At 60.2% G+C, this 57,149-nt stretch carries 53 protein-coding genes (1 of these 53 running past the window's edge); 24 read left to right on the top strand and 29 right to left on the bottom strand.

The features are described 5' to 3' along the window. Positions 1–108 carry the 5' end (the start) of a DUF6515 family protein gene (locus M9827_RS25140; protein WP_250607808.1) on the bottom strand. It extends 909 nt beyond the left edge of the window, so the window shows 108 of its 1,017 coding nt (coding positions 1–108); its start codon is at positions 106–108; the stop codon falls past the left edge of the window. Positions 109–561: 453 nt separating this feature from the next. Here M9827_RS25140 and M9827_RS25135 point away from each other — a divergent pair, with 453 nt between their 5' ends. Then, complete coding sequence (locus M9827_RS25135) at positions 562–1,041, top strand: Lrp/AsnC family transcriptional regulator (protein ID WP_008081091.1); 480 nt, start codon at positions 562–564, stop codon at positions 1,039–1,041. A gap of 279 nt (positions 1,042–1,320) precedes the next feature. After that, positions 1,321–1,530: a DUF2788 domain-containing protein gene (locus M9827_RS25130; protein ID WP_003228500.1), complete on the top strand. Its 210-nt coding sequence runs from the start codon at positions 1,321–1,323 to the stop codon at positions 1,528–1,530. On the opposite strand, the gene M9827_RS25125 is transcribed toward M9827_RS25130, so the two are convergent. The 4 genes from M9827_RS25125 to M9827_RS25110 all read right to left on the bottom strand — a co-directional run bounded on the left by M9827_RS25125 (position 1,525) and on the right by M9827_RS25110 (position 8,026). Further along, on the bottom strand, positions 1,525–2,160 hold the full coding sequence (locus M9827_RS25125) for a pseudouridine synthase (RefSeq protein ID WP_250607805.1): 636 nt from the start codon (positions 2,158–2,160) through the stop codon (positions 1,525–1,527). The two genes, M9827_RS25130 and M9827_RS25125, sit on opposite strands and share 6 nt — an antisense overlap. Before the next feature lie 72 nt (positions 2,161–2,232). Then, on the bottom strand, positions 2,233–3,732 hold the full coding sequence (amn, locus tag M9827_RS25120; protein WP_250607803.1) for an AMP nucleosidase: 1,500 nt from the start codon (positions 3,730–3,732) through the stop codon (positions 2,233–2,235). Between the two features lie 194 nt (positions 3,733–3,926). Continuing rightward, a complete protein-coding gene (locus M9827_RS25115; protein WP_250607801.1) occupies positions 3,927–5,576 on the bottom strand; it encodes an acyl-CoA dehydrogenase family protein in 1,650 nt (549 codons plus the stop codon). 95 nt (positions 5,577–5,671) lie between these two features. Next, positions 5,672–8,026: a hybrid sensor histidine kinase/response regulator gene (locus M9827_RS25110; protein ID WP_250607799.1), complete on the bottom strand. Its 2,355-nt coding sequence runs from the start codon at positions 8,024–8,026 to the stop codon at positions 5,672–5,674. 347 nt (positions 8,027–8,373) lie between these two features. On the opposite strand from M9827_RS25110, the gene M9827_RS25105 reads away from it, so the two are divergent. From M9827_RS25105 to M9827_RS25090, 4 genes are all read left to right on the top strand, one after another. After that, a complete protein-coding gene (locus tag M9827_RS25105; RefSeq protein WP_007909650.1) occupies positions 8,374–9,171 on the top strand; it encodes a hydroxymethylpyrimidine/phosphomethylpyrimidine kinase in 798 nt (265 codons plus the stop codon). 18 nt (positions 9,172–9,189) lie between these two features. Beyond that, positions 9,190–9,813 carry a thiamine phosphate synthase gene (gene thiE / locus M9827_RS25100; RefSeq protein WP_250607797.1) on the top strand — a complete coding sequence of 208 codons (624 nt, stop codon included), beginning with the start codon at positions 9,190–9,192 and terminating at the stop codon, positions 9,811–9,813. A gap of 15 nt (positions 9,814–9,828) precedes the next feature. Beyond that, the gene (gene hemL, locus M9827_RS25095) at positions 9,829–11,112 is read left to right on the top strand and encodes a glutamate-1-semialdehyde 2,1-aminomutase (RefSeq protein WP_250607795.1); all 1,284 of its coding nucleotides are present in this window, start codon (positions 9,829–9,831) and stop codon (positions 11,110–11,112) included. Positions 11,113–11,337: 225 nt separating this feature from the next. Continuing rightward, the gene (locus M9827_RS25090) at positions 11,338–11,892 is read left to right on the top strand and encodes a tetratricopeptide repeat protein (RefSeq protein ID WP_250607793.1); all 555 of its coding nucleotides are present in this window, start codon (positions 11,338–11,340) and stop codon (positions 11,890–11,892) included. 54 nt (positions 11,893–11,946) lie between these two features. Here the strand turns inward: M9827_RS25090 and M9827_RS25085 are convergent, their stop codons facing one another. Beyond that, positions 11,947–12,276 (bottom strand): DUF1820 family protein, encoded by a 330-nt coding sequence (locus tag M9827_RS25085; protein ID WP_003185742.1) that lies wholly within the window; start codon positions 12,274–12,276, stop codon positions 11,947–11,949. Positions 12,277–12,409: 133 nt separating this feature from the next. Here M9827_RS25085 and miaB point away from each other — a divergent pair, with 133 nt between their 5' ends. From miaB to lnt, 5 genes are all read left to right on the top strand, one after another. After that, the gene (gene miaB / locus M9827_RS25080) at positions 12,410–13,738 is read left to right on the top strand and encodes a tRNA (N6-isopentenyl adenosine(37)-C2)-methylthiotransferase MiaB (protein WP_064589373.1); all 1,329 of its coding nucleotides are present in this window, start codon (positions 12,410–12,412) and stop codon (positions 13,736–13,738) included. 177 nt (positions 13,739–13,915) lie between these two features. Beyond that, positions 13,916–14,914, top strand: a complete 999-nt coding sequence (locus M9827_RS25075) for a PhoH family protein (RefSeq protein WP_250607791.1) — start codon at positions 13,916–13,918, stop codon at positions 14,912–14,914. Beyond that, the gene (ybeY, locus tag M9827_RS25070; protein WP_250607789.1) at positions 14,907–15,401 is read left to right on the top strand and encodes an rRNA maturation RNase YbeY; all 495 of its coding nucleotides are present in this window, start codon (positions 14,907–14,909) and stop codon (positions 15,399–15,401) included. The genes M9827_RS25075 and ybeY overlap by 8 nt, the downstream gene beginning before the upstream one ends. Before the next feature lie 5 nt (positions 15,402–15,406). Continuing rightward, entirely contained in the window at positions 15,407–16,246 is an 840-nt protein-coding gene (locus M9827_RS25065) for a CorC family transporter (protein ID WP_007909641.1), read from the top strand. 14 nt (positions 16,247–16,260) lie between these two features. Next, the gene (lnt, locus tag M9827_RS25060; protein WP_250607787.1) at positions 16,261–17,784 is read left to right on the top strand and encodes an apolipoprotein N-acyltransferase; all 1,524 of its coding nucleotides are present in this window, start codon (positions 16,261–16,263) and stop codon (positions 17,782–17,784) included. An 86-nt stretch (positions 17,785–17,870) separates the two neighbouring features. Here the strand turns inward: lnt and M9827_RS25055 are convergent, their stop codons facing one another. Then, the gene (locus M9827_RS25055) at positions 17,871–18,632 is read right to left on the bottom strand and encodes a YdcF family protein (protein WP_250607784.1); all 762 of its coding nucleotides are present in this window, start codon (positions 18,630–18,632) and stop codon (positions 17,871–17,873) included. 104 nt (positions 18,633–18,736) lie between these two features. Then, complete coding sequence (locus M9827_RS25050) at positions 18,737–19,060, bottom strand: hypothetical protein (protein ID WP_250607781.1); 324 nt, start codon at positions 19,058–19,060, stop codon at positions 18,737–18,739. Between the two features lie 255 nt (positions 19,061–19,315). Here M9827_RS25050 and leuS point away from each other — a divergent pair, with 255 nt between their 5' ends. The 5 genes from leuS (at position 19,316) to M9827_RS25025 (ending at position 25,414) form a co-directional block, all read left to right on the top strand. Beyond that, positions 19,316–21,922: a leucine--tRNA ligase gene (gene leuS, locus M9827_RS25045; RefSeq protein ID WP_250607778.1), complete on the top strand. Its 2,607-nt coding sequence runs from the start codon at positions 19,316–19,318 to the stop codon at positions 21,920–21,922. 87 nt (positions 21,923–22,009) lie between these two features. Continuing rightward, positions 22,010–22,615 carry an LPS-assembly lipoprotein LptE gene (locus M9827_RS25040; RefSeq protein ID WP_250607776.1) on the top strand — a complete coding sequence of 202 codons (606 nt, stop codon included), beginning with the start codon at positions 22,010–22,012 and terminating at the stop codon, positions 22,613–22,615. Positions 22,616–22,654: 39 nt separating this feature from the next. Continuing rightward, the gene (gene holA / locus M9827_RS25035) at positions 22,655–23,692 is read left to right on the top strand and encodes a DNA polymerase III subunit delta (RefSeq protein WP_250607774.1); all 1,038 of its coding nucleotides are present in this window, start codon (positions 22,655–22,657) and stop codon (positions 23,690–23,692) included. A gap of 174 nt (positions 23,693–23,866) precedes the next feature. Further along, positions 23,867–24,031: an alternative ribosome rescue factor ArfA gene (gene arfA, locus M9827_RS25030; RefSeq protein ID WP_053124158.1), complete on the top strand. Its 165-nt coding sequence runs from the start codon at positions 23,867–23,869 to the stop codon at positions 24,029–24,031. A 60-nt stretch (positions 24,032–24,091) separates the two neighbouring features. Then, positions 24,092–25,414: a lytic murein transglycosylase gene (locus M9827_RS25025; RefSeq protein ID WP_250607773.1), complete on the top strand. Its 1,323-nt coding sequence runs from the start codon at positions 24,092–24,094 to the stop codon at positions 25,412–25,414. Between the two features lie 103 nt (positions 25,415–25,517). Here the strand turns inward: M9827_RS25025 and M9827_RS25020 are convergent, their stop codons facing one another. From M9827_RS25020 to M9827_RS24960, 13 genes are all read right to left on the bottom strand, one after another. After that, positions 25,518–26,465, bottom strand: a complete 948-nt coding sequence (locus tag M9827_RS25020; RefSeq protein WP_250607772.1) for a S66 peptidase family protein — start codon at positions 26,463–26,465, stop codon at positions 25,518–25,520. A 172-nt stretch (positions 26,466–26,637) separates the two neighbouring features. Then, positions 26,638–27,636 carry a lipoyl synthase gene (lipA, locus tag M9827_RS25015; RefSeq protein WP_160768663.1) on the bottom strand — a complete coding sequence of 333 codons (999 nt, stop codon included), beginning with the start codon at positions 27,634–27,636 and terminating at the stop codon, positions 26,638–26,640. A gap of 25 nt (positions 27,637–27,661) precedes the next feature. Beyond that, positions 27,662–28,309 (bottom strand): lipoyl(octanoyl) transferase LipB, encoded by a 648-nt coding sequence (lipB, locus tag M9827_RS25010; protein WP_250607771.1) that lies wholly within the window; start codon positions 28,307–28,309, stop codon positions 27,662–27,664. Continuing rightward, positions 28,309–28,584, bottom strand: coding sequence for a DUF493 domain-containing protein (locus M9827_RS25005; RefSeq protein WP_027612895.1), 276 nt, complete (start codon positions 28,582–28,584; stop codon positions 28,309–28,311). The genes lipB and M9827_RS25005 overlap by 1 nt, the downstream gene beginning before the upstream one ends. 85 nt (positions 28,585–28,669) lie before the next feature. Next, complete coding sequence (locus M9827_RS25000) at positions 28,670–29,827, bottom strand: D-alanyl-D-alanine carboxypeptidase family protein (protein ID WP_250607770.1); 1,158 nt, start codon at positions 29,825–29,827, stop codon at positions 28,670–28,672. Between the two features lie 187 nt (positions 29,828–30,014). After that, the gene (locus tag M9827_RS24995) at positions 30,015–31,025 is read right to left on the bottom strand and encodes a septal ring lytic transglycosylase RlpA family protein (protein ID WP_250607768.1); all 1,011 of its coding nucleotides are present in this window, start codon (positions 31,023–31,025) and stop codon (positions 30,015–30,017) included. Then, positions 31,025–32,035 (bottom strand): lytic murein transglycosylase B, encoded by a 1,011-nt coding sequence (mltB, locus tag M9827_RS24990; RefSeq protein WP_250607766.1) that lies wholly within the window; start codon positions 32,033–32,035, stop codon positions 31,025–31,027. Before mltB ends, M9827_RS24995 begins: the two co-directional genes overlap by 1 nt. Positions 32,036–32,052: 17 nt before the next feature. Further along, positions 32,053–33,156 carry a rod shape-determining protein RodA gene (rodA, locus tag M9827_RS24985; protein ID WP_095048844.1) on the bottom strand — a complete coding sequence of 368 codons (1,104 nt, stop codon included), beginning with the start codon at positions 33,154–33,156 and terminating at the stop codon, positions 32,053–32,055. A 31-nt stretch (positions 33,157–33,187) separates the two neighbouring features. Further along, entirely contained in the window at positions 33,188–35,083 is a 1,896-nt protein-coding gene (mrdA, locus tag M9827_RS24980; protein ID WP_250607763.1) for a penicillin-binding protein 2, read from the bottom strand. 10 nt (positions 35,084–35,093) lie between these two features. Beyond that, complete coding sequence (gene rlmH, locus M9827_RS24975; RefSeq protein WP_003185785.1) at positions 35,094–35,561, bottom strand: 23S rRNA (pseudouridine(1915)-N(3))-methyltransferase RlmH; 468 nt, start codon at positions 35,559–35,561, stop codon at positions 35,094–35,096. 9 nt (positions 35,562–35,570) lie between these two features. Further along, the gene (gene rsfS, locus M9827_RS24970) at positions 35,571–36,065 is read right to left on the bottom strand and encodes a ribosome silencing factor (RefSeq protein WP_250607760.1); all 495 of its coding nucleotides are present in this window, start codon (positions 36,063–36,065) and stop codon (positions 35,571–35,573) included. A gap of 72 nt (positions 36,066–36,137) precedes the next feature. Beyond that, entirely contained in the window at positions 36,138–36,812 is a 675-nt protein-coding gene (gene nadD, locus M9827_RS24965) for a nicotinate-nucleotide adenylyltransferase (protein WP_250607874.1), read from the bottom strand. A 16-nt stretch (positions 36,813–36,828) separates the two neighbouring features. Beyond that, on the bottom strand, positions 36,829–38,100 hold the full coding sequence (locus M9827_RS24960; RefSeq protein ID WP_250607758.1) for a glutamate-5-semialdehyde dehydrogenase: 1,272 nt from the start codon (positions 38,098–38,100) through the stop codon (positions 36,829–36,831). 177 nt (positions 38,101–38,277) lie between these two features. Here M9827_RS24960 and M9827_RS24955 point away from each other — a divergent pair, with 177 nt between their 5' ends. The 5 genes from M9827_RS24955 (at position 38,278) to M9827_RS24935 (ending at position 48,354) form a co-directional block, all read left to right on the top strand. Continuing rightward, on the top strand, positions 38,278–38,973 hold the full coding sequence (locus tag M9827_RS24955; RefSeq protein ID WP_250607756.1) for a DNA-3-methyladenine glycosylase: 696 nt from the start codon (positions 38,278–38,280) through the stop codon (positions 38,971–38,973). 67 nt (positions 38,974–39,040) lie between these two features. Continuing rightward, the gene (locus M9827_RS24950; protein WP_250607755.1) at positions 39,041–40,357 is read left to right on the top strand and encodes a bifunctional DedA family/phosphatase PAP2 family protein; all 1,317 of its coding nucleotides are present in this window, start codon (positions 39,041–39,043) and stop codon (positions 40,355–40,357) included. Between the two features lie 533 nt (positions 40,358–40,890). Continuing rightward, complete coding sequence (locus M9827_RS24945) at positions 40,891–42,753, top strand: hypothetical protein (protein ID WP_250607753.1); 1,863 nt, start codon at positions 40,891–40,893, stop codon at positions 42,751–42,753. A gap of 49 nt (positions 42,754–42,802) precedes the next feature. Beyond that, on the top strand, positions 42,803–46,279 hold the full coding sequence (locus tag M9827_RS24940; protein ID WP_250607751.1) for a calcium-binding protein: 3,477 nt from the start codon (positions 42,803–42,805) through the stop codon (positions 46,277–46,279). Between the two features lie 353 nt (positions 46,280–46,632). Beyond that, entirely contained in the window at positions 46,633–48,354 is a 1,722-nt protein-coding gene (locus M9827_RS24935) for a hypothetical protein (RefSeq protein WP_250607749.1), read from the top strand. Between the two features lie 59 nt (positions 48,355–48,413). Here the strand turns inward: M9827_RS24935 and M9827_RS24930 are convergent, their stop codons facing one another. The 5 genes from M9827_RS24930 to M9827_RS24910 form a co-directional block, all read right to left on the bottom strand. Next, positions 48,414–48,974, bottom strand: a complete 561-nt coding sequence (locus M9827_RS24930; RefSeq protein ID WP_250607747.1) for a hypothetical protein — start codon at positions 48,972–48,974, stop codon at positions 48,414–48,416. A 71-nt stretch (positions 48,975–49,045) separates the two neighbouring features. Beyond that, the gene (locus tag M9827_RS24925; RefSeq protein ID WP_250607745.1) at positions 49,046–49,273 is read right to left on the bottom strand and encodes a hypothetical protein; all 228 of its coding nucleotides are present in this window, start codon (positions 49,271–49,273) and stop codon (positions 49,046–49,048) included. 114 nt (positions 49,274–49,387) lie between these two features. Then, positions 49,388–49,978, bottom strand: a complete 591-nt coding sequence (locus tag M9827_RS24920; RefSeq protein ID WP_250607743.1) for an LON peptidase substrate-binding domain-containing protein — start codon at positions 49,976–49,978, stop codon at positions 49,388–49,390. Between the two features lie 10 nt (positions 49,979–49,988). Next, a complete protein-coding gene (locus M9827_RS24915) occupies positions 49,989–50,705 on the bottom strand; it encodes an LrgB family protein (RefSeq protein ID WP_250607741.1) in 717 nt (238 codons plus the stop codon). Then, the gene (locus M9827_RS24910) at positions 50,705–51,067 is read right to left on the bottom strand and encodes a CidA/LrgA family protein (RefSeq protein ID WP_250607739.1); all 363 of its coding nucleotides are present in this window, start codon (positions 51,065–51,067) and stop codon (positions 50,705–50,707) included. Before M9827_RS24910 ends, M9827_RS24915 begins: the two co-directional genes overlap by 1 nt. A 193-nt stretch (positions 51,068–51,260) precedes the next feature. Between M9827_RS24910 and M9827_RS24905 the strand changes: the two genes are divergently transcribed. The 3 genes from M9827_RS24905 (at position 51,261) to M9827_RS24895 (ending at position 54,225) form a co-directional block, all read left to right on the top strand. Then, a complete protein-coding gene (locus M9827_RS24905) occupies positions 51,261–51,716 on the top strand; it encodes a MaoC family dehydratase (protein WP_250607737.1) in 456 nt (151 codons plus the stop codon). Positions 51,717–51,828: 112 nt separating this feature from the next. Then, positions 51,829–53,556, top strand: a complete 1,728-nt coding sequence (locus tag M9827_RS24900; protein WP_250607735.1) for a C13 family peptidase — start codon at positions 51,829–51,831, stop codon at positions 53,554–53,556. Positions 53,557–53,583: 27 nt separating this feature from the next. Beyond that, positions 53,584–54,225: an oxidoreductase gene (locus M9827_RS24895; protein WP_250607733.1), complete on the top strand. Its 642-nt coding sequence runs from the start codon at positions 53,584–53,586 to the stop codon at positions 54,223–54,225. 84 nt (positions 54,226–54,309) lie between these two features. Here the strand turns inward: M9827_RS24895 and M9827_RS24890 are convergent, their stop codons facing one another. Genes M9827_RS24890 through mpl form a run of 3 tightly spaced genes read right to left on the bottom strand, consistent with a single transcriptional unit; the run spans position 54,310 to position 56,580 of the window. Further along, positions 54,310–54,594: a YceK/YidQ family lipoprotein gene (locus M9827_RS24890; RefSeq protein ID WP_122599822.1), complete on the bottom strand. Its 285-nt coding sequence runs from the start codon at positions 54,592–54,594 to the stop codon at positions 54,310–54,312. Continuing rightward, positions 54,587–55,234, bottom strand: a complete 648-nt coding sequence (ubiX, locus tag M9827_RS24885; protein WP_128613637.1) for a flavin prenyltransferase UbiX — start codon at positions 55,232–55,234, stop codon at positions 54,587–54,589. Before ubiX ends, M9827_RS24890 begins: the two co-directional genes overlap by 8 nt. Next, the gene (mpl, locus tag M9827_RS24880; protein WP_250607731.1) at positions 55,231–56,580 is read right to left on the bottom strand and encodes a UDP-N-acetylmuramate:L-alanyl-gamma-D-glutamyl-meso-diaminopimelate ligase; all 1,350 of its coding nucleotides are present in this window, start codon (positions 56,578–56,580) and stop codon (positions 55,231–55,233) included. Before mpl ends, ubiX begins: the two co-directional genes overlap by 4 nt. Between the last annotated feature and the right edge of the window lie 569 nt (positions 56,581–57,149).

The following is a 57,149-nucleotide window of genomic DNA, read 5'->3' as shown; positions in this document are numbered from 1 at the left end:
GCCACCGCCATCCGGTCCACGATTCTGCGGTTCATCGGCAAGTGTCTGCACACTGACACTGACACACAACAAACCAACACCGGCCAGACGCCAGATGTGCGAATTCATGCTCTTCCTCACTGCGGGGGCCTGTAAATGCAAGACAACTTGTAACTAAGACTGGGAAGATCCACCTCCAGTTCTGCAACAGGTTATCAGTCACGCAACTTATTTATTGAGCGTCCGGCATGAAATCGCAGGCAAGAAAAAAGGGAGACCCGTCGGCCTCCCTTCTAGAGAACTTCGTCCTGGCTCGACGCTTTTGACGTCGGCTCACCTCACGCCGTCTTCTGGACAGTGTGCAGCTCGGGGGCCGGCACAACCCCGGTGGGGGTGGCGACCGCGGCTGGCCTGATAGGGCGGGCCGCTGTGGACTGTGTTACCGAGCAGTGATTCTGGTGATAAGAATAGGCCTGAGGCCGCGACAGATGATTGCGAAGATTGCTGAAATAAACACCACTTGCGCAATTTTTAACCCTGGATAGATAATCTGCCGCAATAGTTACAACCAAGGACAGATTGATGAGCAAACTCGACCGTTACGACCTGAGTATTTTGGCGGAATTGCAGCGCGACGCCCGCATCTCCAACCAGGAGCTGGCCGAGCGCATCGGTCTGTCGCCCTCCCCTTGCTCGCGCCGGGTCAAGCAACTGGAAGACGACGGGTATATTTCGCGTCAGGTGGCATTGCTCGATCGCAAAATGCTTGGGTTGAGCCTGACGGCTTATGTGCTGATCGGCATGGACCGGCATACACCGGAGCGTTTCGAGAACTTCGAGGCAGCGATTCGCACGTTGCCGCAGGTGTTGGAGTGCAGTCTGGTGACCGGTGTGGATGCGGATTACCAGTTGAAGGTGGTGGTGCCGGATATGGATCACTATCAGAAGCTGTTGCTGGGGCATTTGACCCGGATTGAAGGCGTGACCAGTGTGCGCTCAAGCTTCGTACTGAATCAGGTGCTCAACAGCACTGAACTGCCCTTGACCCACCTGCGCAACTGATCAAAAGCCCCTCACCCCAGCCCTCTCCCGGAGGGAGAGGGGGCCGACCGCAGGGTCTGACGCTATACATCGACCTGAAAGATCGAGTCGATTATGGATTCACACCCGCTGAAACAGGTCGGCGTAGTTCATCAGCATCCCCGGATCGGTCCCCTCTCCCTCTGGGAGAGGGTTAGGGTGAGGGCCAGTCGTCAGATCAGACCCAGATCAATGCCACCCCACACACCTTGGCGTATACTCGCCGCGCCCTTTTAGCCGCGCCCGTGCCGGAGAGTCCCAATGGATCCAGCAGTATTCGAAGAGTGGATGATGACTGGCCTGGTCAGCATCCTGATCATTTTCATGGGTTTCATCGTCTGGGATCTGGCGAAGAAGTCCAAGGCCGGGCGCTTTGGCTCGTTCATTCTGTTCTTCGTGCTGGGCCTGGGCGTGGCCGCGTTCATCATCAAGAGTGTGGTGATCGGCCTGATCGAATCCGGCGCTTTATAAGCGCGCAGGCACTTCCTTCCACTGGCCCTGATCGAGCCCTTCAAGCGTCCAGTCGCCAATCCTGACCCGCACCAGGCGCAACGTCGGCAACCCGACCGCCGCGGTCATGCGCCGCACCTGACGGTTGCGCCCTTCGCGAATCACCAATTCCAGCCATGAAGTCGGAATGGTCGCGCGAAAGCGCACCGGCGGGTTTCGCGGCCACAATTCCGGCTCATCCAATTGCCGCGCTTCGGCGGGCAAAGTCATGCCGTCATTCAAATCGACGCCATCACGCAGACGTTGCAACTGCTCGGCCGTCGGCACGCCTTCGACCTGCACCCAATAGGTCTTCGCCAGTTTGTGTTTCGGATCGGCGATACGCGCCTGCAACTGGCCGTCGTTGGTCAGCAACAACAAACCTTCACTGTCGCGATCCAGGCGTCCGGCCGGATAGATGCCCGGCACATCGATGAAATCCTTGAGCGTCGCCCGCCCTTCTCCGTCGCTGAATTGCGTCAGCACATCGAACGGTTTGTTGAACAGGATCAGCTTCGGCTCGGCCGGTGGTGCCTTGGCAACACGGCGTGGGGAAGAAGACTGCGGCTTCACGCCTGGGCGGCGGGAAGGGGGACGCGGGGGACGGGACATGGCGAAAAGAACATCTAACGGTCGGGGCTGACAATGCTAGTGCCCCGACCGCCAAATGACCACGACTAAGCGTTAACGGAACGGCGGTTCGTCGAAACTGCGCAGTTTGCGCGAGTGCAGCGAGTTGAGTTCGGTGCGCAGCAGATCCACCGCTTCGATGCCGATCTTCAAGTGCTGGCTGACCGCCCGCTCATAGAAGGCATTGGCCGAACCCGGCAGTTTGATTTCGCTGTGCAGCGGTTTATCCGAAACGCAAAGCAACGTGCCGTACGGCACCCGCAGACGATAACCCTGTGCGGCAATCGTGCCGCTTTCCATGTCTACCGCGACAGCACGGGACAGGTTGATCAACGGCCGCTCCTGCGCCCAACGCAATTCCCAGTTACGGTCGTCGTAGGTCAGTACGGTGCCGGTGCGCAGGCGTTTTTTCAGGTCATCGCCCTTCTCGCCGGTGACATTCGCCGCGGCTTGCTGCAACGCCATTTGCACTTCGGCCAGGGCCGGGATCGGAATGTTTGGCGGCACCACGCGATCGAGAATGCCGTCGCGACGCATGTAAGCGTGAGCCAGCACGTAGTCGCCGATGGTCTGCGACTGACGCAGGCCGCCGCAGTGGCCGATCATCAGCCAGCAATGCGGGCGCAGCACCGCCAAGTGGTCGGTGATGTTCTTGGCATTGGACGGGCCGACGCCGATGTTGACCAGCGTCACGCCGTGGCCATCGCTGGCGATCAGGTGATAGGCCGGCATCTGGTAGCGGTGCCAGACCACACCGGCAGCAATCGCCGAGGCTTCGCCATGATCCATGCCCTTCTCGATGATCACGTTGCCCGGCAAGACCATGCGCACGAAACGCGGGTCTTTGCGCAACTGCTCCAGGCCATGGACGATGAACTGGTCGACGTAGCGGTGATAGTTGGTCAGCAGAATCCACGGCTGCACATGGCGCCAGTCGCTGCCGGTGTAATGCACCAGACGGCGCAGCGAGAAATCCACGCGCGCCGCATCGAACAGCGCCAGCGGCAGCGGATCGGTGTTTTCCCAGTCGTAGAGGCCGTCGGCGATGCCATCGGTTGCGGCGGACAGATCGGTACTCGGGAACACCCGCGCCAGCACGGCAGCGGTGACACCGGAACCGGCCAGTTCATCGCCCTGCTCGACCACATACGGATACGGAATGTTTTGCTGGCTGACGCCGACTTCCACGGTCACGGTGAAGTCGTGCATCAACGGCGTCAGTTGTTCGAGCAGGTATTTGCGGAACGCCGCCGGGTGGGTGACGGTGACGCTGTACGTGCCCGGCAGTTGCACCTTGGCGTAAGCGCGGGTGGTCTGCGGGACTTCGCCCTGGCAGTGATAGGTCAGACGCAGTTCGGGATAACGAAACAGAGCACGCTGCGCAGCGTCGGGTTCGACGCGATCCTTGAGGTAACGCTTGAGCGCCGAGTTCAGCGCAGTGGTGGCCCGCTCATGCAGCTCGGCCAGACGGTCCACGGCTTGTTCGGCGGTTTGAACGACAATAAACGCTTCGGTCACGATCAGCTTCCTGTGTTCTGACTTGCAGAGCTTCATCTTGCCTGCATCGTGGCGTCACGGGAACAGTGGCGTTGTAGCTACAGCCAAATCTTTCAGACAACTCGAATCCCTGTGGGAGCTGGCTTGCCAGCGATGAGGCCGTCACATTCAACATCGATGTTGAATGACTGACCGCCATCGCTGGCAAGCCAGCTCCCACAGGGTTTTGTGGCGTTGGGGATTTTGTGTGATTAGAAGCCTTGTGGGGTCGAGCGGGCGACGAGGGCTTCGACGTCCAGCCCACGCGGCAATGCTCCGTAGACTCGGCCGCCACCGCTCAGACGGCTGGCAATGAACGCATCACTGACCGCTGAATTCCCCGCCTCCAGCAACAGTTTGGCCTGCAAACCAAGCGCAATGTCTTCGGTCAGTTGCCGCGCCCGATACTGAATATCACTGGTGTCCTTGAATTGCGCCTGCAACTGCTGAATATGAGCGGTCAGCCGTTGGTCGCCATGCCCGTCACCGAGTTCGCTGAACAACACGTCCAGCACGCCCGGCTCTTTCGACAACGCCCGCAGCACGTCGAGGCACTGCACATTCCCCGAACCTTCCCACGTCGAATTCACCGGTGCCTCGCGATACAAGCGCGGCAGAATGCTGTCCTCGACATATCCGGCGCCGCCCATGCATTCCGCCGCTTCGTTGATCATCCCCGGCGCACGCTTGCAGATCCAGTATTTGCCCACCGCCGTCACCAACCGCGCAAATTGCGCTTCGTGGCGATCATCCAGATGATCCAGCGCCTTGCCCATGCGCAAACTCAGCGCCAGCGCGGCTTCGCTTTCCAGGGCCAGATCGGCCAGTACGTTTTGCATCAGCGGCTGCTCGCCGAGCAGTTTGCCGCCGACCTTACGGTGTGCGCAGTGGTGACTGGCCTGGGTCAGCGCCTGACGCATCAGCGCACTGGAGCCGACCATGCAATCAAAACGGGTCATCGCCACCATCTCGATAATGGTCGGCACGCCTCGCCCTTCTTCACCGACCATCCACGCCAGCGCACCACGGAACTCCACTTCGCTGGAGGCGTTGGATTGGTTGCCGAGTTTGTTTTTCAGGCGCTGGATGTAGAACTGATTGCGCGTGTCATCCGGGCGATGGCGTGGCAGCAGGAAGCAGCTCAAGCCCTTGTCGGTCTGCGCCAGCGTAAGGAAGGCATCGCACATCGGTGCCGAGCAGAACCACTTGTGCCCGACCAGTTCATACGCCTCGCCCGGGCCACTGGCGCCGACCGGGTAAGCCTTGGTGGTGTTGGCGCGCACGTCGGTGCCACCCTGTTTTTCGGTCATGGCCATACCGATGGTCACGCCGGCCTTGTGCGCCATGCCGACATTGCGCGGGTCGTATTCGCTGGCGAGGACTTTCGGTAGCCATTGCTCAGCGATATTCGCCTGCAAACGCAGAGCCGGCACACTGGCGAAGGTCATGGTCAACGGACAACCGCTGCCGGCTTCGGCCTGGCTGTGCAGATAGCTCATCGAGGCTCGCGCGACATGCGCGCCGTCCTGTGGATGAGTCCACGGCATCGACGTCAGACCATGCTCGATCGCCGTGCGCATCAACTGGTGATACGCCGGGTGAAACTCCACCAGATCAATGCGATGGCCGTAGCGATCGTGGCTGGCAAACACCGGTTTGTTTTGATTGGCGAGGAACCCGGCTTCCATCAACGGCCCCCCAGCGAGTGCACCGTAGGCATCGATCCGCGACTCCGCCCACCCGGCACCAAAGCGCCGCGACCACTCCTGCAACGGCAGGTCGATGCGGTACAGGTTGGTGCCGTCCAGCGACGGTGGCTGGTTAGTGACTTCGTGGGTTTCGGCGAACTGATGCAGGTTCATGACGGTACTCCTTGGTCATCCAGAAGGTCAGTTAAGCACCGCCCCAGGATCGATCAAAGTGTCATATCCGCCGAACTGGCGGCGCTTTTACCCTATCAGCAGCACAGCACCCGCCGCTCCAGCGCGGACTGCAACTCTTCGAATTTCACCGGTTTGTTCAAGTAATCGACAGGCGCGCCAGGTGTGCAAAGTTCCCGCTCAGCGGTCAGCGCGAGCATAAACACCGGCAGATTCGCGCAGCCCGGCAATGCATGAATCTGGCAGCACAGCGCTGCGCCCTCCTGAGCAGGTAGCTGGCAATCGATGAGCACTGCATCGAAGGTTTCACGCTGCAAACAATCCAGTGCCGCCACGCCGCTGTCGGCGGTGCGCACGCGAAAGCCGAGCTTGAGCAACATCCCGCGCATCACCAGTTGGTTGACGCTGTTGTCGTCCACCAGCAGCACTGTGCAGTCCTGCGCCGCACGTACCCAATCGTTCGAAGGCGCGGCGATCGGTGCAGATTCAACCGCCGGCAGTTCAAACTCGACGTCCAGTTGAAAACGGCTGCCACGCCCGGGTTCGGAGCGATGAGTAAGCTTGCCACCAAGCAGCTCGACCAACTGTCGGCAGATCGCCAGCCCCACGCCCAGGCCGCCGTATTCGCGGGTCATCGAACCGTCGAGCTGGAAGAAGCGCTGGTACATCGTCGCCTCGCCCAGATCGGTAAAACCGATGCCGGTGTCGATCACCGCAAATGACAACGCCAGACGATTGTCCGTCGATGGTTTGCCTGTCACGCGCAGCGCCAGCCCACCGACGCGAGTGAACTTGATCGCGTTGTCCAGCAGGCATTCCAGGCATTGCGCCAGTTTGGCGCTGTCGCCGTGCAGGCGATCCGGCAGGGTCGGCAGCACCTCGACCTTGAAGTCCAGCGACTTGCTCGCCGCGTTGCCGTCGAACTGCACTCGCAACGCCTCGACCACCGCACGCAGGCTGAAGCTGCCCGGCGAGGCCTTGAGCTTGCCGGCCTGCAATTCGGTGAGGGTGAGGATGCCGTTGACCATGCGCATCATGTCCCGCGCGGAACCGGCGGCGGTCTGCTGGTATTGCTCGAGTTCCGGATCCAGCTCGACGGTCTGCATCAGTTCCAGCGAACCGATCACACCGTTCATCGGCGTGCGCAGTTCGTGGGTCAGGGTCGCGAGGAATTCATCCTTGAGCTTGTTGCTGTGCGCCAGTTGCTGGTTGAGCACTTCGAGTTTCTGCCCGGCGTCGTACAAGGTCTGCGCCTGTTGCTCGCGCATTGCATTGATGCGGTCGGCCAGTGCCAGCGACAGCAGCGCGACTTCGATGGCCGAGCCGATCTGGCTGGCGTACATGGTCAGGAACACGTTCGGCAGCAGGCCGAGCACCATCAGCGTGTTGACGATGCCGCCGAGCAGAAATGCCGACCAGGCAATGATGAAATAACGCGCCACCCGCAAGCCGCGCCACCAGGCCAGAATCCCGGCGGCGAAAATCACTACGGTGAAGGTCAGCGCCAGTATCGTCGCCAGGCGCAGCGACAACGCGTAACTGGTCATCAGCGACAAGCCAACCACCAGCGCGCCGAACGCGATCAGTGCAATCAGCAAGCGATCGAGCCAGCGGCTGTGGTGTTTGGTCTGCAGGAAGCTACGAGCGAACTGACTGCCGAACAAGCCCGCGCAACCGATGAAGAACGGCGTGGCCGCGTTGGCCCACCACGGATTGTCCGGCCAGAAATACTCCACCGCCGCGCCATTCACCGACAACTGATAAAGGCCGAACGAAGCGATATAGAAGATGTAATAGAGGTAACTGGTGTCACGCACGCTCAGGTAGATGAACAGGTTGTAGACCAGCATCCCGAGCAGCACGCCATAAATGATGCCGAGCACATACAGGCGCACCGGCTGATCTTCGAGGTACGCCGTGCTCGACCACAACGTTACCGGTGCCTGAATCGAGCCTTCGCTGGCCAGTCGCAGGTACACGGTTTGCTGTTGATCGGGTTTGAATGAAAGGTCGAACAAATAGTTGTTCTGGCGGATCTCGCGACTGGCGAACGGCAAGGCATCGCCGGTCTGCCGGACGAGACGGTAGTCGCCACTGGCGTCAGGCAGATAGAGGTCGAGATGATCGAGCGGTGGATACGCCAGCTCCAGCAGCCAGGTGCGCTGGGCGGCGGAATTGCTCGGACGGTAATGCAGGTCGATCTTCAGCCAGAACGCCGAGCGCGAGTAACCGGCATTGAGCGTGGCTTTATCGTGGGCTTTGAAATGACCGGCAGCGGCCTGCGCGCGAACATCGGCAATGCTCGCCTGACCGCTCGGGTCTTCGAACACTTGCAGCGACCGGCCCAGAGGGAGGCTCTGGGTAAATTCGTCGAATTCGACGGCGCTCGCCATGAGGGGCAAGCAGAACAACAACATCAGCAAATAGCGCATTGAAGCCCCAGCGTGGCTCGTCCGGTTGTGTCAGGAAGCCCCCCCATTCCCTTTGAGTAGACGTAAAACCGGTATTACCTGTTATTGGTTTGGATCCAGACTAGCATAGCCGTTGATGGCCATTGAGCACCATCGAAATTTTTCCTACAAAGGCTCTAGAACGGGCGTTTCAGAGCAAAGCAGCGGGCTAGAGCTGTTGAGTTGGTCAAGAAGATCAAAAGATCGCAGCCTGCGGCAGCTCCTACATGGAAACGCGATCCTTGCAGAAGCTGGCGCAGGCTGCGATCTTTTGATCTTGCGCTACCGCCCACACCCGAAAATCAGCTTTGGTGGTAAGCTCGCGCACCATGAATATCTACAGCTCCCGCCCCGTTGTCCTCTGTCTCTCCGGCCACGACCCCAGTGGTGGCGCCGGCCTGCAGGCAGATATCGAAGCCTTGCTCGCGCAGGGTTGCCATGCGGCTCCGGCCGTCACCGCCCTGACCGTGCAAGACACCGTCAACGTCACTGACTTCCGCGTCCTCGACCGTGAGTGGGTACTGGCCCAGGCCAATGCCGTGCTCAACGACTCCGAAGTCGCGGCGGTCAAACTGGGCATGCTCGGTTCGCTGGAAATGGTCGACACCGTTGTCGAACTGCTTTCGGCGCACCCGCACTTGCCGGTGGTCTGCGACCCGGTGCTGCGCGCCGGTGGCGGCGGACGCCTGGGCAAGGACGAGGTCGGCTATGCGATGCGCGAGCGCCTGCTGCCGCTGTCGATCATTGCCACCCCCAACCTTCCCGAAGCGCGCATCCTCGCCGAACTGCCGGAAGGCACCGCCGACGAGTGCGCTGAAAAACTCCTGCCGTTCGTCAAGAACCTGCTGATCACCGGCGGCCACGGCGACGAAACTGAAATCCATAATCGCGTGTACAGCCGCGATGGTCTGCGTGAAACCTTTATCTGCCAGCGTCTGCCGGGCAGCTATCACGGCTCCGGCTGCACATTGGCCAGCGCTTTGGCCGGTCGTCTGGCTCAGGGCGAACATCTGGCCAGCGCTGTACGCAGTGCACTGGATTACACTTGGCGAACCCTGCGCGATGCCGAACAACTGGGCAAAGGCCAGTTCGTCCCGCGTCGTCTGCCGCTGGATTTTTGCTCGTAACGTCGTGAGGTCTGCCTGATGAAACTACGTGGCCTGTATGCCATTACCGACAGCACACTGCTGGCGGGCAAGTTTCTGTCGTACGTGGAGGCGGCGCTGGAAGGCGGCGTCACCCTGCTGCAATACCGCGACAAGAGCAGTGACGAGGCCCGTCGTCTGCGCGAGGCCGAAGCGTTGCGCAACTTGTGCGAGCGCTACAAGACGCAGCTGATCATCAACGATGATGCCGAACTGGCCGCGCGCCTCAACGTCGGCGTGCACTTGGGCCAGACCGACGGCCCACTATCGCCGACCCGCGCGCTGCTCGGTTCCAAAGCCATCATCGGTTCGACCTGCCACGCGCAAATCGCGCTGGCCGAACAAGCGGCCAAAGAGGGCGCGAGCTATGTCGCCTTCGGTCGCTTCTTCAACTCCAACACCAAGCCTGGCGCGCCGACCTGCAGCCTCGACCTGCTCGACGAGGCCAAACGTACGCTGCACCTGCCGATCTGCGCGATTGGCGGCATCACCCTCGACAACGCCGCGCCGCTGGTGGCCCGTGGGGTCGACCTGCTCGCTGTGGTTCACGGCCTGTTCGGCGCCGAAAACACCGCTGAAGTGACCCGCCGCGCCCGCGCGTTCAACGAATTACTGAAAATCTGATTTGAGAGCCCGATCATGTCTCGTTCCGAAACGCTGTTTGCCAATGCCCAGAAACACATTCCCGGAGGCGTGAACTCGCCGGTTCGCGCGTTCAAGAGCGTGGGCGGCACGCCGCTGTTCTTCAAGCACGCCGAAGGCGCTTACGTCACTGACGAAGACGACAAGCGTTATGTCGATTACGTCGGCTCGTGGGGGCCGATGATCCTCGGCCACAGCCACCCGGACGTGCTCGACGCCGTGCGCAATCAGCTGCAACACGGCCTGTCGTACGGCGCGCCGACCGCGATGGAAACCGAGATGGCCGATCTGGTCTGCTCGCTGGTGCCGTCGATGGACATGGTGCGCATGGTCAGCTCCGGCACCGAAGCAACCATGAGCGCGATCCGTCTGGCCCGTGGTTACACCGGCCGCGACAGCATCATCAAATTCGAAGGCTGCTACCACGGTCACTCCGACAGCCTGCTGGTCAAGGCCGGCTCCGGCGCATTGACCCAAGGCGTGCCAAGCTCGGCCGGTGTGCCGGCAGCGTTCGCCAAACACACCCTGACCCTGCCGTTCAACGACATCGACGCTGTGGAAAAGATGCTCGCTGAAGTCGGCCAGGAAGTGGCCTGCATCATCGTTGAGCCGGTGGCCGGCAACATGAACTGCGTACCTCCGGCGCCGGGCTTCCTCGAAGGTTTGCGTTCGCTGTGCGACAAGCATGGTGTGGTGCTGATTTTCGACGAAGTGATGACCGGTTTCCGCGTCGCCCTCGGCGGTGCTCAGGCGTACTACGGGGTCAATCCTGACCTGACCACGTTCGGCAAGATCATCGGCGGCGGCATGCCGGTCGGCTGCTTCGGCGGCAAGCGTGAAATCATGCAGCGCATCGCGCCGCTGGGCCCGGTGTATCAGGCCGGCACGCTGTCGGGTAACCCATTGGCCATGGCCGCCGGTTTGACCACCCTGCGTCTGATCAGCCGTCCGGGTTTCCACGCCGAGCTGACCGACTACACCACGCGTCTGCTCGACGGTCTGCAACAGCGCGCTGATGCAGCTGGCATTCCGTTCGTGACCACTCAGGCAGGCGGCATGTTCGGTCTGTACTTCAGCGGCGCCGATGACATCGTCACCTTTGAAGACGTGATGGCCAGCGACGCCGCGCTGTTCGGTCGTTTCTTCCACTTGATGCTGGAAGGTGGCGTGTACCTGGCACCAAGCGCCTTCGAAGCCGGTTTCACTTCGATTGCCCACGGTGAAGCCGAGTTGCAACTGACCCTGGACGCTGCCGAGCGCGCCTTCGCCGCATTGAAATAATCGTCGCACCGCTGACGTTGGCTATCGCCAGCGTCAGCTTTCACCTACACCCACGCCGTTTTTCCCACCCTCCTGCTAAAAATCTCCCCTAAAGCGGGCGATATATTCCCCGCGCAGCAGAAAAACGAGTAAAGACTTTGTAAGGTTGGCCCTGCTTATTTCATAATGCGCGCTTATTGGATCCCTCGATGGGTCCGCGTGCCCTTCAGAGGTAAGTCGATTCCCATGAACCGCACCGGCCGCACCCTTGCCTTGGGCTGCCTGTTGCTCCTTCAGCCCCTGCTCGCGCATGCACAAGCAGGCGGCAACTCGTTGTTGATCCCGGCGATGGGTCGTTGCACCCTCAATACTCAGCCGCAAGACGTCACGCAGGCACTGGCCGCCTGCCAGAAAGCGGCGGACGAAGGGGATGCACAAGCGCAATACGAGTTGGGTGAGTTCTACTACGACGGCAAGAACGCGCCGCGCGACCTCAATCAAGCCCTGAGCTATTTCGAAAAAGCCTCGCTGCAAGGCCACGCTCAGGCGCAATTCAAACTCGGCACCATGTTCTTCCACGGTGAAGGCGTGCAGGCCAACAATATCCAGGCGTATATCGTGCTGAAGATGGCTGCGGTCAACGGTGCCGAAGATGCACTGGACACGGCCGACGAAGTCGCCGAAAAAATGTCCCGCGAAGATCTCGAAACCGCGACCCAGGTGCTCGGGCAAATTTTCCGTAAATACCTGATGGAACTGCAGAGCGCCGATGGGCGTACGCCGTTCTCGCCTCTTCCCTGATCAGCGATCGTTCCCACGCTCTGCGTGGGAATGATCAGCATCCAGAATCTGCTGTTACTTCTCAGGCATCGGCATCGGAAACGGCATCACATTGCCGACCGCGCCGCGGGCTTCGCTGATTTTCGGCGTGCCCAGACGTTCCACCTCGTCGATGCGCACGATCGAATGCATCGGCACAAAGCTGCGCACCACGCCTTCGAACTGCGCCTTGAGCTTTTCTTCGCTCGGGTCGACGACCACTTGCGTGCGCTCGCCAAAGACGAACTCTTCCACTTCCAGAAAACCCCACAGATCACTTTGATAGATCTGCTTGGCGTACATTTCGAACACCTGGCCCTGGTTGAGGAAAATCACCTTATAGATTGGAGCTTCGCGTTTGGTCATGGCGGGGGGATAACATCGGGGATAAAAATGAGGGCGCAAACTATAGCATAGCCACCGGACGCGCAGCGGTAGGAACCTGAGGGCTTGTTCCCTATAATGCGCGGTTCTTTGAATCACGTGATGACCCTAATCCATGGCCAAGAAGCTTTACATCGAAACCCACGGTTGCCAGATGAACGAGTACGACAGCTCGCGCATGGTCGATCTGCTGGGTGAACATCAGGCCCTGGAAGTCACCGCGCGCGCGGAAGACGCCGACGTGATTCTGCTCAACACCTGCTCGATCCGCGAGCGCGCTCAGGACCGGGTGTACTCGCAACTGGGTCGCTGGCGCGAACTGAAACTGGCCAACCCGGACATGGTGATCGCCGTCGGCGGTTGCGTGGCCAGCCAGGAAGGCGCGGCGATCCGTGATCGCGCACCGTACGTCGACGTGGTCTTCGGTCCGCAGACCCTGCACCGTCTGCCGGAAATGATCGACGCCGCGCGCAGCAGCAAGCTGCCGCAAGTCGACGTGTCGTTCCCGGAAATCGAAAAATTCGACCATTTGCCCGAGCCACGCATCGACGGCCCGAGTGCTTATGTATCGGTAATGGAAGGTTGCAGCAAGTACTGCACGTTCTGCGTGGTGCCTTACACCCGTGGCGAAGAAGTCAGCCGGCCGTTCGACGACGTGATCGCCGAGATCATCCACCTCGCCGAAAACGGCGTGCGTGAAGTGACCCTGCTGGGGCAGAACGTCAACGGCTATCGCGGCACCACCCACGATGGTCGCTTGGCCGATCTGGCGGAGCTGATCCGCGTTGTCGCTGCCGTCGATGGTATCGACCGCATCCGCTACACCACTTCGCACCCGCTGGAGTTCTCCGACAGCCTGATCCAGGCCCATGCCGAAGTGCCGGAGCTGGTGAAACACCTGCACTTGCCGGTGCAATCGGGTTCGGACCGGATTCTGGCGGCGATGAAGCGCAACCACACCGCGCTGGAATACAAGTCCAAGCTGCGCAAACTGCGCGCCGCTGTACCGGGCATCTGCATCAGCTCTGACTTCATCGTCGGCTTCCCCGGCGAGACCGAGAAAGACTTCGAACAGACCATGAAGCTGATTGCCGATGTCGGTTTCGACTTCTCCTATTCCTTCGTTTACAGCCAGCGCCCGGGCACGCCGGCGGCCGATCTGGCCGACGACACCCCGGAAGAGCTGAAGAAAGAACGCCTGAATGCCTTGCAACATCGCCTGAACCAGCAAGGTTTCGAGATCAGCCGACAAATGGTCGGTTCGATCCAGCGCATTCTGGTCACCGATTACTCGAAGAAAGACCCGGGCGAACTGCAAGGGCGCACCGAGAATAATCGTATCGTCAATTTCCGCTGCGATAATCCGACCCTGATTGGCCAGTTCGCCGACGTGCACATCGACGCGGCGCAACCGCACTCGCTGCGCGGCTCGCTGATCCAATAAATGCAAAAGATCGCAGCCTTCGGCAGCTCCTGCATGGATTACATTCCCCTGTAGGAGCTGCCGAAGGCTGCGATATTGACGGTCTCGACGCCAAGAATATTTAAGAGCTTTCGCACCCAAGCCTCTGGCGTTATCCTTGATTTCATCTCAATTGCCCCAGGGCGGCTAAATACGACCTTGAACGCTCCCATAGAACCACATCGTTTTATTCTCGAGCCCTTTGAGGCTCATCGCTTCGCCAATCTGTGCGGGCAATTCGACGAGCATTTGCGCTTGATCGAACAGCGCCTGAGCATCGAGATCCGCAACCGCGGAAACCAGTTCGAGCTGATCGGCGACTCCAAGCACACCACGTCTGCGGAAAATCTGATTCGCCGCCTGTACCGCGAAACCAAGGGTACGGAGTTGTCGCCAGATATGGTTCACCTGTTTCTGCAGGAATCAGCCGTCGTCGAGCTGGACAACCACGCTCCCGCGGAAGCCTCCGTCGCCCTGCGCACCAAAAAAGGCATGATTCGCCCTCGCGGCTTGAATCAGTTGCGCTACGTGAAGGAAATACTCGGTAACGACATCAATTTCGGCATAGGCCCGGCCGGTACCGGCAAGACCTATCTGGCCGTGGCCTGCGCGGTCGATGCACTGGAGCGCGAGCAGATCCGCCGCATCCTGCTGGTGCGCCCGGCGGTTGAGGCGGGTGAAAAGCTCGGTTTCCTGCCCGGCGATCTGTCGCAGAAGATCGACCCGTACCTGCGCCCGCTCTATGACGCACTCTACGAAATGCTCGGCTTCGAATACGTGGCCAAGCTGATCGAACGTCAAGTGATCGAAGTTGCGCCGCTGGCCTACATGCGCGGTCGTACGCTGAACAACAGCTTCATCATTCTCGACGAAAGCCAGAACACCACCGTCGAACAGATGAAAATGTTCCTGACCCGGATCGGCTTCGGTTCCACTGCAGTCATTACCGGCGACATCACCCAGGTCGACCTGCCGCGTGGCACCAAGTCGGGCCTGCACCATGTGATCGAAGTCCTCAAAGACGTGCCGGGCATCAGCTTCACGCACTTCCAGCCTAAAGACGTCGTGCGCCATCCTCTGGTACAGCGGATCGTCGAAGCCTACGAGCGCTTCGAAAACCGTGACGAAGCACCCAAGGAAACCTCGCGCGATGCTTGAGCTGGATCTGCAAATCGCGACCGAAGCGTCTGCGCCGAGTGAAGCCGACTTCCGCCTGTGGTGCGAACTGGCTCTGCGCCAGCGCACCGCTGACTCGGAAATGACCATTCGTCTGGTCGACGAGGAAGAAGGCCGTGAGCTCAATCACACCTGGCGCCAGAAGGATTACGCGACCAATGTCCTGTCGTTCCCGGCTGACGTGCCCGACGAGTTTCTCGATATCCCGCTGCTCGGCGATCTGGTGATCTGCGTGGCCGTGGTTGAGCGCGAAGCCGCCGAACAAGGCAAGGAACTAAAGGCCCACTGGGCACATCTGGTCATTCACGGCTGCTTGCATCTGCTTGGTTACGACCATATAGATGACGAAGAAGCCGAAGAAATGGAAGCACTGGAACGCGAGTTGCTTGGCGAATTGGGTTATCCCGATCCGTACGCGGACGACGAACCCGAAACATCCCCTATCGTTACAACAAAGGATTCAGAGTAATCGCTATGAGCGAAGATCGATCGAGCAACGGGCAAAAGTCATGGCTGGGTAAACTGACCCAGGCTTTTGCCCACGAGCCGAAGAACCGCCAGGAGCTGCTTGAGCTGCTGCGTGATGCACATCAGAACAAACTGCTGGACAGTGAAGCGCTGGCCATCGTCGAAGGCGCCATTCAGGTGGCTGACCTGCAAGTTCGCGACATCATGGTGCCGCGTTCGCAGATGATCAGCATCAAGGCGACCCAGACTCCCCGTGAATTCCTCCCGGCCGTGGTCGACTCGGCCCACTCGCGCTATCCGGTCATCGGCGAAAGTCATGACGACGTGATGGGTGTGCTGCTGGCCAAGGATCTGCTGCCGCTGATCCTCAAAGAGAACGGCGACAGCTTCAACATCAAGGATCTGCTGCGCCCGGCTACCTTCGTGCCGGAGTCCAAGCGTCTGAACGTGTTGCTGCGCGAGTTCCGCGCCAACCACAACCACATGGCCATCGTCATTGACGAATACGGCGGCGTGGCCGGTCTGGTGACCATCGAAGACGTGCTGGAACAGATCGTCGGCGATATCGAAGACGAGCACGACGTCGAAGAAGACAGCTACATCAAGCCGCTGCCCAGCGGTGACTTCCTGATCAAGGCCCTGACGCCGATCGAGAACTTCAACGAGTTCTTCGACAGCGAATTCTCCGACGACGAGTTCGACACGGTCGGCGGCCTGGTGATGAGCGCGTTCGGGCACTTGCCAAAACGCAACGAAATCACTGAAATCGGCGCCTATCGTTTCCGCATTCTGAACGCCGACAGCCGTCGGATTCATTTGCTGCGACTGACGCCAATTGCTCGTTAATTCTAAGGACTGAAATGCGCTGGACAACCCGCCCCGGCTGGCCCGGTAATCTGCTGGCCGTGGCGGCCGGTGCAATCACCACCTTCGCTCTCGCGCCGTTCAACATCTGGCCGCTGGCTCTGCTGGCGGTCGGCTTGTTCTATGCCGGTTTGCGCGAGCTGAGCCCGCGTCAGGCGCTGGGCCGTGGCTGGTGCTTCGGTTTCGGCCTGTTCGGTGCCGGCACCAGCTGGATCTATTACAGCATCCACCATTTCGGTGGTGCCTCGGTGCTGTTGGCCGGTTTCCTGATGTTGTTGTTTACCGCAGCGATCGCGTTTTTCTTCGCCCTGCCCGGGTGGGTCTGGGCGCGCTGGTTGCGCCGCAACGAGGCTCCGCTGGCCGACGCGCTGGCGTTTGCCGCGTTGTGGGTCGGTCAGGAAGCGTTTCGCGGCTGGTTCCTCACTGGCTTTCCGTGGTTGTACTCGGGCTACAGCCAGCTCGACGGCCCGTTGGCCGGGCTCGCGCCAGTCGGTGGCATGTGGCTGGTGTCGTTCGTGCTGGCATTGACCGCAGCACTGATCTACAACGCGCCACGCCTGCTGCAAACCGGCCGCAAAGGTTTTGTCGCTGCCGGTCTGGTGCTGTTGGTGGGGCCATGGCTGGCTGGCATTGTGCTCAAGGGCCACGCCTGGACCAGCCCGTCCGGCGCACCACTGAGCGTTGCCGCGATTCAAGGCAACGTCGCGCAAAGCATGAAATGGGACCCGGCCGAACTCAATGCGCAACTGGCGCTGTACCGCGATCTGAGCTTCCGTTCGAAACCGGTGGACCTGTTGATCTGGCCGGAAACCGCCGTGCCAGTGCTCAAGGAGTCCGCCGAAGGCTACCTGAACATGATGGGCACCTTCGCCGCCGAGCGTAAATCGGCGTTGATCACGGGGGTGCCGATCCGCCAGACGGTGCACGGCGAAAGACGCTTCTTCAATGGCATCACCGTGGTCGGCGAAGGCGATGGCACCTACCTGAAGCAGAAACTGGTGCCGTTCGGTGAATACGTGCCGTTGCAGGATGTATTGCGCGGGCTGATCGCCTTCTTCGACCTGCCAATGTCCGACTTCGCCCGTGGCCCGGCCGATCAGGCGTTGTTGCAGGCCAAGGGTTATCAGATCGCACCGTTCATCTGCTACGAAGTGGTGTATCCAGAGTTTGCCGCCAGCTTGTCAGCGCGCAGCGATTTGCTGCTGACGATCAGCAACGACACCTGGTTCGGCACCTCGATTGGCCCGCTGCAACATCTGCAGATGGCGCAGATGCGTGCGCTTGAGGCCGGACGCTGGATGATCCGCGCGACCAACAATGGTGTGACCGGACTGATCAACCCGTTCGGGCAGATCACCGAACAGATCCCGCAGTTTGAACAGGGCATTCTGTACGGTGAAGTGGTGCCGATGCACAACCTGACGCCGTACCTGCAATGGCGCTCGTGGCCATTGATCATCCTGTGCGTGCTGTTGTTTGGCTGGGCACTGATGGCTAGCCGGATGTCAAAAACCCTCTAAAGCAAAAGATCGCAGCCTGCAGCAGCTCCTACACAGAATTTGTATTTTCCCTGTAGGAGCTGCCGCAGGCTGCGATCTTTTGATCTTCAGCGGTAAAACAGCGAATACCCCACCTGCCCAACCGCCTCATTCAATAATTGCCCGCTCTGCCAGATCGACTTGAACTCCGGCAGCCAGCCACCAAACGGCCTTGCGTTATCGGTGCCCAGAAACCCGACCGGCGCTGGCACCACCTCAAAACCCGCCTGTTGAAAACTCCACACCGAGCGCGGCATGTGCCAGGCCTGTGTCACGACCACCACGCGCTTGATCCCCTGCGGCAACAAGATATCGGCGGTAAACTTGGCGTTTTCCCACGTGGTACGGCTCTCACCTTCTTGCCAACGCACAGTCACACCGAAATCGTCGCGCAGCGAATCCGCCATCAACTTCGCCTCGGTCGGCGGCGTACCGTAATGCAAGCCACCCGTGGTCAGAATCGGCAAACCGGATGCCTTCGCCAGCCGTGCCGCATACCGCTGACGCTCAAGCCCCACACCGGTCGGCTGATCCTCTCCCCAGGCCAGATCACCGCGCTCGCGACCGGAACCCAGCACTACGATCGCATCGGCCCGTTGCGCCAGCGTCGCCCATTCTTCACGGGCCAGCGGTGGTTCGCGCTCAAGTGCTTTGGCGCCCCCCTGCACGACCACCGGCAGGCTCATCAGCCACAGGCCGCCAAAGCCAAGGGCAAAACACACGCCCGCTAGTCGCGGCCGCGAGCGGCGCAGCCACCACGCAGCCAGCAACAGCAGTAAAAGAATGCCGGGCGGCAATAAAAGTTGTTTGATGAAATAACGAAAAGGCATCGAGCATCTCCACAGATGCCCGAAGCCTAAGAGTGTTAATAAAGCGTTACAACCAATAGGTGGGATCCTGTTGAAAAAGATCCGGTTCTTGACCTGCCATGCGCTTACTTGGCCTGCACAGAGCGAACCTTGACGGTGTCTCTGCCGGGTGCCTTGTCCTTGAGCCAGATGACCTTGGCCGAATGTGTTGCATCGAGTTGCTTCACTGCCTGTGACAAGCAACCGTGCGTTTCACGTTCACTGCGATCCAGATAGGCCTTGACCAGTTTGAACTCGGCGGGGCTCAAGCCACGCAATTCCAGTTCCAGGGGGCGCTCGTCGCGCAGCCGGTCAGCGGTTTTTACAGCGTCCAGGGCCACACCCAGACGATCGATCAACCTTTCGTACAACTCGGGTTTCGTCACGTTTTTTTGCCGTTGCTCCACCATCCCTCACCTCATTGAAGATAAGACTCACTCCCCATTAAGAGCTTAGCTTCGCTGTACAAACCGGCTGCACGCCGCGACCAACGGCCCTCGCCACGGATTTGCCGGGGCAAACAGCTGTAATCAGGGTTTCCCTAGGCCGAGCGCGGTCATGTATGCTACGGCGCTTCCTGTAATTCCACTTCCAGCTCGTCCGGGCCAACCCCGGCACCTGCGTTGAAGAGGATTAGGCCACCCCTATCCAGTACAAAAGTAGCCATGCACGAACAATATCAGCCCCGTGAAATCGAAGCCGCCGCCCAATCATTCTGGGACGAGCAAAAGTCCTTTGAAGTCAGTGAACAGCCAGGCAAGGAAACCTACTACTGCCTGTCGATGTTCCCTTACCCCAGCGGCAAGCTACACATGGGGCACGTGCGCAACTACACCATCGGCGACGTGATCTCCCGCTACCAGCGCATGCTCGGCAAGAACGTTCTGCAACCGATGGGTTGGGACGCATTCGGCATGCCGGCGGAAAACGCCGCGATGAAGAACAACGTCGCGCCGGCCAAGTGGACCTACGAAAACATCGCCTACATGAAAACCCAGCTGCGTAGCCTGGGTCTGGCGGTCGACTGGTCGCGCGAAGTGACCACCTGCAAGCCGGATTACTACCGCTGGGAACAATGGCTGTTCACTCGCCTGTTCGAAAAAGGCGTGATCTACCGTAAAAACGGCACCGTGAACTGGGACCCGATCGACCAGACCGTTCTGGCTAACGAACAGGTGATCGACGGTCGCGGCTGGCGTTCCGGCGCGCTGATCGAAAAGCGCGAAATCCCGATGTACTACTTCAAGATCACCGCTTACGCGGATGAGCTGCTGGAGAGCCTCGACGAGCTGACTGGCTGGCCTGAACAGGTCAAGACCATGCAGCGTAACTGGATCGGCAAATCCCGTGGCATGGAAGTGCAGTTCCCGTACAACGTCGACTCGATCGGCGAAGCCGGGACCCTGAAAGTCTTCACCACCCGTCCGGACACCCTGATGGGCGCGACCTATGTCGCCGTGGCTGCCGAGCACCCACTGGCCACCCTGGCAGCGAAAAACAACACCGAGCTGCAAGCGTTCATCGCTGAATGCAAGGGCGGCAGCGTGGCTGAAGCCGATGTCGCCACACAAGAGAAGAAAGGCCTGCCGACCGGCCTGTTCGTCGAGCACCCGCTGACCGGTGAAAAACTGCCGGTATGGGTCGCCAACTACGTACTGATGCACTACGGCGATGGCGCTGTAATGGCAGTACCGGCGCACGACGAGCGCGATTTCGAATTCGCTCATAAGTACAACCTGCCGGTTAAATCGGTGGTGCGCACCAGCTCCGGCGACACCAACCCGGCCCCGTGGCAAGACGCCTACGGCGAACACGGCACGCTGATCAACTCCGGTGAATTCGACGGTCTCGACTTCGCCGGCGCGTTCGACGCCATGGAAGTGGCCCTGATCAAGAAAGAACTGGGCGCCTCGCGCACCCAGTTCCGCCTGCGCGACTGGGGCATCAGCCGTCAGCGCTACTGGGGCTGCCCGATCCCGATCATCCACTGCGATGCCTGCGGTGACGTGCCGGTACCGGAAGATCAACTGCCTGTCGTTCTGCCGGAAGACGTGGTGCCGGACGGCGCCGGTTCGCCGCTGGCACGCATGCCCGAGTTTTACGAGTGCGCTTGCCCGAAATGCGGCCAGCCTGCCAAGCGTGAAACTGACACCATGGACACCTTCGTCGAGTCGTCGTGGTACTACGCCCGCTACGCCTCGCCGCACTTTGAAGGTGGCCTGGTGGAAAAATCCGCCGCCGACCACTGGCTGCCGGTCGATCAGTACATCGGCGGTATCGAACACGCGATTCTGCACCTGCTCTACGCGCGCTTCTTCCACAAGCTGATGCGTGACGAAGGCCTGGTCAGCTCCAACGAGCCGTTCAAGAACCTGCTGACCCAAGGCATGGTGATCGCCGAAACCTACTACCGTCGCGAAGCCAATGGTGCCTACACCTGGTTCAACCCCGCAGACGTAGAACTTGAGCGTGACAGCAAAGCCAAGGTGATCAGCGCCAAGCTGAAATCCGACGGCCTGCCGGTGGAAATCGGTGGCACCGAGAAGATGGCCAAGTCGAAGAACAACGGCGTTGACCCACAATCGATGATCGATCAGTTCGGCGCCGATACCTGCCGCCTGTTCATGATGTTCGCTTCGCCGCCCGACATGAGCGCCGAATGGTCCGACTCCGGCGTCGAAGGTTCGCACCGCTTCCTCAAGCGCGTCTGGCGCCTGGCGCAAGCCCACGTTAGTCAGGGTCTGCCTGGCAAACTGGACATCGCCAGCCTGAACGACGAACAGAAAGCCGTGCGCCGCGCCATTCACGTGGCCATCAAGCAAGCCAGCCACGACGTCGGCCAGAACCACAAATTCAACACCGCCATCGCCCAGGTGATGACGCTGATGAACGTGCTGGAAAAAGCCGCGCAAGCGACCGAGCAGGATCGCGCACTGATTCACGAAGGTCTGGAAGCCGTGACGCTGTTGCTGGCGCCTATCACGCCGCACATCAGCCACGAACTGTGGAACAAGCTGGGCCACGCCGACGCCGTTATCGACGCTGGTTGGCCAGCAGTGGATGAAAGCGCTTTGGTGCAGGACAGCCTGACCCTGGTTATCCAGGTCAACGGCAAACTGCGCGGCCAGATCGAAATGCCGGCCAGTGCAACGCGTGAAGAAGTGGAAGCGGCAGCTCGCGCCAACGAAAACGTCCTGCGTTTCGTCGACGGCCTGACGATTCGCAAAGTGATCGTTGTACCGGGGAAACTGGTCAACATCGTCGCCAGCTAATTGGATCGGGCGTCAGGTTCGCCTGGCGCCAAGTAAAACCTTTCGGGTCGTACAGTCGGCCCACGTGGTTTCAAGGGGAGCAACACAATGATCAAACGCAATCTGCTGGTGATGGGCCTCGCCGTTCTGTTGAGCGCCTGCGGTTTCCAGCTGCGCGGCACCGGCACCAACGAACTGACGATCAAGGAACTTGATCTGAGCGCCCGCAACGCCTACGGCGAGACTGTGACGCAACTGCGTCAGGTACTGGAGTCGAGCGGCGTCAAGGTTTACAGCGGCGCGCCATACAAGCTGTTCCTGGCTGACGAGCAGGAAAGCCAGCGCATCCTCAGCTATGCCGGCGCCGGCCGTACAGGCGAATATCAGGTCAACACTGTCCTGAACTACGAGATCCGTGGTGACAAGAACCTGCAACTGCTGAATGACAAGCTTGAAGTGCAAAAGGTGTTTATCCACGACGGTAACAACCTCGTGGGCTCGGATCAGGAAGCCAACGACGCCCGTCGTGAAATGCGTCGCGAGCTGGTTCAACGCATGATGCTGCGTCTGCAACAGCTGACCCCAGGTCAACTGGAGCAACTGCAGCAAGCTGCCAATAACCGCGCCAAGGCAGAAGCCGACGCGCTCGAAGCGGCGCAAAAAGCTGAAGCGGAAACCCCGCGCCAGTCGCCGCTCGAAGTACCGCAGCAGTAAGACGTTCGGGGCGCTCAGGCGCCCCGTTCGACCTTTCTTATGAAGCTCGCACCCGCTCAACTCGCAAAACACCTGCAAGGCGCTCTCGGCCCTGTCTACATCATCAGCGGCGATGACCCGCTACTGTGCCAGGAAGCCGCCGACGCCATCCGCAGTGCTGCCCGCCAGCAAGGTTTTGACGAACGCCAGGTCTTTGCCGCTGACGCCAATTTCGATTGGGGCACGTTGCTGCAAGCCGGCGCCAGCATGTCGCTGTTCGCGGAAAAACGCCTGCTGGAGCTGCGCCTGCCTTCGGGCAAACCCGGTGACAAAGGGGCTGCGGCGCTTATCGAATACTGCTCGCGTCCCGCTGAAGACACGGTTCTTCTGGTCAGCCTGCCCAAGCTCGATGGCAGCGCGCAGAAGACCAAGTGGGGCAAGGCGCTGGTGGAAGGCCAGCAGACCCAGTTCATCCAGATCTGGCCGGTGGACGCCAATCAGTTGCCGAGCTGGATTCGTCAGCGCTTGTCTCAGGCCGGTTTGTCCGCCAGTCAGGACGCGGTCGAACTGATTGCCGCGCGCGTCGAGGGCAACCTGCTCGCCGCCGCGCAGGAAATCGAGAAGCTCAAATTGATGGCAGAAGGCGGGCAGATCACCGTCGAAACCGTGCAGGCCGCCGTGGCCGACAGTGCCCGCTTCGATGTGTTCGGCCTGACCGATGCCGTGCTCAACGGCGAACCGGCGCACGCCTTGCGCATGCTTGAAGGCTTGCGCGGTGAAGGTGTCGAACCACCGGTGATTCTCTGGGCGCTGGCGCGGGAGCTGCGGCTGTTGGCCAACATCTCGTTGCAATACAGTCAGGGCACGCCGCTGGACAAGTGCTTCAGCCAGGCGAAACCGCCGGTCTGGGACAAGCGCAAACCCCTGATGAGCAAAGCGTTGCAACGCTATTCGGCGCAACGCTGGGCGCAGTTGTTGCTTGAGGCGCAGCGTATTGATGCGCAGATCAAGGGCCAGGCGGCCGGCTCACCCTGGATGAGCCTGAGTCGCTTGGCGCTGTTGATGTCTGGCCAGCGTCTGTCATTGCCTGCCGAATAAGCTCAAAAGATCGCAGCCTTCGGCAGCTCCTACACTGATCCCTGTAGGAACTGCGGCACGCTGCGATCTTTTGATCTTGTTTTCCTACAAAAACACCTGCATTTGCCCTATAGACAGACACCCAACATAGGCAGATTATTTCCCCCGCAAAACCACCCCATCGAGAGAACCCTCATGAGCAAAAAGCCAGCGAAACATGGCCCCAACAAGGCCAAATCCATCGTCGCCCAGCCCCTGTTCCGCAGTCGCCAGGAACGACCAACCAAGGGTAAAGGCAGCTACCGCCGCGAAGCCTTCCAGTCTGACAGCTGGGAGGCTTCTTACTTTCTGGCTGCTTGAAGCGCAGTACCCCCCGCTCATGTTAAGGTCTGCACCTGATTCGTTTTCCTGGAACTGTGCATGCCCCTAAGTCTTTCCCGTCGTTGGCCTGTTCGCCAATTGATCGCTGCCTCCAGCTTCATTCTGCTTGTCGCCTGCGCGGAAAAACCGACCGCCGCCGATGCGCAAACCCTTCAAGCAGCGCCTGTCGCCACGGCCCCAGCGATTATCCCGCCGGTAGTGCCGTCCGCTGACTCTCTTGATCTTCAGCCTACCCAGACCTTTGCCGAATGGCAGGCAGGCTTCCGCAAGGATGCCTTGGCCGCCGGGATTCACCCCGACGTGTTCGATCGCGCCTTTGCCAATGTCAGTTTCGATGCCAGCGTGATTCGGGCCGACCGCAGCCAGCCGGAGTTTTCCCGCCCAGTGTGGGAATACCTTGACGGCGCAATCTCGCCACTGCGTGTGCGTAAAGGTCAGGCGCTGATCAGCCAGTACGCCGATATTTTGCAAGTCATCGAGCAGCGTTATGGTGTTGACCGTCGGGCACTGGTGTCGGTATGGGGCATGGAAAGCAACTTTGGCCAGTTCCAGGGCAGCAAGTCAGTGATCAACTCGCTGGCCACCCTCGCTTATGAAGGCCGCCGCCCGGGGTTTGCCCATGCACAACTGATCGCGGCGCTGCAGATCCTGCAACAGGGTGATATCACGCCGGAGAAAATGCTCGGCTCGTGGGCTGGCGCCATGGGGCAGACCCAGTTCATTCCGACCAACTACCACACCCATGCCGTGGATTTTGACGGCGATGGCCGCCGCGATATCTGGGGCAGCCCTGCTGATGCCCTGGCCTCGACTGCACATTACCTGCAAAGCTCCGGCTGGCAACGTGGTCAACCCTGGGGTTTTGAAGTAGAGCTGCCGAGCACGTTCAACTACACGCTGGCGGACGGTGCTATTCGCAAGAGCGTCGCTGAATGGCGTCAGTTGGGCGTAACCCTGCCAAACGGCGCTCAGGTGCCAGCCGGTTCGGAGCAATTGTCTGCTGCCCTGTTGCTGCCGGCGGGCTATCGTGGCCCGGCGTTCCTGATCTTCGACAACTTTCGGGCGATCCTCAGGTACAACAACTCCTCATCATATGCCTTGGCTATCGGTCTGTTGTCGGAGCGCTTCAACGGTGGTGGCCTGATCAACGGCAGCTGGCCGAAAGATGACCTGCCGCTGAGCCGTACCGAGCGTATCGAGTTGCAAACCCTGCTGAGTGCGCGCAATTACGATGCGGGCACGGCGGACGGGATTATCGGCGCGAATACGCGCAAGGCGATTCGCAGTGCCCAGCAGTCACTTGGCTGGCCGGCGGATGGTTATCCGACGCATAAGCTGCTGGAAAGCCTGCGCAATCAATAAAGTAAAAATCAAAAGATCGCAGCCTTCGGCAGCTCCTACAGGGCAAATATCAATCCCCTGTAGGAGCTGGCGAAGGCTGCGATCTTTTTGCTTCACCCACACACTATCGGGTGACGACATCCTGCTCCAGCATCAATTCCTGCTTCCCCGCATCCAGCCGCACCAGCGCGCCCATCGGTAGCGTCAGGTTTGGATCGCAATGCCCGCTACGCCACCCCGACAACACCGGAATCCGCAACGGCTCGAAAGTCTGCTTGAGCAAGCGGTTCAGTGCCGCGACTTCCACCCCCGCCACGTCCCCGACCAGCACGCCCCGCAATCTGGCCAACTTGCCGGACAGACGCATCTGCGTCAGCAACCGGTCGATGCGATACAACGGCTCGTTGATGTCTTCAATCAGCAGAATCACACCTTCGACATCTATCTCGTAAGGCGTGCCCAACGTTGCGGCGATCATCGCCAGATTGCCGCCGAGCAAACGCCCGTGCGCGATGCCGGGTTCGACCGTAGTCAACGGATACGCCACCGGATGGCTGAGCACACTCCCCGCCTTCATTTGCCCGCGCAGCATGGCGAAAAACGAAGTGACGGTCGGCGGCTCCTTGTCGCCCAACAGGTCAGCGTTGAGCAGCGGCCCGTGAAACGTCACGAATCCTGCGTATCGACTGATGGCCAAGTGCAGCGCGGTGATGTCGCTGTAGCCAACGAATGGCTTGGCATGGCGGCTCAGCAGGCCGTAATCGATCCGGTCAAGCAGCCGTGGTGTGCCGTAGCCGCCGCGCAGGCAAATAATGGCGTCGACCTCAGGATCAGCGAACGCCGCGTGCAGATCGCGCAGGCGCACGTCGTCGCTGCCGGCCAGATAGCCGTCCTTCTCGTAGACACCGGGAAACACCTTCAGCCCATAGCCACGGGCGCGCATCCATTGCACCGCCTTGTCAGTGTCCAGAACACCGGGCCCGGCAGGTGCAATAACGCCGATCAGCCCTTCTGAGGGCAACGCGGGCACGGCTCTGTGCGGGCAAAGTGTGTGGGTCGGTCGAACGGTCATCCTTGGATCTCCCTGTGAGTCATTGCACACACAGTAGTCAGGAACGGCGGTAAACAGAAGAGGCTAGGCCACGCCGCAGGTTGCAGGAAAAGTCAGCATTGAATGTAAGACAGGCAAAAAAATGCCCGCCGGGCGTTAAAGCCTCGGCGGGCATTTTTCATTCAGGGCAGGATCAGGAACCCAGCAGCTCAGCCTTGACCAGCTTCGCTTGCTCATCGGCGTGGTACGAAGAACGCACCAGCGGGCCCGAAGCAACGTTCTTGAAGCCCATCTTGTAACCTTCCTCGGCGAACCAGGCGAAGGTGTCCGGGTGCACGAAACGCTGCACCGGCAAATGGCTGCGCGACGGTTGCAGATACTGACCGAGGGTCAGCATGTCGATGTCGTGCTCGCGCATGCGCTTCATCACTTCGATGACTTCTTCATCGGTCTCACCCAGCCCCAGCATCAGGCCGGATTTGGTCGGAATGTGCGGCATCATCTGCTTGAAGCGTTGCAGCAGGGTCAGCGACCACTGGTAATCCGAACCCGGGCGCGCAGCCTTGTACAGGCGCGGTACGGTTTCCAGGTTGTGGTTGAACACATCCGGTGGCTCGGCCGCGGTGATTTCCAGGGCGATATCCATGCGGCCACGGTAATCCGGGACCAGGGTCTCCAGCTGCACGTTCGGCGACAGTTTGCGGATTTCGCGGATGCAGTCAGCAAAGTGCTGAGCACCGCCGTCACGCAGGTCGTCGCGGTCAACCGAGGTGATCACCACGTACTTGAGCTTGAGGTCGGCAATGGCGATGGCCAGGCTTTCCGGCTCGTTGACGTCCAGTGGCTTCGGACGGCCGTGGCCGACGTCGCAGAACGGGCAGCGACGGGTGCAAATGTCACCCATGATCATGAAGGTCGCGGTGCCGCCGGAGAAGCACTCACCGAGGTTCGGGCAGGATGCTTCTTCGCAAACGCTGTGCAGCTTGTGCTTGCGCAGCAGGCTCTTGATACGGTCGACTTCCGGCGAAACCGGGATGCGCACGCGAATCCAGTCAGGTTTCTTCGGCAGTTCGGTGGTCGGAATGATCTTTACCGGGATGCGTGCAACCTTCTCGGCGCCGCGCAGCTTGACGCCCGCTTCTACCTTGGGACGCGGGGCCGGGCGCTCGGTCACGTCGAGCGTCGGGATCATGGTTTGCACTGCATCAGTAGTCATATCAGTCGATTCCGCCCGTCAGGGTCGTCTGCTCAGCATAGTCGAGGTGTTTGACGAGCTGCGCGCGCAGCCGGGCACTTACCTCGGCAAATTCAATCGATCCTGCGTGGTCGCTCAGCTGGGTCATCGCCAGCCCGGCATAGCCGCAGGGATTAATCCGTCGAAACGGTTCCAGGTCCATATCCACGTTCAGAGCCAGGCCATGAAAGGAGCAACCGTGGCGAATCCGCAAACCCAGAGAAGCGATTTTCGCTCCGTCGACGTACACGCCGGGAGCATCTGGCTTGGCTGCGGCGGTCACACCGTAGCTGGCCAGCAGTTCGATCAGGCACTGTTCCATGCGCGTGACCAGATCTCGTACGCCGAAACCCAGCTTGCGCACGTCCAGCAACAGGTAGGCAACCAACTGGCCGGGACCATGATAAGTCACCTGCCCGCCGCGATCGACCTGCACCACCGGGATATCTCCCGGCAGCAGCAAGTGTTCGGCCTTGCCGGCCTGGCCCTGGGTGAACACCGGCGGGTGCTCGACGAGCCAGATTTCGTCGGCGGCATCGCTGCCGCGTTCGTTGGTGAAGCGTTGCATGGCATGCCAGACCGGCTCGTAAGCCATCTGGCCGAGTTCGCGAAAGCCCAGCGTGCCCGGCATCACAACACCATGTGCACGAAACCGGAAGCCCGCAGTTCGCTGTTGATGTTGTACAGCTGATCCTGATCGGTCGCGACGATGTGCAACTGGATGGTGGTGTATTTGCCATTGCTGCTTTGACGCTCGTCGATGCGCTCATCATTGATGGTCGCGTGTTTCTTGACGATGTCGATGATCTTGTCTTTGTTGCCGACGCCCGTGTCACTGATCACCTTAATCGGATAATCAGTCTGGGGAAATTCGATCTTTGGCGCCTTTACTTCGGTATCGGTCATGGCGTAACGGCCTCTAGAGCGCAAGCCGTGATAACGCGCATGGCCCCGCACCGGATCGGGGCGGGGCCATGCAGGTCAACACTAATCAGTTGAACAAGCCGTAGAAGAATAGACGGATGCTATCCCACATGCGGCGGAAGATACCACCCTCCTCGACGCCATCCAGAGCGATCAGGTCAGCACTGTGCACGACCTTGTCTTCCAGTTTGACTTCGACTTTACCGATCACGTCGCCCTTGGCGATTGGCGCGGTCAGTTGCGGGTTCATGGTCATGCTCGCAGCGAGCTTTTTCAGCTGGCCTTTTGGCAGGGTCATGGTCAGGTCTTCAGCCAGGCCGGCCTTGACTTGACTGGTGGTGCCTTTCCACACCGGAGCCTGAGCCAGTTCGGTGCCCTTCTGATAGAAGGTCTGGGTTTCGAAGAAGCGGAAACCGTAAGTCAGCAGCTTCTGGGTTTCAGCGGCGCGGGCCACTTCGCTGTTGGTGCCGAACACCACGGCGATCAGACGTTGGCCGTCACGTACAGCCGAAGACACCATGCAGTAGCCGGCTTCGTCGGTGTGACCGGTTTTCAGACCGTCAACGGTCTTGTCGCGCCACAGCAGCAGATTGCGGTTAGGCTGCTTGATGCCGTTCCAGAAGAACTCTTTCTGCGAGTAGATCGCGTAATGAGCCGGGTCTTCGTGGATGATCGCGCGGGCCAGGATCGCCATGTCGTGAGCCGACGAGTAGTGCTCCGGGTTCGGCAGGCCGGTCGGGTTCATGAAGTGGGTATTGGTCATACCCAGTTCAGTGACCGTCTTGTTCATCAGGTCGGCGAACGCGTCTTCGCTGCCGGCGATGTGCTCGGACAGCGCCACGCTGGCGTCGTTACCGGACTGGATGATGATGCCGTGCAGCAGATCGCTGACAGTCACCTGCGAGCCGACCTTGATGAACATGCGCGAACCGCCGGTGCGCCAGGCGTTTTCGCTGACGGTCACTGGATCGTTTTCACCGATCTGGCCACGACGGATTTCCAGCGTAGCGATGTACGCGGTCATCAGTTTGGTCAGGCTGGCCGGTGGCAGACGCTGGTCACCGTTGTTCTCGACCAGCACGTTGCCGCTGGCGGCATCCATGAGGACGTAGGCTTTGGCGGCCAGTTGCGGTGGCGACGGCATCATCTCGGCCGCGAAGGCGGCTGGCGAGAGGAGCAGCGGGACTAGCAGACACAGGCGTTTGGCAAAGGTGGTGATGTTCATCCGTCTCTCGAAATCGCTAATGGAAACTGTCCTTGCGGACAAAATTTAATCAGATGACTTTCTAACGAGCCATCGCGTGTTCAGTTGCTCACTCCAGTCACCCTTGCCGGGCTTTTGTTCTTCGACGAGCCAACAACCTGGTTCACCCCCCGATACCGCAAGTGAACCGTCAATCAAGTTCTACGTATTACTCGGTGACCACACTGGGCGAACCCAGGTTGGCCAGGCGCACGCTGTTCTGCACCTGGGCGATTTCACCCGGCGAGCCGATCGGCCCCAGGCGTACCCGGTGCAGGGTCTGCTGATTGCGCACGATCGAGCTGATGAACACCGGAGCGCTCACCATCCCGCTGAGCTTCGACCTCAGCAGTTCTGCAGCGTCCGGGTTGGCGAACGCGCCCACCTGCAGATACTGGCCAGACGCTGGTGCAGAAGCGTTTTTTTTTGCACTCATCGGCACTGGGACGGTGTCAGCGGCATGTTGCTGCGGCGGTGGCGTCCATTGCTCGACGGTGCCGGCCGAGGCCGTGATCACCGGGGCGCTATTCTGCGCGACTTGCGGCTCGTTGAGCATCAAAGGCGCCGGACGGCCCTTGGCGGCCCACCATTGCTGAGGATCGATGCCTTCGACCTTGACCCGCGCGGTGCCGATCTCGGCGTAACCGAGCTTCTTCGCCGCGGCGTAGGACAGGTCGATGATGCGGTCGGAATAGAACGGACCACGGTCATTGACCCGCAGGATCACGCTCTTGTTATTGTCCAGGTTGGTCACCCGAACGTAACTTGGCAGTGGCAATGTCTTGTGCGCGGCACTCATGCCGTACAGGTCATAGACCTCGCCGTTGGCGGTGTTCTGACCGTGAAACTTGGTGCCGTACCAGGACGCCGTACCCGAAGCCACGTAGGTCTTCGATTCCTGCAACGGGAAGTAGGTCTTGCCCAGCACGGTGTACGGGTTGGCCTTGTATGGACCGGTGTGCAGGGTCGGCGTGGCATCCGGGATGCGCGACACATCGACGTCCCACCATGGCGCGCCATCTTTGTGCGCACGGTTGATATCCAGGCCCGGCTGCGCACGCACAGCGGTCGAGGAGGTTTTCTGAGTCGGGGAACGGCTGGTCGAGCAACTGGCGACCAGCACCGCCAACGCAGCGAATGCCACCAGCTTCAGGGGTTTATTGTTAGGCAATGCCCGCATTACTTGACGCCCCGTGCTTGTACCAGCTGTTCAGACAGTTGATGTACGGCCATGGCGTACATCACGCTGCGGTTATAACGCGTGATCGCGTAGAAATTCTTCAGGCCCATCCAGTATTCAGGGCCGTTATCGCCTTCGAGGCGAAATGCAGTAACCGGCATATCATCGCGCAGCGCATCATGACTTGACCAGCCCAGCGCCCGCAACTCTCCAACGGTTTTCGTCGGCTCGATGCCGCTGGTCAAGCCTTCATCGACCTGCTCGCCGCGGACATCGGCACGGCTGACCACCGGCTCACCGGCGACCCAACCGTGACGCTTGAAATAGCTGGCGACGCTGCCGATCGCATCATCCGGGTTGTTCCAGATGTTGATGTGGCCGTCGCCGTCGAAATCCACCGCATAAGCACGGAAGCTGCTCGGCATGAACTGCGGCAGGCCCATGGCCCCGGCGTACGAGCCTTTCAGAGTCAAAGGATCGACCTGCTCCTCGCGCGCCAGCAGCAGAAACTCACGCAGTTCCTTGCGGAAAAATTCGGCACGGGGAGGATAGTCGAAACCGAGCGTGGACAAGGCATCGATCACCCGGTAATTACCGGTATTACGTCCGAAAAAGGTTTCAACGCCGATGATCGACACGATGACTTGTGCCGGCACGCCGTATTCCTGCTCGGCCCGGGCCAGGGTGGCCTCATGCTGACGCCAGAAGTCCACACCCCGGGCGATACGCGCGTCAGTGATGAACATCGGACGATATTCTTTCCATTGTTTGACCCGCTCGGCAGGTCTGGAAATGGCGTCGAGAATCGCCTGTTTGCGTTGCGCCTCGCGGAACACTGCCATCAGTTGCTCACCGGCGAAACCGTAGTCGCGGGTCATTTCACCGACGAACTCGGCCACCTGCGGCGAGCCTTCATATTCGCCGGCCAGCGCTTCCTGCACGCTACCCAGCAGGCCCATCAGGCCTACCAATGGCGCGCATCGAGTCGCCCAGCCACGCATAACTTGCATTGAACTCTTCACCTTATTCAAACCTGTGCGATCCACTTGCGATGGGTATGGATCGACATCAAAACCCCAAACGCTGACAGCAGCGTCACCAGCGAAGTTCCTCCGTAGCTAATGAATGGCAACGGCACCCCTACAACCGGCAACAGGCCACTGACCATACCGATGTTGACGAAAACGTAAACAAAAAACGTCATGGTCAACGCCCCGGCGAGCAATTTGCCGAACAGCGTCTGGGCCTGAGCGGTAATCACCAGCCCGCGGCCAATCAACAACAGATAGATCAGCAGCAGCGCGCAAATGCCCACCAGGCCGAACTCTTCGCCGAGTACGGCAATGATGAAGTCAGTGTGGCTTTCCGGCAGGAAGTCCAGGTGCGACTGAGTGCCGAGCAACCAGCCTTTGCCGAATACGCCGCCGGAGCCGATCGCGGCTTTCGACTGAATGATGTTCCAGCCGGTGCCCAGCGGATCGCTTTCCGGGTCGAGGAAAGTCAGGATTCGCTGCTTCTGGTAGTCGTGCATGATGAAAAACCACATCGCCACCGACACCGGAATCGCCGCCGCCAATACACTGAGAATCCAGCGCCAGCGCAACCCGCCCATGAACAGCACGAACGCGCCGCCGGCGAGAATCAGCAGCGAAGTACCGAGGTCCGGCTGACGCACGATCAACACAAAGGGCACGCCGATCAGCATCAAACTGATGCCGACATGCTTGAGCTGCGGCGGCAGCGTGCGCTTGGACAGATACCAGGCGATGGTCGCCGGCATCAGGATCTTCATGAACTCAGAGGGCTGGAAGCGGATCACCCCGGGAATGTTGATCCAGCGTGTCGCGCCCATGGCGTTGTGGCCCATGATGTCCACCACCAACAGCAGCACCACGCCGATCACATAGCCGAGCGGCACCCAGCGCGCCATGAAACGCGGTTCGAATTGGGCGATGATGATCATCGACACCAGACCGATGCCGAACGACGTGGCCTGTTTGGCCAGCAGATCCCAGCTCTTGCCGCTCGCCGAATACAGCACGAACAGGCTGCCGGCAGCGAGAATCAGCAGCAGAATGAGCAGCGGACCATCGATATGCAGTCTTTGCAGCAGTGTCGCGCGGCGACGCATCACATCCTCACTGGAGAGCATGCGATCAAAGTTATTCATCACGGGCCGTAGCCTCCGCACTGATTGGGCTGGCGTATTCGGCCTTCAAACGTCCGTCCTGATCGAGCAGCCAGGCGTCCATGACCTGACGCACCACGGGCGCGGCAACGCCTGAACCGGACTCACCGTTCTCGACCATCACCGACACGACGATGCGTGGATCATCGGCCGGGGCAAAACCGACGAACAAGGCGTGGTCGCGGTGGCGTTCCTGAACCTTGGAGCGGTCGTACTTCTCACCCTGCTTGATCGCCACGACCTGCGCGGTACCCGACTTGCCGGCAATCCGGTATTGCGCACCGATCGCTGCTTTGCGCGCGGTACCACGAGCACCGTGCATCACCTGCTGCATGCCGTGGTTGACCTTGGCCCAGTCCGACGGATCACGCAGGACAATGTCCGGCATCGGGTTTTCGTCCACCGGCTTCACCCCTTCGAGGGATTTGGCCAGGTGCGGACGGTTCCACACGCCTTTGTTGGCAACCAGCGCCGTGGCTTGCGCCAACTGCAGCGGGGTCGATTGCATGTAGCCCTGGCCGATCCCGAGGATCAGGGTTTCGCCGGGGAACCACGCCTGTTTGCGCGTCGCCCGCTTCCACTCGCGCGACGGCATCAGGCCTGGGGATTCTTCAAACATGTCCAGCGAGACCTTCTGGCCGATGCCGAACTTGTTCATGTAAGCCGACAGCCGATCGATGCCAAGCTTGTGCGCCAGGTCATAGAAGTAGGTGTCGTTGGACCGCATGATCGCCGTGTCGAGGTCGACGAAGCCGTCACCGGTGCGGTTCCAGTTACGGTATTTGTGGTCGTAGTTGGGCAGCATGTAATAGCCCGGGTCGAACACCCGGCTCGAAGCTGTCACCACACCGGAATCGAGACCGGCAATCGCCACCGCCGGTTTGATCGTCGAACCCGGCGGGTACAGACCGCGCAACACACGGTTGAACAGCGGCCGGTCAATCGAATCACGCAACTCGGCGTAGGCCTTGAAGCTGATCCCGGTGACGAACAGGTTCGGGTCGAAGCTCGGCTGACTGACCATGGCCAGCACTTCACCGGTCTTCGGATCCAGCGCCACCACCGCACCGCGACGCCCGCCCAATGCGGCTTCGGCAGCTTCCTGCAACTTGATGTCCAGGCTCAGAACAATGTCCTTGCCGGGTATCGGATCGGTGCGTTTGAGCACACGCAGCACGCGGCCACGGGCGTTGGTCTCGACTTCTTCGTAACCGACCTGACCATGCAATTCCGGCTCGTAGAAACGCTCGATGCCGGTTTTGCCGATGTGGTGGGTGCCGCTGTAGTTGACCGGATCGAGGGTTTTCAGCTCTTTCTCGTTGATCCGCCCCATGTAACCGACCGAGTGCGCAAAGTGCGCGCCCTGCGGATAGTGACGAACCAACTGCGCAACCACTTCCACACCCGGCAGGCGGAACTGGTTCACCGCGATGCGGGCAATCTGCTCTTCACTCAGCTCGAACAGGATCGGCACCGGCTCGAACGGCCGGCGCCCCTGACGCATGCGCTTTTCGAAAATCACCCGGTCCTCGGGCGTCAGCTCCAGCACTTCCACGATGACGTCGAGCACTTGCTGCCAGTCGCCGGAACGCTCGCGGGTCATGCTCAGGCTGAAGCTCGGGCGGTTGTCCGCCACTACCACGCCATTACGGTCGAAGATCAACCCACGGGTCGGCGGAATCGGCTGCACGTGGACACGGTTGTTTTCCGAGAGCGTCGAGTGGTACTCGTACTGGATCACCTGCAAGTAATACAGCCGCGCGATCAACACGCCGATCAGCAGCATGATCGCAATGGCCCCGAACACGACGCGGCTACGCACCAGGCGTGCGTCCTTTTCGTGGTCCTTGATGCGGATCGGCTGAGACATGAGGGCTGGCTTACTTGTGGTAAGGGTGACCGGACAGCACGGTCCAGGCACGGTACAACTGTTCGCCGATCAGGATCCGCACCAGCGGGTGCGGCAACGTCAGCGGCGACAACGACCAGCGCTGATCGGCACGGGCGCAGACTTCCGGCGCCAGCCCTTCCGGGCCACCGACCATGAAGTTGACCGTGCGCGAATCCAGCCGCCAGCGGTCAAGCTCGACCGCCAGTTGCTCGGTGCTCCAGGGTTTGCCGTGGACTTCCAGCGTGACGATCCGCTCGTTCGGCCCGACCTTGGCCAGCATGGCTTCGCCTTCCTGGCGGATGAATCGGGCCACGTCGGCATTCTTGCCACGGGTATTGAGCGGTATTTCCACCAGTTCCAGCGCCAGCTCGGACGGAAGACGCTTGGCATACTCATGCCAGCCTTCTTCCACCCACTTGGGCATGCGTGAACCGACGGCGATCAGGCGCAGTCGCACAGCAATCCCTTACAGCTGGTCTTTGTTGAGCTTGGTGAAATGCTCGTGGGTGTTTTCCGGGCTGTGGTGCTTGGCGTCGGCCGCACGGCTTTGCTCGGCACCGGCCCACAGGCGCTCCAGGTCGTAGAACTGACGTGCCGAGGCAGTCATCATGTGCACGATCACCAGGTCCAGGTCCAACAGCACCCAGTCGCTGTCGCCCTTGCCTTCTTCGCCCAGCGGCTTGGCGCCCTTCTTTTTGACTTCTTCACGAACCTTGTCGAGCATCGCGTTGATCTGGCGGTTGGACGTACCGGTGGCGATGATCATGTAGTCAGTGATGCTCTGCTTGTCGCGAACATCGATGACCTGAATATCCTGCGCCTTGACGTCTTCCAGGGCCTCCTTGGCGAGGTCGACCAGTTGCGCGCCAGTGAGCGGCTCGTTGGTGTTGACCGGCTCAGGCAGCGGAGCGCTCTTGAATGTGCCTTTGCGCTTTACTTTGGTTTGGTCTTTGTCAGTCATATAAAACTCGTTTTGCTCATATATTCGGCGGCTTGGCGACACGTGGATTCGTATCAGTGAAGCACGCCTTGTTCAGTTCGACGCACGGTACAGACCGTGCGCATCGATGTAGGCCAGGACCGCGTCGGGCACCAGGAAACGTACCGACTTACCGCTGGCCAGCAGTTGACGGATCTGGGTGGCGGAAACCGCGAGCGGTGTCTGCCAGACGAATGCAATCTGTCCGCTCGGCCCTTTCAGGGCCAGCGGGTCGCTCACCGAACGCGCTGCCAGCAGGTTGCGCAAGGCATCCGGCGGTTCGCTGTCGGCGTCCGGGCGCTGTAGCACCAGGATGTGGCAATGCTGGAGCAACTCTTCCCAGCGGTGCCAAGTGGGCAGGCCGCAAAATGCGTCCCAGCCCAAAAGCAGAAAAACCTGGGTCTCGGCGGGCATTTCAGCGCGCATCGACTCCAGGGTATCAATGGTCCATGACGGTTTGTCCCGCTGCAATTCGCGGGCGTCCACCATCAGCGGCGGCAATCCGGCCACCGCACACTCGACCATCGCCAAGCGATCCTGCGCCGACACCTGCGGCGTACCGCGATGCGGTGGCCGAGCGTTCGGCATCAAGCGCAACTCGTCGAGCGCCAGCGCTTCGGCGACTTCCAGCCCACCGCGCAAATGGCCGATGTGCACCGGGTCGAACGTGCCGCCCAGTACGCCAATGCGTCGGGGGCGGGACTCGCTGCCGGCTTGCGGCGCTGTCAGGTCGAGGTCGGTCAAGTCAGACCGGCGCCTGGCCGCGCAACTGGCCGTCACCGACCACGATGTATTTCTCGCAGGTCAGTCCTTCAAGGCCCACCGGGCCGCGGGCGTGCAGCTTATCAGTAGAAATGCCGATCTCGGCACCCAATCCGTATTCAAATCCATCTGCAAAACAGGTCGGCGTGTTGATCATCACCGAGGCCGAGTCGACTTCCGCCACAAAGCGGCGGGTATCGGCGAGGTTTTCGCTGACAATCGAGTCGGTGTGATGGGAGCCATAATGGTTGATGTGTTCAATGGCCTGATCCAGGCCGTCGACCACGCGAATCGACAGGATCGGCGCCAGGTACTCGGTGCTCCAGTCGTCTTCACTGGCGGCAACGGCCTCAATGATCGCCCGTGTGCGCTCGCAACCGCGCAGTTCGACGCCTTTTTCGCGGAACTGGCCCGCCATCGACGGCAGGAAATCCTTGGCGACAGTCTGGTCGACCAGCAGCGTCTCCATCGCACCGCAGATACCGTAGCGATAGGTTTTGGCATTGAAGGCGATGCGCTGGGCTTTCGCCAGATCGGCGTGGGCACTGACGTAAACGTGGCAGATACCGTCCAGATGCTTGATCACCGGAACCCGGGCATCGCGGCTGATGCGATCGATCAACCCACGGCCACCGCGCGGCACGATCACATCGACGTACTCGGGCATGGTGATCATCGCGCCAACGGCGGCACGGTCAGTGGTTTCGACCACTTGCACCACGGCAGCCGGCAATTGGGCCTCAGCCAGACCGCGCTGAATGCACGCAGCAATCGCCCGGTTGGAATGAATCGCCTCGGAGCCGCCGCGCAGAATGGTCGCGTTGCCGGACTTCAGGCACAGGCTGGCAGCATCGATGGTCACGTTGGGACGGGATTCGTAGATGATCCCGATCACCCCCAGCGGCACGCGCATCTTGCCGACCTGAATGCCCGACGGACGGAAGCTCATGTCGCGGATCGCACCGACCGGATCCGGCAATGCGGCGACCTGACGCAAACCGACGATCATGCCGTCGATGCGTGCCGGGGTCAGTTCCAGACGTTCCAGCAACGCCGGCTCCAGGCCATTGGCGCGACCCGCGGCCAGATCCTGTTCATTGGCTGCGGCGAGCTCGGCGCGGGCGGCGTCCAGGGCATTGGCAGTAGCCTGCAAGGCGCGGTTTTTCTGCGCGGTGCTGGCACGGCCGATGACCCGGGAGGCTTCGCGGGCGGCGCGACCCAATCGGGTCATGTAGTCAAGAACGGACTCAGTCATGGTCTGCTGGGGTCTTGGCAAAGAGGAAAGCGGCAGATTATAGCTGTCGCGTCCCGGGACTAACAGCGGTGACGGGCGGATGGTCGAAATGAACGCGGATTCGCCGGCGTTCAGGCCCAATTAAGCCGCGCGTTGTTATCATCACGACCTCCTGAGCCTGGATAAACATTGCCTGCCATGTCCAACCTGACCGTTCGCAACCGCGCCGAACGCCTGCCGCTGGGGCTACCGGACGCCTTTTTCGACCGAGATGCGCAAGTGCTGGCGCAGGATCTGCTCGGCAAAGTCATTCGTCACCGGATCGGCGACCTGTGGCTGAGCGCGCGAATCATCGAAACCGAAGCCTATTACTGCGCAGAAAAAGGCAGCCACGCCTCGCTGGGCTACACAGAAAAGCGTAAGGCTTTGTTTCTGGATGGCGGCCACATCTATATGTATTACGCCCGGGGCGGTGATTCGCTGAATTTCAGCGCCCAGGGTCCGGGCAATGCGGTATTGATCAAGTCCGCCTATCCGTGGGTCGATGAAATCAGCGGGCCGGCAAGTCTGGCGCAGATGCTGCTGAACAATCCCGACGCACAGGGACGTGCGCGGCCTTCGCAAAAGCTCTGCGCCGGGCAAACCCTGCTGTGCAAAGCGCTGGGATTGAAAGTGCCAGTGTGGGACGCCAAGCGTTTCGATCATGAAGTGCTTCTGGTAGAAGACACCGGGCCGGCACCTTCGCACATCATTCAAACCACACGCCTGGGCATTCCCCATGGCCGTGACGAGCACCTGATGTACCGCTTTGTCGACGCCAACTATGCGCAATGGTGCACGCGGAACCCGCTGCGACGCGGTCAGGTCGAAGGTCGGGATTATTTCTTGCGGTAAACACACGCCATTGCGGGCTGCCGACGGCTGCGCCTGCGGGGTTAATCAATGATTGGAGTTTTTCTGTATGGGCCCATGGCTCGATAGCATTACCGGGTGGCTGGCGGCCAATCCACAGTGGCTGGCTGTGGCGGTGTTCATTGTTGCCTTTGTGGAATGCCTGGCGATTGCAGGTTTGATCGTGCCGGGCACCGTGCTGCTGTTTGCCGTCGCCGTGCTGGCCGGCAGCGGCGCCCTGTCGCTGAGTGAAACCCTGTTGCTGGGGTTCCTTGGCGGGATTCTCGGCGATGCCGTTTCATATTTCCTCGGCCGCCATTTCCATCAGAACATTCGGCGCCTGCCGGGGCTGCGGCATCATCCGGAATGGATGGCCGGCGCCGAGTCGTATTTCCAGCGCTACGGCATCGCCAGTCTGCTGGTTGGCCGCTTCATCGGCCCGTTGCGGCCGATGCTGCCGATGGTCGCCGGTATGTGCGACATGCCCTTTCCGCGTTTTGCCGCGGTCAGTCTGCTGGCCGCCGCCGGCTGGAGTCTGGCCTACCTGTTGCCGGGCTGGGCCACCGGCGCCGCCTTCCGCCTGCCATTGCCTGAAGGATTCTGGCTGGAAGCCGGCATCGTTGCTGGCAGCATCGCCGCCATGATTGGTCTCAGCGTGAACAGCAGTCTGCGTCGCCACCGCCGGGCGACGATCTGGATCAGCAGCATGAGCCTGTTGATCCTGATTGGCCTGTTTATCGGCTATCCGTACCTGACAGCACTCGATCAAGGCGTGATGACGCTGGTGCAGGAACATCGCCAGCCGATGCTGGATGAAATTGCGGTCACGCTGACCCTGATCGGCGAGTTCCGCAACATGCTGCTGTTCAGCGTCCTGCTGACCGGTCTGTTGCTGCTGTGCCGGCAATGGCGTCAGGCGATCTTCGTTGGCGGCACGCTATTGGTGACCGCACTGGCCAACACCGGGACCAAATACTTTTTTGCCCGGGTGCGCCCGGAAGTGCTGACCGATCCACTGACCACCTACAGCATGCCCAGTGGCCATGCTTCAGGTTCGTTCGCACTGTTTCTGACGCTGGCGGTACTCGCCGGCCGTGGCCAGCCGCCACGCATGCGCCTGACCTGGCTGCTGATCGCCTGTATTCCGGCCCTTTCCATCGCCCTGTCGCGAGTTTATCTGGGGGCTCATTGGCCAACCGACGTCTTGGCCGGCGCCATGCTTGCCGCCGGTGTCTGCGCCGCTGCCCTGTGGCTGAGTCAGCGCAAAACCCCACTCAACCCCATGCCATTCAAAATCTGGTGGCTGATCCTGCCGGCGATGTTGGCGCTGTTCGGTTTCTTCGTCCTGCGACACTTGCCTCATACCCTGTTGCGTTACGCCTACTGAATCAGGCGATGCACAAGCCTTATTCCCTTCGCACTGCTCTTTTAGGAATTCTCCGACAAGAGCAGCGCTTTTCTCTTATTAAATTTTGCTCAACCGAGATAAAACTTCTTACTTGAAAACTTGCAACTTCCCACAATAAAAAACCAAAAGAATTGAAGTTACACATTAGATAAAAACCCGCTTAACTACGCCTTCCATAACTCGAAAAACCCGTTAGATTAAATCCACAACCTTTGAAACCCGCCGATACTTGCTCGCCATCCCAAGTGAGCCTGTTTGCACTTGCCTGCCTGCCAGCCAAACAACTCAACTTAGCAAGCGAGGGTTTCAACTCATCAACTGATTTCGAGTATTCCATGAGTCCGAAGATACCCCGCAAACCCGCCCCAGCCTCAACGCAACAACCTGAACCGGGCCCATCCGCGCCGCTGCGAACCGATCCTCCTTTTGCGGCAAGTGGACCATCCACCTTCCGCTTACCGGGTTTGCCGAGCAGCCATGATTCCGGCCAATTCGCGGGAGGCCAGCCGAGCATGGACACCACCCCGCCAGCGGTGGTCATCCAGGCCATGCCGACAGCACGCGCGCCCCATCATGCACGGGAGAACGGGCCGGACATCTACTGGCTGCGCGAGGATTTCCTGCGCGGGATGAACACGGCGGATGACGACGGTTTTCGCTGGATCGTCGGACGACAGTTTGTCGACGTCGAATATCAAGGAGGCGTGCGCACCACCCATGTCGGCCAGGATACCGCCGGGCAGTATCGCTGCAAATTGATCACCGAGCGCTCCGCATCCGGGCCGGCGCTTTACAGGAACGAGGGCCGACAAACCTGGCGCCTGACGGAAAATCCGGCGCCCGCCATGCCCTCGACGAAACGACCTGCACTGCCCGCTGGCGATCAACCCGGTATCACGCCCGTCGCAAAACAGCCTCGGCCTGCCCACCTCGCGGCGCACCTGTACAGAGCGTCACTGCGCTCGCCGGACGCCCAAGGCTATTACGAACTGACTCCCACCTTCGGCGCGGACAGCATGGCCCCGCAGTTTGCCTTCAAGGATCACTCCGGTCGCTGGATCCCGGTCGATCCACCTGCCGGCGGTTTCGGCGCCCGGCCCACGCACCTGCAACACTGGACCGATCACCAGATCTGGCTGGCATACGGCATTCATGGCAAGGATCTCTTGCGTTTTCGTGCTGACGCCCAGGCCAGTGGCAAACGTCCGCAATGGGTTATCTCCCAGGCGACGCAGGACCCGTTCGTCGACTTGCTGCACGACGCCCTGCGCTGGCTGAATCCAGCCATGAACCTTGCGCAACGCAAGGCATTCCTGCAGTCCTACAACTTGCTGCCCAGCCAATTGACCCGCCTGCAACAGGATCTGAAGACCGAACTGAAAATGCCGCAATGGGCGCAGGCGCACAAACGCCTGGTCGACGACATCAACCATCCGCAACGTCTCGACCAACTGAGCCGCGACGCTGTCGAGGAACTCAACCTCAAGCGCGATGTGCGGCATGACTGGTACAGCCTCGAAAGCAGCATGACCGAGACAGTACGCGAAGCGCTCTTGAGCAAACTCGGCTATTTGCGCAACCAGCACAATTGCCTGTATCGCACGGATGTGCCGGCGCTGTTCCGTGGCGATGATCGCACACCGTTCGAACTCGCCAGTGACGGCTTCATGCTGCCGCGGTATCACCACGAGCGCGGAGCCACCACGCACAAACCGATGAGCGCCACCTTCAGTCTCAAGGAAGGAAAGATGTACGCGAGCGAGCCCGATCCTGAGTACTTGCGTTTCAGCCGGCAACTCAACAAGCACCCGGGGCGCGAAAGGTACGAGTCGTCCTCGGACAGCGATGCCAGCGGCAGTGATAGCGATAGCAGCAGCTCTTCCGGCTGGTCCAACCCTGACAGCCCGATTCCATGGGATCACGATCGCAAGTACCGGAGCATCCGTGAAAAGCAGAATGCAATGTTTCTGTACGTGCTGGACACCCGCAATCTGGAAGTGGTCCCCCATGAAGACAACATGAGTTTCAATTCAGCGGCCCGCAACACCTCCTCCACCTGGTTTCCCTCCGATGATTTCGAAGGACTGATCTCGGTCAGCCGCAGCGGACTGGATGCCGATCGCATCTGGTTGCTGCACTCGGACCTGTCCAAAGCCGTCAGGATCGAAGACCTCAACGACCAGGCAGGCGCAAGCGCGGAGCGCATCGAAGGCGCCACCCATGCCGGACACCACAACACCTCTGAATACGACCGTTTGATCGACAACGTCGAGGCCGCTGGCAAGCCCGTACTCAGGCTGTCCGGCAACGGCAACGAATTCGCCTACGACATCACTTGGCCCGCACCGGCAACGTCGACAACGCAACATCAGTGACACGCCGGTAGGGACACCGGTCATGCGCTTTCATTAAAGGATTAATGACATGTCAAAACTTATCGCTCCGCCCGCACACATGGCCGACCAGAGCCTGATTCAGGTCACCGCCGTCAGTGCCTCGGCCAACCCCCATGCACCGCAGGCGGGCACGCTCAACAGCGCAATGCCAGCAGAGGATGCTGACGCCGCCTATCGACGCACGCTGAAATCCCTCGACAAACATTTCGGCCCCTTGCGCATCGGCGAGATCCTGACCAGTCGCGTGGAACTCCAGGCCTTGGGCGCGACCGTGCACGGCCAGCCCATCAGCCCGGCGAATGCCGGCATGCAGCGTGTCGATCAACACTTTCTCGATGGGCTCAATTTCGACGCAGACCGGGTGCAGGCACGTTTGCTGTCCGTGGACACCCCGGACAGCAATGTGGCAGCGATGCTGTTTTATGAAATTGCCTGCAAGCGCTCGGTCGATGCCGGGGCGCTGTTCGTCGCCGATACCACCATCGACCCCGGCAGCGCAGTGGATCGCCTGAATCAGTTGGGCAAGGCTGCGCAAAAACTGGATATCCATCGTGCCGACGCACTGGAAAATGCCCCGGGCTGGATCAGCAAAAACAAAAGCTACTTGATGAGCGGTGCCGGGGTCGGCATGCAAGCGTTCGGCATCTACAGCGGCTACAAGGCGATGATCGACGCGATCAAGCACGGTGACACCCTGGAAGCGTTTTTCCAGGGCGGCTCGATCGCCGCCGAATTCGGCTCGTTGATCATCGAACGCGGGCTGACCAAGACCGGTGAGGCCATGCTCAGAAATGGCGGCAACGCGCTGAAGTATTTCCCGCTGACGTCGGTGGGCAAATACATGAGCCGCGGTGCCGGGATGTTCGCCAGCGCCATCACCCTGCCCTTCGATATCGCCGATGCCATCAAGTCGTTCAACGCTGCCGCGGCGGCGCAGGGCAAAGCCGCCCAGGATCACTACGTCAGCGGTGGTCTGAGCGTTGCGGGAGCCGGCATCAGTCTGGTGCTGGGTGTCGCCGCCCTGGCCGGTTTCGGTAGCGTCGCCGGGCCGGTCGGGCTGGTCGCCGCCGGATTGCTCATCGCCGCCTCGATGATCTACCAGGCCGCCCGCGTGGTGGACGACATCGACGATTACATCGAACTGACCTTTGAAGAACGCCTGCGCTCCGGCTGGTTCGCCTTCACCAATAAGGAACTGGACAGTGACGTGCTCGATCGTTTCAAGCTCGCCAAGGGCTATCGCGACCACCAGCGCCAACTGGAGTTGTCGGCCCGGGACATGCTGGAGAACGCCTACAAGCACTCCATCGAACACGTGATCAACGGTGCCTTTCAGGTTGAATTGAAACCCGTTGAAATCTGGCGCTATCAATGGAATGAAAGCGCCGGCCAACAACCCTTCAAGCTCGACAACCAGGCCGTGGTTGTCGGCGGTGACGATGTGATCGATGCCGGCAAAGGCTTGCCCGCCAACCTCAAAGGCAAAGTGTCGGGCAGTGCCGGTGACGACAAAGGCATTTTCTGGCGCCTGGGTGATGGCAATGACCGGGTTATCGGGGTCGCGAACAAGCCCAATCTGTTTACCTATCGGGCGGATCACAAGGCTCTGACCGGGGGCGACCGCAACGATGCGTTCTATCAGGACATCACCGAGCAGGAATTGAACCTCATCAGTAAACCGGCGCACCTCAACGTGCTGGATGGCGGCGCAGGTTCCGACACCCTGGCCTTCGAAGGCAGCCGCCCGCTCAGCGACACCCGCCACATCGGTCACGACATCAACCTGCACAGCGGCAGGGTGGCGCTGCGCGGTCTGGATCCTGAGGTGAATGCCGTTGAAGTCGCGCAACTCACGTCGATCGAAAACGTCTCGACCCTGCGCAGGGGCACCAGCCGGGTCAGCGGCAACGACGAGGCCAATCAGATTTCCGCCAATGGCTACGACCGCATCAGCGCCGGTGCCGGCGACGACACGATTGCCCTCTACGGACGGGACTGCCGGGTAGAGGGCGGCAGTGGCGCAGATCGTTTTTACATCGCCAGCAGCAACGCCCGCACGACGATTGTCGAGGACGGTGAGGCGTCGAGCCTGATCGAGTTCGGCTGGCCGGCGGACGTCATCCAGCGCTGGCAGATCGTCGGCACTTCACTGGTGATCAGCTCATTGCGCGGCGAGGATGGCCACGACCCGGAACATGTACTGACCCTCGAAAACGTCTACCAATGGGTCGATGGCAAACGCCAGTTGAACAATGACCGATTCCGCTTCAAGACCCAGGATGGTTACGAGTTGCTGGTTCAACTACCCAGGCAGCCAGGTGAGGCGTCGCAGCAGGATATAACCCCAGTCGTGGTCGTCATTGGCCAACCCGCTGCCGCGCCACAGATCGTTAACGGCGGCATCGTCGAGATCGCCGAACAGGGCTTGAAGCAGCACTTCGTGGCCCGCACCGAGCGTCAGGTGGAATTTGTTGCCCAGCGCAACACCGCCGAAACCGCCCGCACGGTTTATCTGGAATTCGACAGCGCTGAAATCATCGATGTGCAAGTCAGTTATCAAGTGCAGGTGCGCAAAGGCGTTTCTGGCACGAGCCACTTGTACTACACGGACTTCACCCTGTCGGTCAGGCTGCCGTCAAAAGTCGTGATGTTCAAAGGCGTGATCCAGACCATCGCGGCGGCCACCGGTTACAGCGGCAGAAACAGCCTGAAAGTCACCACGCCACGCCTGCAGCAGAACGTGGTCCTGATTCTGCAGGACCAGGTTTCCTTCCGGCTTCAGGTTCCCGCACTGAATTACGAGGACGATGCAAAAAATCCCGGCACCCGCGTACGCAGCACCCGCAGTTGCCTCAAGCAACGCAAGGGCAACTATCGCTTTGTCAGACCATTGGCCAGCGTGAAACCGCTGATAACGGCAGAACCCAGCCGCATCACGATCGAAACGGGTTCGCACACCGGCATCTATGTGCTCGATGGTCAGAGTTCGACGTACGATGTTCATCTTGCCAGCAACACCATCATTCGCCTTTCGACGCCAGGCGCAGCGGCCAAAACCGCCGATGCTTCAACCTGGACGCTGTACACCCACACGCTGAAAGAAACAGTCACCCGCGACGACATCCAACTGGACGGCAACCGTCTGCGCATCGCCAGCGTCACCGTCGAACTGCCCGATATCGAAGATGACGCCCCGGTGGAATCCATCAACGTGGCCACGTCGGCCGGCAACATTTATGAAGTGTCGCTGTTGTTTGAAGTGCTGCAGCTTTACGTCATCGATGCACGTGGCTACGCCGATGTCGAAGCCCTGCTGGCCGAGATCAATGCCCATCAACAACGAAACGAACTGGCGGCCAGGGTTCATGTAACCCACATCGGCATCAACACCGGAACGATCGGCACGGTGGTTTACAACTCGGTCAGGAAACACTGGAGTCTGGCCAGCGCTCCACTGGTGGCAATCAACCTGCAAGACCTGGTCTTTCCAATCGACAAGACCTGACCCTCAACCACGTGCCCGTCTGGATCTGACGTCCACACGGGCACCCGCTCACTTCAGCCTACGGACAGGCTGACTGGCAAAAACGGAGTTTATTCATGCGCCAAAAACCGGGGCCTCGGCCTAAATCACCCACCGTCGACACCCCCGCCACCTCCACACCGCTACCCGCCGATCATTCAGCGAGCAGAGCGATATTTCCAGACCCCGAAAACATTCCGGGGCATCTACCGATCGATGTGCCCTCCTCACCCAAGCGACCGCGCCTGGAGGAACCCGGTAGCTCCCGAGCAAAACCCTCCCCCATCGAAGTGAGCGTCACACCGAGATTACCCACAGACACAGCGGATCTTTCGATGACGTCGCTGGAAGATTTCGCCCATCCGTATTTCGGCGATCTGCCAGCGCCGAATGAATCCGGCATCCGGCGTTATCTCGCCAAGGACTGGGTGGACGTGCAACTGCCCGGCACCGAAGGCCGACACCACGTTTGTGTTCAATACGATGCCGAGCTCAGGGCCTATCGCGTGATGTCCCTCTGGCGCCTGGCACCTGGCCCACCCATTTACCGGACCACGCAAGGCAACCTGTGGAGCCTGGATCGGCACCTCACCTTCCTGAACGTTGATGACTACACGTTTTCCGCGACACCGGATGCTGACGGTTACTACACCTTTCGCGCTCTCGGAACGACCGGCGATGACGCCAACCTCGGCTATGCCATCAAGGATCCGGAACACCACTGGATTGCCATTGATCCCGCGCAGGCAAAGCGCGACAGGATGGCTGATGCGCCACTTGCACACTGGTCGGATCAGGACATCCAGCGCATGTACATTCTGGATGACAGCCGGGTTGCCGCCTTCCGCACGGAAGCACAAGCGGCCGGCAAGCCACCGGACTGGGCACTTCGCGCGCAGAACACCGAAGACCATTTATTTGTCGCTGATTCACTGAAGTGGCTGCATCCACACATGCCGTTCGCCCAGCGTCTGCAATTACAGCGCAGCTACAACCTGACCCAGGACCAACTGTGTCGGCTGCGCACAGAGTCGGGTGATGGTCAGATACCGCTATGGGCTGAACAGCACAAACGCCTGACGCTCGATGCGACCAATGAGCAGCGCTTCAAACTGATCGGCGAAGAGCTGGAAGACTACGTTCAGCAATTGCGCAGCCAAGGGCTGGCCCTCGACCATCACTGGCCCGCCACCCGCTACAGCGACGCCTTTCTAGCCGATTACGCGGCCCACCTCGGCTATCGGCGAACCCGCCACGACATGTTGTATCGCACCGACATTCCGGCGATGTTCCGCGGCGAAACCCGGTTGCCCTTCGAGTTGGCCAGGGATGGTCGAATGATGTACCGCAAAGGCAATCCCACTGGCACTACAAACAAGCGCGCGTTGAGTGCCACGTTCGGGCTGCATGATGCCACCGCCTACGCGGCAACCAAGGGCGGTTTCTATCACGAGTTGCATTACAACTCGCAGGCCAATCGCTTTCCCGGCGTGAACCCTCAAAGCTCCAAAGGTCGCACCGGCGAATCCTCCGATTCAGGCAGCAGTTCGGTATCGGAGGGTAAACGAACCGGCGACGAGGCTGACTCTGACAGCTCCTTCGTTTTCGATGACTCGAAAGGTTATGAATCCACGCGCCGCCAGCAAACCACGTCATTCGTCTACGCCATTGATACCCGGGGTCTGGAAGTGGTGCCGGGGGCGGAGAACAAGGCATTCAACCCCGCCAACGGCAAGTTCCTCTTCGACGACATGGAGGGGCATATCTCTACGCCCACACGCGGCATCAGTGCCGAGCGGCTCTGGCTGGTGCGTTCCGACCTGACGAAAGCCGCCCGGGTCAACGATGTGCTGGCGCAGGCGGGTGACCGCGTCGCTGCTATCGAACAGGCGACTTGGGCGGGAACCGACAGTCGCGCAGCCTTTGGCGCCAACGCCTATGACAGCCTGATCGATGAAATCGCCGGTTCTGGCGGCGTGATTCTTGATCTGCCCAAAGGCGACAAGACGTTCGCCGACGACATTGTCTGGCCTGTACTCGAACATTACCGAACCTGAAAAAAAGCGCCATTCACCCAAACTTGAATGGCGCCTTTTCATTGACTAGCGGCTGGGCGCTATTTGATAACCTTGATCACAAATATTGCAGGTTTGTGATTGAAGGCGTTATGCCCCGTCTTGTTAGGATCGACGTCGAGGAATGTGCTCATTCCGCTGCTTATGTGACGATACAAGGGCTTGTCATCAGGTTCGCGGATCAACTCGAGATAGGCAGGACCGGCTTCGATATGACTGAAGGAGGCCTTTGAAGCACCCGACGTGCTGATTGAAAAGTACTGCTCTGGCGCACTGGTACTGGCCAACAGATTATGAGTCTTGTCCTCCATGAATAACCGCGCACCATCGAATGTTCCCGCGAGTACAAGGCTGATGGCATATTCGTCACCCTTGGGGACAAACTTCAACAGCAGTGGTGTGTCGTCTTCATGGTCAGCCAACGTTATGAAACTGCAGACACGCGCATCTGCCAGCCCCACTTCGGCATCCAGTTTCTCGCTCCTGGTTATCCGCAGGTTGCGCAAAGCCTGTTGCAGACGTTGTTGATTAAGTACCACTGGCCGGCCATCCAGATAAAGATGCGCAGTGAATGTTTGATTGTTTATTTTTGCTATAGCCATGGGATTAACCACCTGTAAACAAACCGCCGTCGATTAACCGAAACGGCAGGCAATACTGAAAAGGGAAATATTCAAACAGTGGCGGTCACCACGGTAGTGGCATTGGCCGACATCCGTGGAACTTCGCCGACAGGGGCCTTTTCAGATTTTCGTTTACGCCGGGCTATCACCATCCGGTCGGCATAAGTGGATGCCGCGTCAATCACGTGGCTAACGTTATGATCCGTCTCGGCATGTTTCAAAATATACTTGCCGGCAATATCATCCCAAAACGCCCATTCATCTTCATAGACAGTCATGCTTTCATCCTTATTTTTATTCAAGTTAACCGCTTCCTGCGGGCAACTTGAAATTAAGACAAAGACAAAAGCAAAACAATGCTGGCAGGTGCCATGAGTTAATTCAAAGTGCAACTAGGCGAACAATTCACCTTGGAGTTCGTCGAGCAATGCCTGGATCGCATCCAGCCGCTGCTGGGGATCATCGAGCTGTAACAGATCGATCTTGTCCTCTTCGGCGAACGGCAGCAGATAGGCCAGTTGATTGGCCAGCGATTGCTGGCCCAGCGCATCGGTGCCCATGTCCAGCGCCTCCACCATCGGGTGCTCGGCCAGTGCCTTGAGCAGCGCCACCAGGTCGGCGTCTTCGTCCTGTAACGGTTGCTCGGGTTCGTCATCCAGCCAGTCGACATCGGCGAGGATCAACTGATCGCGCTGTACCTCGGTACGCAACACTGTGAACCGCCGTCCGCCCTGAACACGAATACCCAGCAAACCGTTGTCCTGCTGCTGAAAGTCGGTGATACGCGCTTCGCAGCCAACCAGAGCAAAACCCTCTGGGGCGACGCCGACTTCGTGACCGTCGAGAATGCATACCACGCCGAAACCGCCGCCCTGTTTCATGCAGCGGCCGATCATGTCCAGATAGCGCGCCTCAAAGATCTGCAAGTCGAGGTTGCAGCCGGGAAACAGCACTGTGTTCAGCGGGAAAAGCGGCAGATTCATAGACATTTCCTTACACCACCATCGACACCGCCAACGGCAGGAACACCGCCGTGGCCACACCCATCAGACTCATTGCCAGCGCCGCAAAGGCACCGCACTCATCGCCTTCCTGCAACGCCACCGAGGTGCCGACCGCATGCGCGGTCATGCCCAGCGCCATGCCGCGCGCTTCGGGGCTATGTACACCAAGTCGAGTCAGCAGCGCCGGGCCGAAAATGGCACCGAGGACCCCGGTGATCAGCACGAACACCGCTGCCAGCGCCGCCACACCGCCAATCTGCTCCGCCACCAGCATGGCAATCGGCGAGGTTACTGACTTCGGCGCCATGGTCATCAGGATCATGTGCTCGGCACCGAACCACCAGCCCAGCAACACACCCATGCCTGTGGCGACCACGCCGCCTATCACCAGCGTAGTAAAAATCGGCCAGAACAATTGGCGAATGCGCCGCAGGTTGAGATACAGCGGCACCGCCAGTGCCACGGTCGCCGGGCCGAGCAGAATGCTGAGGATCTCGGTGCTCTTGCGATATTCGGCGTAGGTCAGGCCGCAGCCGACCAGCACGCCAATCACCAACAGCATGGAGACCAGCACCGGTTGCAGAAAGATCCAGCGAGTTTTCTCGAACGCCGCCAGCACCAGTTGATAGGCGCCGAGGGTTATGCCGATGCCGAACAGCGGATGATGAATGACCGAAGCCCAGGCGCCCTGCCAGTCGAAAAGCATCAGGACTCCTCCGACGTGGCTGCGTGCCGTTTGACCAGGCGCTGCATCAGCACCCCGGCGAACGCCATCGACAGCACCAGCGACAGCACCAGCGCACCGACAATTGCCCAGAAATCCGCAGCAATCGCCGTGGCGTAGACCATCACGCCCACGGCTGGCGGCACCAGCAGCAAGGGCAGATAACGCAGCAGGCTGCCCGCCGCGAGGTTCAGCGGCTCGCCGACTTCACCGCGAATGATCAGGAAGACCAGCAACAGCAGCAGACCGATGATCGGCCCCGGCAGCACCGGCAACAGCAAATGATTGAGCGCCGTGCCAAGCAGTTGAAACAGCACCAGCAGGGTCAGGCCACGTAGCAACATCCGACATCTCCGTCTTACTTTTCGTCCAGCAGAGGCTCGGCATTATAAGCACGCCTGCGCTATGGATCGGCATTCGCCAAAAGCATGGTCGGTTGACCGGAGCAAATCGCCATGATGATCTACAGTGGTTCGCAGGGCGGTCAAATCCCCCACCTGAAAAACTATAAAACCGATGAACCCAAGGAGAGTCTCAATGCCCTATGTTCCCGTTGCAGAGCTCAAAGATTATGTCGGCAAGGAACTCGGACGTTCCGAATGGCTCACCATCGATCAGAAACGCATCAACCTGTTCGCCGAAGCCACCGGTGATTATCAGTTCATTCACGTCGACCCGGTCAAAGCCGCGCAAACGCCATTTGGCAGCACCATTGCCCACGGTTTCCTGTCGTTGTCGCTGATCCCGAAATTGATGGAAGACATCCTGATCCTGCCGCAAGGCGTGAAGATGGTGGTCAACTATGGGCTGGACAGCGTGCGTTTCATCCAGCCAGTGAAGGTCAATTCCAAGGTCCGCCTGAAGGTCGATCTGGGTGAGGTCACCGAGAAAAAACCGGGCCAGTGGCTGCTCAAGGCCACCGCGACACTGGAGATAGAAGGCTCGGACAAACCGGCCTACATCGCCGAGCCGCTGTCGCTCTGCTTCGTCTGATGGTTCTGGATGCGAAGCAGCGCACGCTGTTTCGCGTCAACACTGTTTTTACCGGCTGCATTAGGTCACATAGCTGCGGCATACTCGGTCGCCTAATTGCCCGGATCCCGCTATGCGCTCACTTGCTCGTCTTGCACCCCTTGCCTTGACCCTGATGCTCACCGCGTGCGGCGACGGCGAATCGCTGCTGCCCCCGGATGCGCGCCTGCCCGACGGTGGACGCTATCGTGGTGAACTGGTCGATGGCTTGCTGCAAGGTCAGGGCCGCGTCGACTACCCCAACGGCAGCTGGTATGCCGGGCAGTTCGACAAGGGCCAGTGGCATGGTCAAGGCGAATGGCACGGCAGCAACGGCGAAGTCTATCGCGGCCAGTTCCAGCAAGGTCTGTTCGACGGTCAAGGCAGCCTGACCACCAACGCCAGCAGCTACACCGGCGGCTTCAAACAGGGACGCCGCGACGGCGAAGGCACCCTGAAAGAAAATGCCATGACCTACCGTGGCGAATTCAAGGCAGACCAATATTCCGGGCTCGGCCGTCTGGAAATGGACGACGGCAGCTCCTATCAAGGCCAGTTCGCTCACGGCAAACCCAACGGTGAAGGCCAGCGCGGCGATGCCAGCGGCAACTCGTTCAGCGGGCATTTCGTCAACGGTCAGCTGGAAGGCAACGGTACGTTCAACAGCGCTGACGGTGACATCTACGTCGGCGGCTTCAAGAACAATCAACTGCACGGCAAAGGTCGCTACGAAAACGCCGACGGCGATGTCTGGCTCGGCCAGTTCAAGGAAGGCGCGCTGACCGGCAAGGGCGAACTGATCGGCGCTGACGGCAGCCATTACATCGGCACGTTCAGCGACTGGCGCTTCAGCGGTCAGGGCCGTTTGAACCTGCCTGATGGCAGCTTCTACATCGGCGGCTTCGACAACGACAGCTACGCCGGACGCGGCACCCTGGTGCTCACCGATGGCAGCGTGATGAGCGGCACCTGGATCAACGGCCAGCGCGTGCGCGACGCGGACGGCAAGTTGCTGCCCGATACGCTCGAACTCGGTTTGCTCGCTCAGGGCCGCTTGCTCGATGACGCGCTGGCCGCTATTCCCGCGTCGACCCCGGCGGTCGAGTTGTACACCCTGACCCTCGGCGGCGACGGCAAGCAAAGCGTCTTCCTGCGCGAATCCGACTACGTCGCCAACATGCTCACCACGCGCTTCGGTGCCTATGGCCAGATCCGTCTGGTCAACCATCGCGACCACCTCGGCGACCGGCCGATGGCCACCCGCGAGAACCTGCGTCGCGCCGCGCAAACCCTTGCCGAACGCAGTGGCCCGGAAGACTTGCTGTTCATCTACCTGACCAGCCACGGCACCGCCGAACACGAACTGGTCCTCGACCAGCCGCGCATGGAACTGGCCGACCTGCCCGCCGATGAACTCGCCGCCGTGCTGGCGCCGCTGAAAAATCGCGACAAGATCATCGTGATTTCGTCGTGCTACTCCGGCGGTTTCATTCCGGCGCTGAAAGACGAACGCACGCTGATCATGACCGCCTCGCGCGCTGACCGGGTGTCCTTCGGCTGCTCGGAAGAAGCCAACTTCACCTACTTCGGCGATGCGCTGTTCGCCCAGGCCCTGAACCAGACCGATGATCTGGAGCAAGCCTTCAAACTGGCCAAGGCCACCGTCGCCGAGCGTGAACTGGCGGATAATTTCGAAGCCTCGGAGCCGCAGATCTGGGCGCCGAAAACCGTGCTGTCGCACTGGCAACTGCTGCGCAAACAGCAAGCCAGGAAAGCGTTGCAAAGTGCTGCGTTGAACGACGGAGCGACAAAGAGCAACTAAGCTGAACAGTATCAAGGGAGAGACACTATGTACTTGACGCCTCAGCACGTATTGCTTGCCGGAGCCACCGGTTTGACCGGTGAACATCTACTCGACCGTTTGCTCAACGAGCCAACGATTTCACGCGTGCTCGCCCCTTCACGTCGGCCATTGGCCGAGCATCCGCATCTGGAAAACCCGGTGGGTGATCCGCAGGCGTTTCTCCCGCAGCTCAGTGGCCGCGTCGATATCGCTTATTGCTGCCTCGGCACCACAATCAAGCAGGCCGGCTCGGAAGCGGCGTTTCGCGCGGTGGATCTGGACATGGTGGTGGCGTTCGCCAAACGCGCACGGGAGATGGGCGCGCGGCACCTGATCGTCATCAGTGCGATCGGCGCCGATCCGAAATCCTCGGTTTTCTACAACCGGGTCAAAGGCGAAATGGAGCAGGCCTTGCGTGCGCAGAACTGGCCGCAACTGACTATTTGCCGGCCTTCATTATTGCTGGGTGAAAGGACTGAACCGCGTCTGGCCGAGCAATTGGCCGGGCCGTTGTCGAAGCTGATTCCGGGTAAATACCGGGGCATCGAAGCGTGCCATTTGGCGCGGGCGATGTGGCGGTTGGCGCTGGAAGAGCAGGACGGAGTACGGGTGATCGAGTCGGATGATTTACGCAAGCTCGGCAAATGAAAAAAGATCGCAGCCTTCGGCAGCTCCTACAGGATCAAGTCGAACCCCATGTAGGAGCTGCCGAAGGCTGCGATCTTTTGCTTTTCACAATCCACCAGTCGCCTGAAAACCCACGCCAATCACCGTCAGCAATGACAACGGCAACAACAGCGTATCGAGCAACGCACTCGCTGGCAGATCCACCCCCGGATAGCTCGGCGCCTCGGCCCCGAACCGATCCATCGCGCAGCACCCGCCATTCAATGCATACAAATCCAGCCGCGTCCCGGAGTACACCACCGGCGCCCCCGGTTTCGCTGCATCCAGCGTCCGCGCCGTGGCGCAGCCTGTCAGCAACAACGCCAGCCCGATCACCAGCAGCTTATTCATCGCTGCTCAGATGATGCTCACCCCAACGCGGCAGCATGTCCTGGGGAATACCAAGCAGATTGAGGATCCGCGCCACGACGAAATCGATCAAATCATCGATGGTCTGCGGCTGGTGATAGAAACCCGGCGAGGCCGGCAGAATCGTCACGCCCATGTTCGACAGTTTGAGCATGTGCTCCAGATGAATGCTCGAATACGGCGCCTCGCGCGGCACCAGGATCAATTGGCGACGCTCTTTCAAAGTGACATCAGCCGCGCGTTCGATCAGGTTATTGCAGGCGCCCGTGGCAATTGCCGACAGCGTGCCCGTGGAGCAAGGCACCACGACCATCGCCGCCGGCGCACCGGAACCCGAAGCCACTGGCGACATCCAGTCTTCCTTGCCGTACACGCGGATCTGCCCGGCGGCGGCTCCGGTGTATTCGGTCAGGAAGGCCTGCATCATCTGCGGCTTGGGCGGTAGCGTGACATCAGTCTCGGTGGCCATCACCAGTTGCGCAGCCTTGGAGATCAGGAAGTGCACCTCGCGATCTTCCCGCACCAGGCAATCGAGCAGGCGCAAGCCGTACTGCGCGCCAGACGCGCCGGTCATCGCCAGCGTGATGCGTTCCGGGCCGCCGTGCTGGGAAAGAGTGTTCATTTCAGCGCCTCGGCGAGTTTGCCATGCAGGCCGCCGAAGCCGCCGTTACTCATGATCACCACATGCGTGCCGGGTTGCGCCTGGCTCTTCACGCGTTCGATGATGCCCTCCAGCGAATCGCTGACAATCGACGGCACCGTGCACAGCGCGGCGGTGCCGGCCAGATCCCAGCCAAGGTTGGCCGGGGCGTACCAGATCACTTGATCGGCATCGACCACGCTGTCGGGCAGACCGTCACGATGCGCGCCGAGTTTCATCGAGTTGGAGCGCGGCTCGATGATCGCGATCAGCGGCGCGTCGCCAATGCGCTTGCGCAAGCCGTCGAGAGTGGTGGCAATCGCAGTCGGATGATGAGCGAAGTCGTCGTAGATGGTAATGCCGCGCACTTCGGCGACTTTCTCCATGCGGCGTTTGACGTTCTTGAATGCGCTCAACCCGGCAATGCCCATCGATGGCACCACGCCAACATGCCGCGCCGCCGCCAGAGCAGCCAAGGCGTTGGCGACGTTGTGCTGACCGGTCAGCTCCCACTCGACGGTGCCTTGCGACACGCCTTCGAACATCACTTCGAACGCCGAGCCGTCTTCGCTCAGCAGTTTGACCTGCCACTGTCCGCCGGCACCGGTGGTCTGCACCGGTGTCCAGCAGCCCATTTCGATCACCCGCTGCAAGGCCGGCTCGGTAGTCGGATGAATGACCAGGCCTTCGCTTGGAATGGTCCGCACCAAATGGTGGAATTGCCGCTCGATAGCCGGCAGATCCGGGAAGATGTCGGCGTGATCGAACTCAAGGTTATTGAGGATCGCGGTGCGCGGGCGGTAGTGGACGAATTTCGAGCGCTTGTCGAAGAAGGCGCTGTCGTACTCATCGGCTTCGATCACAAAGAACGGCGTGCCGCCCAGGCGAGCAGACACCGAGAAGTTCTGCGGCACGCCGCCGATCAGAAAGCCCGGACTCATGCCGGCGTGTTCCAGGACCCAGGCGAGCATGCTGCTGGTGGTGGTCTTGCCGTGCGTACCGGCAACCGCCAATACCCAGCGACCTTGCAGCACATGGTCAGCCAGCCATTGCGGGCCGGACACATACGGCAGGCCTTTGTTCAGGACATATTCCACCGCCGGATTGCCGCGGGACATGGCGTTGCCGATCACCACCAGATCCGGTGCCGGATCGAGTTGCGCCGGGTCGTAACCCTGCGTCAGCTGAATGCCCTGGGCTTCCAGCTGCGTGCTCATCGGCGGATAGACGTTGGCGTCGGAGCCGGTGACGTGATGGCCCAGCTCTTTGGCCAACACCGCCATCGAACCCATGAAAGTCCCGCAGATACCCAGAATATGAATGTGCATAGTCGACCTCGTAAAACATGGCCGCAGGTTAGCGTAGGGAGGGGGAAATCGCACTCTTTAGGTGAGGGGCGGGACTGGTTGGGCCTGGCATTTTCGCTCGACTGTAGATTGCGGCCCCTCACCCCAGCCCTCTCCCGAGGGAGAGGGAGCCGATCTCGGTCGCATTCAAATCCCGAGTTAGGCTCAATATTTCAGGTCGGCGTAAATCGCCAAAGCACTTCGATCAGTCACCTCTTCCTCTGGGAGAGGGAGCCGATCTCGGTCGCTTTCAAATCCTGAGTTAGGCTCGATATTTCAGGTCGGCGTAAATCGCCAAAACACCGCGGTCAGTCCCCTCGCCCCCGGGAGAGGGAGCCGATCTCGGTCGCATTCAAATCCCGAGTTAGGCTCAATATTTCAGGTCGGCGTAAATCGCCAAAGCACTTCGATCAGTCACCTCTTCCTCTGGGAGAGGGAGCCGATCTCGGTCGCATTCAAATCCTGAGTTCGGCTCGATAACTCAGGTCGGCGTAAATCGCCAAAACACCGCGGTCAGTCCCCTCGCCCCCGGGAGAGGGAGCCGATCTCGG

This window comes from Pseudomonas sp. AKS31, assembly GCF_023634765.1.
In the GTDB taxonomy this organism is placed as follows: Bacteria; Pseudomonadota; Gammaproteobacteria; order Pseudomonadales; family Pseudomonadaceae; genus Aquipseudomonas.
Note: the sequence above shows the minus strand (reverse complement) of the source record. Positions and strands in the feature narration are given on the sequence as shown.

Excerpts from the sequence above, each read along its gene's own strand:
- M9827_RS25125 (WP_250607805.1), bottom strand. The coding sequence starts at position 2,160 with ATGTCCCGTCCCCCGCGTCCCCCTTCCCGCCGCCCAGGCGTGAAGCCG.
- M9827_RS25050 (WP_250607781.1), bottom strand. The coding sequence starts at position 19,060 with ATGGTGGAGCAACGGCAAAAAAACGTGACGAAACCCGAGTTGTACGAA.
- M9827_RS25085 (WP_003185742.1), bottom strand. The coding sequence starts at position 12,276 with ATGACCAAACGCGAAGCTCCAATCTATAAGGTGATTTTCCTCAACCAG.
- M9827_RS24945 (WP_250607753.1), top strand. The coding sequence starts at position 40,891 with ATGGACACCACCCCGCCAGCGGTGGTCATCCAGGCCATGCCGACAGCA.
- M9827_RS25055 (WP_250607784.1), bottom strand. The coding sequence starts at position 18,632 with ATGCCTTTTCGTTATTTCATCAAACAACTTTTATTGCCGCCCGGCATT.
- M9827_RS24890 (WP_122599822.1), bottom strand. The coding sequence starts at position 54,594 with ATGAATAAGCTGCTGGTGATCGGGCTGGCGTTGTTGCTGACAGGCTGC.
- M9827_RS25025 (WP_250607773.1), top strand. The coding sequence starts at position 24,092 with ATGCCCCTAAGTCTTTCCCGTCGTTGGCCTGTTCGCCAATTGATCGCT.
- M9827_RS24950 (WP_250607755.1), top strand. The coding sequence starts at position 39,041 with ATGGGCCCATGGCTCGATAGCATTACCGGGTGGCTGGCGGCCAATCCA.
- rsfS (WP_250607760.1), bottom strand. The coding sequence starts at position 36,065 with ATGACTGACAAAGACCAAACCAAAGTAAAGCGCAAAGGCACATTCAAG.
- M9827_RS25135 (WP_008081091.1), top strand. The coding sequence starts at position 562 with ATGAGCAAACTCGACCGTTACGACCTGAGTATTTTGGCGGAATTGCAG.
- M9827_RS24935 (WP_250607749.1), top strand. The coding sequence starts at position 46,633 with ATGACGTCGCTGGAAGATTTCGCCCATCCGTATTTCGGCGATCTGCCA.
- M9827_RS25005 (WP_027612895.1), bottom strand. The coding sequence starts at position 28,584 with ATGACCGATACCGAAGTAAAGGCGCCAAAGATCGAATTTCCCCAGACT.
- M9827_RS25105 (WP_007909650.1), top strand. The coding sequence starts at position 8,374 with ATGAATATCTACAGCTCCCGCCCCGTTGTCCTCTGTCTCTCCGGCCAC.
- M9827_RS24905 (WP_250607737.1), top strand. The coding sequence starts at position 51,261 with ATGCCCTATGTTCCCGTTGCAGAGCTCAAAGATTATGTCGGCAAGGAA.
- holA (WP_250607774.1), top strand. The coding sequence starts at position 22,655 with ATGAAGCTCGCACCCGCTCAACTCGCAAAACACCTGCAAGGCGCTCTC.
- ubiX (WP_128613637.1), bottom strand. The coding sequence starts at position 55,234 with ATGAACACTCTTTCCCAGCACGGCGGCCCGGAACGCATCACGCTGGCG.
- M9827_RS25090 (WP_250607793.1), top strand. The coding sequence starts at position 11,338 with ATGAACCGCACCGGCCGCACCCTTGCCTTGGGCTGCCTGTTGCTCCTT.
- M9827_RS24925 (WP_250607745.1), bottom strand. The coding sequence starts at position 49,273 with ATGACTGTCTATGAAGATGAATGGGCGTTTTGGGATGATATTGCCGGC.
- lnt (WP_250607787.1), top strand. The coding sequence starts at position 16,261 with ATGCGCTGGACAACCCGCCCCGGCTGGCCCGGTAATCTGCTGGCCGTG.
- M9827_RS24920 (WP_250607743.1), bottom strand. The coding sequence starts at position 49,978 with ATGAATCTGCCGCTTTTCCCGCTGAACACAGTGCTGTTTCCCGGCTGC.
- mpl (WP_250607731.1), bottom strand. The coding sequence starts at position 56,580 with ATGCACATTCATATTCTGGGTATCTGCGGGACTTTCATGGGTTCGATG.
- mrdA (WP_250607763.1), bottom strand. The coding sequence starts at position 35,083 with ATGTCTCAGCCGATCCGCATCAAGGACCACGAAAAGGACGCACGCCTG.
- rodA (WP_095048844.1), bottom strand. The coding sequence starts at position 33,156 with ATGCGTCGCCGCGCGACACTGCTGCAAAGACTGCATATCGATGGTCCG.
- M9827_RS24915 (WP_250607741.1), bottom strand. The coding sequence starts at position 50,705 with ATGCTTTTCGACTGGCAGGGCGCCTGGGCTTCGGTCATTCATCATCCG.
- hemL (WP_250607795.1), top strand. The coding sequence starts at position 9,829 with ATGTCTCGTTCCGAAACGCTGTTTGCCAATGCCCAGAAACACATTCCC.
- M9827_RS24930 (WP_250607747.1), bottom strand. The coding sequence starts at position 48,974 with ATGGCTATAGCAAAAATAAACAATCAAACATTCACTGCGCATCTTTAT.
- M9827_RS24955 (WP_250607756.1), top strand. The coding sequence starts at position 38,278 with ATGTCCAACCTGACCGTTCGCAACCGCGCCGAACGCCTGCCGCTGGGG.
- M9827_RS24910 (WP_250607739.1), bottom strand. The coding sequence starts at position 51,067 with ATGTTGCTACGTGGCCTGACCCTGCTGGTGCTGTTTCAACTGCTTGGC.
- M9827_RS25065 (WP_007909641.1), top strand. The coding sequence starts at position 15,407 with ATGAGCGAAGATCGATCGAGCAACGGGCAAAAGTCATGGCTGGGTAAA.
- amn (WP_250607803.1), bottom strand. The coding sequence starts at position 3,732 with ATGAAGCTCTGCAAGTCAGAACACAGGAAGCTGATCGTGACCGAAGCG.
- M9827_RS25110 (WP_250607799.1), bottom strand. The coding sequence starts at position 8,026 with ATGCGCTATTTGCTGATGTTGTTGTTCTGCTTGCCCCTCATGGCGAGC.
- M9827_RS25000 (WP_250607770.1), bottom strand. The coding sequence starts at position 29,827 with ATGAACATCACCACCTTTGCCAAACGCCTGTGTCTGCTAGTCCCGCTG.
- ybeY (WP_250607789.1), top strand. The coding sequence starts at position 14,907 with ATGCTTGAGCTGGATCTGCAAATCGCGACCGAAGCGTCTGCGCCGAGT.
- M9827_RS24960 (WP_250607758.1), bottom strand. The coding sequence starts at position 38,100 with ATGACTGAGTCCGTTCTTGACTACATGACCCGATTGGGTCGCGCCGCC.
- M9827_RS25130 (WP_003228500.1), top strand. The coding sequence starts at position 1,321 with ATGGATCCAGCAGTATTCGAAGAGTGGATGATGACTGGCCTGGTCAGC.
- M9827_RS25020 (WP_250607772.1), bottom strand. The coding sequence starts at position 26,465 with ATGACCGTTCGACCGACCCACACACTTTGCCCGCACAGAGCCGTGCCC.
- mltB (WP_250607766.1), bottom strand. The coding sequence starts at position 32,035 with ATGCAAGTTATGCGTGGCTGGGCGACTCGATGCGCGCCATTGGTAGGC.
- leuS (WP_250607778.1), top strand. The coding sequence starts at position 19,316 with ATGCACGAACAATATCAGCCCCGTGAAATCGAAGCCGCCGCCCAATCA.
- M9827_RS24995 (WP_250607768.1), bottom strand. The coding sequence starts at position 31,025 with ATGCGGGCATTGCCTAACAATAAACCCCTGAAGCTGGTGGCATTCGCT.
- M9827_RS24895 (WP_250607733.1), top strand. The coding sequence starts at position 53,584 with ATGTACTTGACGCCTCAGCACGTATTGCTTGCCGGAGCCACCGGTTTG.
- M9827_RS24900 (WP_250607735.1), top strand. The coding sequence starts at position 51,829 with ATGCGCTCACTTGCTCGTCTTGCACCCCTTGCCTTGACCCTGATGCTC.
- lipA (WP_160768663.1), bottom strand. The coding sequence starts at position 27,636 with ATGATCCCGACGCTCGACGTGACCGAGCGCCCGGCCCCGCGTCCCAAG.
- M9827_RS25040 (WP_250607776.1), top strand. The coding sequence starts at position 22,010 with ATGATCAAACGCAATCTGCTGGTGATGGGCCTCGCCGTTCTGTTGAGC.
- lipB (WP_250607771.1), bottom strand. The coding sequence starts at position 28,309 with ATGCCGGGCACGCTGGGCTTTCGCGAACTCGGCCAGATGGCTTACGAG.
- M9827_RS25115 (WP_250607801.1), bottom strand. The coding sequence starts at position 5,576 with ATGAACCTGCATCAGTTCGCCGAAACCCACGAAGTCACTAACCAGCCA.
- thiE (WP_250607797.1), top strand. The coding sequence starts at position 9,190 with ATGAAACTACGTGGCCTGTATGCCATTACCGACAGCACACTGCTGGCG.
- M9827_RS24940 (WP_250607751.1), top strand. The coding sequence starts at position 42,803 with ATGTCAAAACTTATCGCTCCGCCCGCACACATGGCCGACCAGAGCCTG.
- miaB (WP_064589373.1), top strand. The coding sequence starts at position 12,410 with ATGGCCAAGAAGCTTTACATCGAAACCCACGGTTGCCAGATGAACGAG.
- arfA (WP_053124158.1), top strand. The coding sequence starts at position 23,867 with ATGAGCAAAAAGCCAGCGAAACATGGCCCCAACAAGGCCAAATCCATC.